The sequence below is a fragment of the Salipaludibacillus sp. CF4.18 genome (genome assembly GCF_051262595.1).
GTDB lineage: Bacteria > Bacillota > Bacilli > Bacillales > Salisediminibacteriaceae > Salipaludibacillus > Salipaludibacillus neizhouensis.
On record NZ_JBIMEV010000010.1, the window covers coordinates 1 to 57671 of the forward strand.

At 38.3% G+C, this 57671-nt stretch carries 48 protein-coding genes, 2 riboswitches and 1 other annotated feature (1 of these 51 running past the window's edge); of the genes, 42 read left to right on the plus strand and 6 right to left on the minus strand.

Annotated features, from left to right (window positions below; genetic code table 11):
* The first annotated feature begins 444 nt into the window (after window positions 1-444).
* Both ACHABW_RS08610 and ACHABW_RS08615 read left to right on the plus strand, forming a co-directional pair.
* Complete coding sequence (locus tag ACHABW_RS08610) at window positions 445-717, plus strand: DUF1294 domain-containing protein (protein ID WP_435754932.1); 273 nt, start codon at window positions 445-447, stop codon at window positions 715-717.
* Window positions 718-793: 76 nt separating this feature from the next.
* Complete coding sequence (locus ACHABW_RS08615) at window positions 794-1369, plus strand: TVP38/TMEM64 family protein (RefSeq protein WP_435754933.1); 576 nt, start codon at window positions 794-796, stop codon at window positions 1367-1369.
* A 211-nt stretch (window positions 1370-1580) separates the two neighbouring features.
* Here ACHABW_RS08615 and ACHABW_RS08620 read toward each other — a convergent pair whose 3' ends face one another.
* Window positions 1581-1982 carry a sigma-w pathway protein ysdB gene (locus ACHABW_RS08620; RefSeq protein ID WP_435754934.1) on the minus strand — a complete coding sequence of 134 codons (402 nt, stop codon included), beginning with the start codon at window positions 1980-1982 and terminating at the stop codon, window positions 1581-1583.
* 367 nt (window positions 1983-2349) lie between these two features.
* Between ACHABW_RS08620 and ACHABW_RS08625 the strand changes: the two genes are divergently transcribed.
* The 4 genes from ACHABW_RS08625 to ACHABW_RS08640 all read left to right on the plus strand — a co-directional run bounded on the left by ACHABW_RS08625 (window position 2350) and on the right by ACHABW_RS08640 (window position 6258).
* On the plus strand, window positions 2350-3333 hold the full coding sequence (locus ACHABW_RS08625) for a M23 family metallopeptidase (protein WP_435754935.1): 984 nt from the start codon (window positions 2350-2352) through the stop codon (window positions 3331-3333).
* Between the two features lie 65 nt (window positions 3334-3398).
* A complete protein-coding gene (locus ACHABW_RS08630) occupies window positions 3399-3899 on the plus strand; it encodes a dUTP diphosphatase (protein WP_110934905.1) in 501 nt (166 codons plus the stop codon).
* A 213-nt stretch (window positions 3900-4112) separates the two neighbouring features.
* Entirely contained in the window at window positions 4113-5183 is a 1071-nt protein-coding gene (locus ACHABW_RS08635) for a M42 family metallopeptidase (protein ID WP_435755025.1), read from the plus strand.
* A gap of 256 nt (window positions 5184-5439) precedes the next feature.
* Window positions 5440-6258, plus strand: coding sequence for a YitT family protein (locus ACHABW_RS08640; protein ID WP_435754936.1), 819 nt, complete (start codon window positions 5440-5442; stop codon window positions 6256-6258).
* A 62-nt stretch (window positions 6259-6320) separates the two neighbouring features.
* Here the strand turns inward: ACHABW_RS08640 and sspI are convergent, their stop codons facing one another.
* The gene (sspI, locus tag ACHABW_RS08645; RefSeq protein WP_435754937.1) at window positions 6321-6530 is read right to left on the minus strand and encodes a small acid-soluble spore protein SspI; all 210 of its coding nucleotides are present in this window, start codon (window positions 6528-6530) and stop codon (window positions 6321-6323) included.
* Window positions 6531-6645: 115 nt separating this feature from the next.
* Between sspI and ACHABW_RS08650 the strand changes: the two genes are divergently transcribed.
* The 9 genes from ACHABW_RS08650 to ACHABW_RS08690 all read left to right on the plus strand — a co-directional run bounded on the left by ACHABW_RS08650 (window position 6646) and on the right by ACHABW_RS08690 (window position 20545).
* Window positions 6646-7434 carry a TrmH family RNA methyltransferase gene (locus tag ACHABW_RS08650; protein ID WP_435754938.1) on the plus strand — a complete coding sequence of 263 codons (789 nt, stop codon included), beginning with the start codon at window positions 6646-6648 and terminating at the stop codon, window positions 7432-7434.
* Between the two features lie 58 nt (window positions 7435-7492).
* Window positions 7493-7747 (plus strand) — a binding site (T-box leader).
* 133 nt (window positions 7748-7880) lie between these two features.
* The gene (gene pheS, locus ACHABW_RS08655) at window positions 7881-8915 is read left to right on the plus strand and encodes a phenylalanine--tRNA ligase subunit alpha (RefSeq protein WP_435754939.1); all 1035 of its coding nucleotides are present in this window, start codon (window positions 7881-7883) and stop codon (window positions 8913-8915) included.
* 42 nt (window positions 8916-8957) lie between these two features.
* A complete protein-coding gene (pheT, locus tag ACHABW_RS08660; RefSeq protein WP_435754940.1) occupies window positions 8958-11378 on the plus strand; it encodes a phenylalanine--tRNA ligase subunit beta in 2421 nt (806 codons plus the stop codon).
* A 276-nt stretch (window positions 11379-11654) separates the two neighbouring features.
* Window positions 11655-11756: riboswitch (TPP riboswitch) on the plus strand.
* Window positions 11757-11910: 154 nt separating this feature from the next.
* Window positions 11911-13215, plus strand: coding sequence for an acetylornithine deacetylase (locus ACHABW_RS08665; RefSeq protein ID WP_435754941.1), 1305 nt, complete (start codon window positions 11911-11913; stop codon window positions 13213-13215).
* The gene (gene tenA, locus ACHABW_RS08670) at window positions 13205-13879 is read left to right on the plus strand and encodes a thiaminase II (protein ID WP_435754942.1); all 675 of its coding nucleotides are present in this window, start codon (window positions 13205-13207) and stop codon (window positions 13877-13879) included. The genes ACHABW_RS08665 and tenA overlap by 11 nt, the downstream gene beginning before the upstream one ends.
* On the plus strand, window positions 13872-14630 hold the full coding sequence (locus ACHABW_RS08675) for an ABC transporter ATP-binding protein (protein WP_435754943.1): 759 nt from the start codon (window positions 13872-13874) through the stop codon (window positions 14628-14630). The genes tenA and ACHABW_RS08675 overlap by 8 nt, the downstream gene beginning before the upstream one ends.
* Entirely contained in the window at window positions 14627-15382 is a 756-nt protein-coding gene (locus tag ACHABW_RS08680; protein WP_435754944.1) for an ABC transporter permease, read from the plus strand. Before ACHABW_RS08675 ends, ACHABW_RS08680 begins: the two co-directional genes overlap by 4 nt.
* The gene (locus ACHABW_RS08685; protein ID WP_435754945.1) at window positions 15379-16398 is read left to right on the plus strand and encodes an ABC transporter substrate-binding protein; all 1020 of its coding nucleotides are present in this window, start codon (window positions 15379-15381) and stop codon (window positions 16396-16398) included. Before ACHABW_RS08680 ends, ACHABW_RS08685 begins: the two co-directional genes overlap by 4 nt.
* 661 nt (window positions 16399-17059) lie before the next feature.
* Complete coding sequence (locus ACHABW_RS08690; protein WP_435754946.1) at window positions 17060-20545, plus strand: glycoside hydrolase family 3 C-terminal domain-containing protein; 3486 nt, start codon at window positions 17060-17062, stop codon at window positions 20543-20545.
* A 241-nt stretch (window positions 20546-20786) separates the two neighbouring features.
* Here the strand turns inward: ACHABW_RS08690 and rnhC are convergent, their stop codons facing one another.
* Window positions 20787-21734, minus strand: coding sequence for a ribonuclease HIII (rnhC, locus tag ACHABW_RS08695; RefSeq protein WP_435754947.1), 948 nt, complete (start codon window positions 21732-21734; stop codon window positions 20787-20789).
* A 162-nt stretch (window positions 21735-21896) separates the two neighbouring features.
* Here rnhC and zapA point away from each other — a divergent pair, with 162 nt between their 5' ends.
* The 18 genes from zapA (at window position 21897) to ACHABW_RS08785 (ending at window position 44728) form a co-directional block, all read left to right on the plus strand.
* Window positions 21897-22148 (plus strand): cell division protein ZapA, encoded by a 252-nt coding sequence (zapA, locus tag ACHABW_RS08700; protein WP_435754948.1) that lies wholly within the window; start codon window positions 21897-21899, stop codon window positions 22146-22148.
* Window positions 22149-22153: 5 nt separating this feature from the next.
* Entirely contained in the window at window positions 22154-22696 is a 543-nt protein-coding gene (locus ACHABW_RS08705) for a CvpA family protein (RefSeq protein ID WP_435754949.1), read from the plus strand.
* 104 nt (window positions 22697-22800) lie between these two features.
* On the plus strand, window positions 22801-24525 hold the full coding sequence (gene polX, locus ACHABW_RS08710; RefSeq protein WP_435754950.1) for a DNA polymerase/3'-5' exonuclease PolX: 1725 nt from the start codon (window positions 22801-22803) through the stop codon (window positions 24523-24525).
* Window positions 24526-24600: 75 nt separating this feature from the next.
* Entirely contained in the window at window positions 24601-26964 is a 2364-nt protein-coding gene (locus ACHABW_RS08715; RefSeq protein ID WP_435754951.1) for an endonuclease MutS2, read from the plus strand.
* Window positions 26965-26982: 18 nt separating this feature from the next.
* Window positions 26983-27390: a DUF350 domain-containing protein gene (locus tag ACHABW_RS08720; RefSeq protein ID WP_435754952.1), complete on the plus strand. Its 408-nt coding sequence runs from the start codon at window positions 26983-26985 to the stop codon at window positions 27388-27390.
* Window positions 27391-27774: 384 nt separating this feature from the next.
* Window positions 27775-29463, plus strand: a complete 1689-nt coding sequence (locus tag ACHABW_RS08725) for a long-chain-fatty-acid--CoA ligase (protein ID WP_435754953.1) — start codon at window positions 27775-27777, stop codon at window positions 29461-29463.
* Window positions 29464-29596: 133 nt separating this feature from the next.
* A complete protein-coding gene (locus ACHABW_RS08730) occupies window positions 29597-31291 on the plus strand; it encodes an AMP-binding protein (protein WP_435754954.1) in 1695 nt (564 codons plus the stop codon).
* A 437-nt stretch (window positions 31292-31728) separates the two neighbouring features.
* Window positions 31729-33423 (plus strand): hypothetical protein, encoded by a 1695-nt coding sequence (locus ACHABW_RS08735; RefSeq protein WP_435754955.1) that lies wholly within the window; start codon window positions 31729-31731, stop codon window positions 33421-33423.
* A 256-nt stretch (window positions 33424-33679) separates the two neighbouring features.
* The gene (locus ACHABW_RS08740) at window positions 33680-34882 is read left to right on the plus strand and encodes an ABC transporter permease (protein WP_435754956.1); all 1203 of its coding nucleotides are present in this window, start codon (window positions 33680-33682) and stop codon (window positions 34880-34882) included.
* On the plus strand, window positions 34882-36081 hold the full coding sequence (locus tag ACHABW_RS08745) for an ABC transporter permease (protein WP_435754957.1): 1200 nt from the start codon (window positions 34882-34884) through the stop codon (window positions 36079-36081). Before ACHABW_RS08740 ends, ACHABW_RS08745 begins: the two co-directional genes overlap by 1 nt.
* Entirely contained in the window at window positions 36065-36787 is a 723-nt protein-coding gene (locus ACHABW_RS08750) for an ABC transporter ATP-binding protein (protein WP_435754958.1), read from the plus strand. The genes ACHABW_RS08745 and ACHABW_RS08750 overlap by 17 nt, the downstream gene beginning before the upstream one ends.
* A gap of 258 nt (window positions 36788-37045) precedes the next feature.
* Window positions 37046-37630 carry a TetR/AcrR family transcriptional regulator gene (locus tag ACHABW_RS08755; RefSeq protein WP_435754959.1) on the plus strand — a complete coding sequence of 195 codons (585 nt, stop codon included), beginning with the start codon at window positions 37046-37048 and terminating at the stop codon, window positions 37628-37630.
* 92 nt (window positions 37631-37722) lie between these two features.
* The gene (locus ACHABW_RS08760) at window positions 37723-38505 is read left to right on the plus strand and encodes an enoyl-CoA hydratase (RefSeq protein WP_435754960.1); all 783 of its coding nucleotides are present in this window, start codon (window positions 37723-37725) and stop codon (window positions 38503-38505) included.
* A 71-nt stretch (window positions 38506-38576) separates the two neighbouring features.
* Window positions 38577-39347, plus strand: a complete 771-nt coding sequence (locus tag ACHABW_RS08765) for an electron transfer flavoprotein subunit beta/FixA family protein (protein ID WP_435754961.1) — start codon at window positions 38577-38579, stop codon at window positions 39345-39347.
* An 18-nt stretch (window positions 39348-39365) separates the two neighbouring features.
* Window positions 39366-40337: an electron transfer flavoprotein subunit alpha/FixB family protein gene (locus tag ACHABW_RS08770; RefSeq protein ID WP_435754962.1), complete on the plus strand. Its 972-nt coding sequence runs from the start codon at window positions 39366-39368 to the stop codon at window positions 40335-40337.
* A gap of 332 nt (window positions 40338-40669) precedes the next feature.
* Window positions 40670-40984 (plus strand): thioredoxin, encoded by a 315-nt coding sequence (gene trxA, locus ACHABW_RS08775; protein WP_110934938.1) that lies wholly within the window; start codon window positions 40670-40672, stop codon window positions 40982-40984.
* Window positions 40985-41195: 211 nt separating this feature from the next.
* Window positions 41196-42977 (plus strand): excinuclease ABC subunit UvrC, encoded by a 1782-nt coding sequence (gene uvrC / locus ACHABW_RS08780; RefSeq protein ID WP_435754963.1) that lies wholly within the window; start codon window positions 41196-41198, stop codon window positions 42975-42977.
* 56 nt (window positions 42978-43033) lie between these two features.
* Window positions 43034-43318, plus strand: a riboswitch (Lysine riboswitch).
* Between the two features lie 162 nt (window positions 43319-43480).
* Complete coding sequence (locus ACHABW_RS08785) at window positions 43481-44728, plus strand: aspartate kinase (protein ID WP_110934940.1); 1248 nt, start codon at window positions 43481-43483, stop codon at window positions 44726-44728.
* A 245-nt stretch (window positions 44729-44973) separates the two neighbouring features.
* On the opposite strand, the gene ACHABW_RS08790 is transcribed toward ACHABW_RS08785, so the two are convergent.
* The 3 genes from ACHABW_RS08790 to ACHABW_RS08800 form a co-directional block, all read right to left on the minus strand.
* Window positions 44974-47823, minus strand: coding sequence for an MMPL family transporter (locus ACHABW_RS08790; RefSeq protein ID WP_435754964.1), 2850 nt, complete (start codon window positions 47821-47823; stop codon window positions 44974-44976).
* Complete coding sequence (locus ACHABW_RS08795; protein ID WP_435754965.1) at window positions 47820-48272, minus strand: MarR family winged helix-turn-helix transcriptional regulator; 453 nt, start codon at window positions 48270-48272, stop codon at window positions 47820-47822. Before ACHABW_RS08795 ends, ACHABW_RS08790 begins: the two co-directional genes overlap by 4 nt.
* Before the next feature lie 324 nt (window positions 48273-48596).
* Entirely contained in the window at window positions 48597-49034 is a 438-nt protein-coding gene (locus ACHABW_RS08800) for a DUF2507 domain-containing protein (RefSeq protein ID WP_435754966.1), read from the minus strand.
* Window positions 49035-49175: 141 nt separating this feature from the next.
* On the opposite strand from ACHABW_RS08800, the gene ACHABW_RS08805 reads away from it, so the two are divergent.
* The 9 genes from ACHABW_RS08805 to ptsP form a co-directional block, all read left to right on the plus strand.
* Complete coding sequence (locus ACHABW_RS08805) at window positions 49176-50525, plus strand: TrkH family potassium uptake protein (protein ID WP_435754967.1); 1350 nt, start codon at window positions 49176-49178, stop codon at window positions 50523-50525.
* Between the two features lie 402 nt (window positions 50526-50927).
* Window positions 50928-51539, plus strand: coding sequence for a succinate dehydrogenase cytochrome b558 subunit (locus ACHABW_RS08810; RefSeq protein ID WP_110934945.1), 612 nt, complete (start codon window positions 50928-50930; stop codon window positions 51537-51539).
* Window positions 51540-51563: 24 nt separating this feature from the next.
* Window positions 51564-53336, plus strand: coding sequence for a succinate dehydrogenase flavoprotein subunit (gene sdhA / locus ACHABW_RS08815; protein ID WP_110934946.1), 1773 nt, complete (start codon window positions 51564-51566; stop codon window positions 53334-53336).
* Window positions 53333-54097, plus strand: coding sequence for a succinate dehydrogenase iron-sulfur subunit (gene sdhB / locus ACHABW_RS08820; protein ID WP_110934947.1), 765 nt, complete (start codon window positions 53333-53335; stop codon window positions 54095-54097). The genes sdhA and sdhB overlap by 4 nt, the downstream gene beginning before the upstream one ends.
* Window positions 54098-54228: 131 nt before the next feature.
* Window positions 54229-54684 carry an acyl-CoA thioesterase gene (locus ACHABW_RS08825; RefSeq protein ID WP_435754968.1) on the plus strand — a complete coding sequence of 152 codons (456 nt, stop codon included), beginning with the start codon at window positions 54229-54231 and terminating at the stop codon, window positions 54682-54684.
* Between the two features lie 193 nt (window positions 54685-54877).
* Window positions 54878-55102 carry a helix-turn-helix domain-containing protein gene (locus ACHABW_RS08830; protein WP_110937557.1) on the plus strand — a complete coding sequence of 75 codons (225 nt, stop codon included), beginning with the start codon at window positions 54878-54880 and terminating at the stop codon, window positions 55100-55102.
* A gap of 133 nt (window positions 55103-55235) precedes the next feature.
* Complete coding sequence (locus ACHABW_RS08835; RefSeq protein ID WP_435754969.1) at window positions 55236-56087, plus strand: PRD domain-containing protein; 852 nt, start codon at window positions 55236-55238, stop codon at window positions 56085-56087.
* A gap of 297 nt (window positions 56088-56384) precedes the next feature.
* Window positions 56385-56648, plus strand: a complete 264-nt coding sequence (locus tag ACHABW_RS08840; RefSeq protein WP_110934950.1) for a phosphocarrier protein HPr — start codon at window positions 56385-56387, stop codon at window positions 56646-56648.
* Window positions 56648-57671, plus strand: the 5' portion of a protein-coding gene (ptsP, locus tag ACHABW_RS08845; RefSeq protein ID WP_435754970.1) for a phosphoenolpyruvate--protein phosphotransferase. Its footprint extends 692 nt past the window's final position; the window shows 1024 of its 1716 coding nt (coding positions 1-1024); its start codon is at window positions 56648-56650; the stop codon falls past the right edge of the window. Before ACHABW_RS08840 ends, ptsP begins: the two co-directional genes overlap by 1 nt.

Genomic DNA, 57671 nt, shown 5'->3' on the forward strand with positions numbered 1-57671 from the left:
CGCCGCCTTCGCTACTTCGAGCTTTTTCAGAAGCAATAACGGTTACGTAAACTGCTTTGATAAAAAATTGTTGTTTGGACGAATCCGCGAGACTCCTGTGGAAGAATGATCCAAGCGAGACCCCGCAGAGCGTTTTTTGGCTCGAGGAGGCTCGCGGATCATCCACGGAAAGCGAGCGGTAATTCTTCCAAACAACCTTCCGTGATAATAAAAGCAACGAAATAGAAAAAGGATACTAAGTTTTTTAAGACTGAAATGCAATTTTTCTTAACAGATAAGAAAGTAAAAACTGACAGCTACCTTTATGCCAAGGTAGCACCTACACGCATACGTGTTCTACCCGGGGTGGCGAAAGCTCACGCTGTATTTAATAAAAGACACTACGCGTTTTTCTTAACATTCATGATAAGAGCCATTTACAAGTGAAAAGGAGTCTATAAAAACATGGAAAATTACTTCTTGATTGCTATTGTTTATATTATTATCATTTCTATTGTTGGTATGACACTAATGTTAATGGATAAGAAAAAAGCCGAGAGACAGCAATGGCGAATTTCTGAAAAGAATCTATTCATAGTAGCTATCTTAGGTGGGGCAATAAGCATGCATATTAGTTCCAAAGTTATTTGTCATAAAACAAGTAAACTTAAATTTGTGATAGGGCTTCCTTTAATATTTGTTGCACAAGTAGGATTAGTGATGTATTTGGTCCTGTAAATTAAAATACTTTAGATAGCTTGAACATTTTTAAATTTATTCGCATAGAAATAGAAGAGAGGAGGATGACACAGCTATGGAAGCATTCAATGAATCGATTCCTCGTATCATAGAAGAAGCAGGTTGGTTAGCTCCAGTCTTGTTTATTCTATTGCATGTAATAAGACCTTTACTTTTTCTCCCTGTCATTGTTATATGTATTGCAGGAGGTTATTTTTTTGGATTTATTCATGGAACGATCTATTCGATCATTGGTTTAACACTAATGAGCGGAATGTTCTTTAAACTTATTGAAATTTTTCCGGGATTTCGAACAAAAATAACACGATTAAAACAAAAAGTTTTTAGAGATAGAATTCTAACAATTGGTCAGGTAATGATTTTAAGAATGATGCCTTTTGTCCATTTTCATTTACTTTCGCTTTATTTAATGGAAATGACTACCTCATATAGACAGTATATAAAATACTCGGTTGGTGGGGTTATCCTCCCATCGGTTTTATTTACGGCTTTCGGGCAGGCAATTACTGAAATGCCTTGGTATGTGTCTTTACTATTTTTCGGCTTGTTAGCCCTAATTTTTTATTATTTAGGTAAACGGGGCACTGTAGTCTATAAATGGGAGCGTTTTTTTCACCGTAAAGCAGTATGAAGGATTTAAATCTTTATTAAGTACGAGGGTTCTTATATTTGAACTAGGAAGGATTTGATTCATGCAGAGCTGGAAGGCTCGTGGATTGTCCAAGGAGAGCTAGCCGATAGTTCTTCAAAAAAATTCTGTGATGAAAAACCAAAATATAAAAACGCGGTAGCAATTTAATTTGCGACCGCGTTTTTTACTAGATCTATGTTGAATGCTTACTTTATTTTCCTTGCCTGTCTAATCTTTTTAATAATTCCTTTATAGGACTTCTCCACTCTATCGTTGCTTTTGGATAACGAAGCGTTAATTCTTTTTCAATGAAATGAAAATCTGTTGTGCTTAAGCCATGAAGTTGATCAGAGTCTTCTGTACCAACCATAATTGAGGTAACTTCAAAGGAGTCATCCGTACTTCCTAGAAATTTTTCTCCTTCGAACATAGCATTCCCAAAAGTAAATATAACATTTTTCCTTACATTTCCGCTTTCATCTAAAAGGTAAAAATCACCCTCCCGATAAGCGGCTTCAAGTTTTCTACGTGGGTCAAGCAAATATTTCGTAATACTAAAAATAATGATTCCAACAGCGATAAGAAGGAATAATCGGAACAGGATCACAGTCATGATCATCTCTCCTTCAAAGGATCTTTAAAAAAATTAATGTTAAGGCAGCGTTTTCGATAACACTTCTTTATTAAAAGATTCCCGAATTTGTTTCGATTTAAAACTCTAGTTGACAGATAAAACTTTCCATTACTATAAGTTACGTTTACATAGTAATTAAAGTTTCATAAATAATGAAAGGATATGAAGAAAGTTTACAAGTATTTGTTTCGTGCAAAATATTTCGAAACACTATTTACTTGTGTTATGTTTGAAATCTTAGGTATATTATAACTCAAAGAGTATACTGTGTCATAAGGTTGCGTAAGAATGAAACTTTGTCTCTTGTTTTTCCGTATAGTAAATTAGGGAAATATTAGGAGGGTAAATGATGAGACAATTAAAGTATAAAATGATTGCACTGCCACTATTAATCTTAACATTAGCCTCGGGATGCTCAAGTGAAGTTGCTCGAAAGAGTGATAAAGAGAAGAGCAATGCAGATCAAGAATTCGTCATAACACCTGAGGATTTTCCAGATACTTTTTTGAATGGAGATATTGCAAAAGTTTATCATCAGACGAGCGGTGATTTTCGCGGCATTGTGAGTGCAGAAGAGTTTACGGATCTAGGTAAAAACTTTAATGAAGGTGTTAAATCTTATGAACTTGTTTCCGAGTTATCTTTAAACGAATATACAGAATATCAATGGATAAATGAAACAAAAGATAAAGGGATACGAAGCTATTTTTCAGAAGATCATACGATTCAAGGTTTAGAGCTTTTACCATTGACTGATTTTGTTCAACAAAATAAAACTTATACAGAGATGACTTACACTATGCCAGTCTTAAATGAATGGTTTACGTTTTGGGGCGGCACGAATGAACTTGTCAATTATCATTATCCAGTTGAAAGTCAACGTTACGCCTATGACCTGGTTATTATGAAAAATGGCTCTACTTTTAAAGGTAATCCTGGAAAAAATGAAAATTACTATGCTTTTGGTGAATTAGTCCTATCCCCCGAAGATGGTACTGTTGTGGCATCCGAAAACACCATTGCAGATAATACGCCAACAGTTGATACAAATGAAAAAGAACCACTGGGGAACCATCTAGTCATTGATCATGGAAATGGAGAATACAGTGTGCTTGCTCATTTTCAAGAAGGAAGTGTACAAGTGAAAACTGGTGATAATGTATACGCTGGCGATATTTTAGGATTATGCGGCAATTCAGGGAACTCCAGTGAACCTCACATTCATTATCATGTAGCGGATAATGCTGACTGGCAGCAAGCAAAATCACTTCAGATTAGATTTAAAGATGAAACAAGCCCTGTTCGAGGAGAGAAAGTAATAGGCTTTTAAAAAAATAGGAAGATTGACAAGTAAAATACTTCTTTTTCGTAAATATTATTAGAGGATGATTAGGCATGAATTTTAAAGAAATGTTTTTAATGCAAAAAAAATTGGATAAGTATATTGAAGATAAGCATTTATTATCATCAGAACCACTACTGGAGAGGAAAATCATGGCCTTTCAGGTCGAAGTAGCAGAGCTTATCAATGAAACTAGATGCTTTAAGTTTTGGAGTGAAAAAGGTCCATCTGAACGTGAAGTTATTTTAGAAGAATATGTTGATGGAATTCACTTCCTCCTTTCTACAGGTATTGAATTAAACTTTAATGATCATTCTAACTATGACTATCCCGAGGCATCTCATTCTTCTGACGTGGAACTGGTAGGTCTCTTTTTCGAAGTTATTGACCATATTCAAAGGCTAAGGAAAGAAAAAACAAGAGCAAATTATGAAAAATTATTTCTTGAATATTTAAATGTTGGGGCAAGTCTTGGTTTTACCGAAGGGGAAATTGGACAAGCATACATGCAGAAGAACGAGGTGAATCATACGAGACAGGATGAAGGTTACTAAAGAAAATAACCCTATTTAATTCGATGATTGTTTTAAAAAAACGTGAGACTCTTGTGAATGACGGAGAAAATACTCTAAAATTCGCTGTTGACGGACGCTTTTCTTATTTATTTCGACAAGCGAAAAGAATTGAGATCTTTTTTAGAAATCTTTATACTAGTGTAGATACATAATTTTCAATAATTTGAAGGAGGACATTTAAACGTGGAAGATATGTTAAAAATGTTAAAAGAATTAACGGACGCTAACGGGATTCCTGGAAATGAACGAGAACCTCGTGAAGTGATGAAAAGGTATATTTCTCCATTTGCAGATGAAGTGAGTACAGATCATCTAGGAAGTTTGATTGCGAAAAAAACTGGAACGGTAACAGATGGTCCAAAAATCATGGTGGCAGGTCACCTTGACGAAATTGGATTTATGGTGACCAGTATTGATGACCGTGGATTTGTTAAGTTTCAAACGGTTGGTGGTTGGTGGGAGCAAGTAATGCTTGCTCAACGAGTGACAGTGATGACTCGTAATGGAAATATTCCAGGAGTGATTGGCTCAAAGCCGCCACATATCCTCGCACCTGAGGCTCGAAAAAAATCGATGGATAAGAAAGATATGTTTATTGATATCGGGGCAACCAGCAAAGAACAAGCGGCGGAATTCGGAGTACGACCGGGTGACTCGATTGTTCCCGTTTGTGACTTCACTGTCATGAAAAACGAAAAATTATTGATGGCCAAAGCATGGGATAACCGAATCGGCTGTGCCATTGCAATCGAAGTGCTTCGAAGACTGAAAAACGAAGAACACCCTAATACGGTATACGGTGTTGGTACCGTTCAAGAGGAAGTAGGTCTTCGCGGTGCACGGACTTCCGCCCACTATATTCAGCCGGACATTGGCTTTGGAGTAGATGTAGGAATTGCAGGAGATACACCAGGAGTAACCGAGAAGGATGCCTTAGCAAAAATGGGTGAGGGTCCTCAAATTATTATGTATGACGCTTCTATGGTGGGTCATAAGGGACTTCGCGATTTCGTGACAGACACAGCTGACGAGAAAAAAATTCCTTATCAATTTGATGCGGTACCGGGTGGAGGAACTGATTCTGGCTCTATCCATTTAACAGCAAACGGTGTACCAGCGTTATCTATTACAATTGCAACTCGCTATATTCATACACATGCGGCGATTCTTCATCGTGATGACTTTGAAAATGCGGTGCAGTTAATTGTAGAGGTAATTAAGAAAATGGATCGTAAAACAGTGGATGCAATTACGTTTGATTAAAGTGGTATTGAAAAGTTGTTTAGAGGCTTCGGCTTCTGAGCGGCTTTTTTTCCGTTTGATTAAAAATGTAATATAATCTATTGACTTAAACACGCCACAACTCTATACTTCAAAAAGTAATTCATTATATATTTTTCAAAAGGCATGTCTCTTTAGTCTAAGTGTGTTTTATTCTAATTCTACCTTTGGTTCAACCATGAATCAGAATGTTTCCTTTAGGACATCCTTTAATAATATCGAAGTGTGGTGTATATCAGTGAATAATGTTTACCGATTACTTATTATCTTTTTTGCATCTGTTTTAATAGGTTTTGCTTTTAACCTATTTCTTTTGCCGCATGAAATACTAACAGGTGGAGTAACTGGTCTTGCTATGTTATTTGGTTTAAAGACGCCAATAAATGCGGGATACTGGGTTATTCTCCTTAACATTCCCATTGTTATTTTAGGCTGGAGAAAGCTCGGCAAGCAATTTGTCGGCAACACAATATTTTCAGTTGCAGTAACTTCTATTTCCATGATTTATATTCCTATTTTTGGAATCACAGAGGATGCTTTACTATCATCTGTTTTTGGTGGGGTTCTTGCTGGTGCTGCAATTGGAATTATCATTCGTTTTTACGGATCAACAGGTGGGGTTGATGTAATTAGTCTCGTGTTGATTAAAAAGTGGGATGTACCCCTTGGCGGCCTGATTTTCTTTTTAAATTCTCTTGTCGTGTTTATATCCGGTTTCCTCTTTGCTTGGGAATTAGCATTATACACAATGCTGTCGATTTATATTACCGGCCTCGTAATTGACAGGATTCACACGAGACATATTAAACTTAGTTTGATGGTTGTAACGAATCAGGGTGACGAGTTAAAAAAAGCATTATTAGCAAATTTAGTTAGAGGAATAACCGTGATAGAGGGGCAAGGTGCGTATTCAGGAGAAAGTAAAAAAATTCTTTACACGGTTATTACAAGGTATGAGTTAGCAATTATAAAACCGCTATTAAAAGAAATTGATCCAAATGCTTTCGTAAGTGTAAGTGAGAGTATGGAGGTTATGGGTAACTTTCGAAGAGAATGATGTAGAGTGAGTTATTGAAATGAGGTGTCTTAAAAAATTTAAGACACCTTTTTTCACAAATATTATTGCAATCCACTTGAAATTTGTTCAACTAAAGCGTCTTTTTCTTCTTCGTTTGCTTGATTCCAATAAATTTCCATTAAAACTCCGAGTCCAGGAAGCATTTTTTCTTCTCCACTTTGGATAGCGTCCACTATTGTTGCCTCAACGTCTTCTGAACTACTACCTGAAACATTTTGTAAAATAGCGCCGCGTAAATTAAATCCACTCATTAGCTTCTATCCTTTCTTTTACACCGATTTTAGATGATTTAATCGTTAAACTTTCAGGAATCTGTTATAGTATGGATGATACCGTTCAGAATTATGTAACCAATTAAAGCGAATAATGTTACTGATGGAACGGAAAGGAGAAATATTCATGGAAAAAATTGAATCTTTACAAAATCCGAAAATAAAAGCTTGGAAAAAACTCCATACTAAAAAAGAAAGAGATAAATCGGGGTTATTTTTGATTGAAGGAAAACATTTGATTGAGGAAGCACTGAAATCTCAACTTGTGATTAATCAGCTGATTATTCAAGAGGGCCTCGATATACCAAAGGAATGGAATGTTACACAGCTAAATCAACTAGTTGTAACTGCGCGTGTAATGAAAGAATTATGTGAAACTGAAACTCCTCAAGGTGTAGCTGCAATCTGTGAACAACCTGAAAACATTAATCTTCTTTTGGATGAGGGAAGGTATTTATTTATTGATGGTGTCCAGGATCCTGGGAATTTAGGAGCCATGATACGGACCGCCGATGCAGCAGGAATGTCAGGAGTAGTCCTTGGGCACGGAACTACCGATCTTTTTAACGGTAAAGTGATTCGTTCTACGCAAGGATCGCTTTTTCATTTACCAGTGCAAAAAATGGATTTGGAAGAAGCGATTGAACTTTGTAAGGAAAATGATATCCCTGTATTCGGAACTAGCTTGAAAGGAAGCACATATACAGCCATTGAACCGCAAAAGCATTTTGCGCTTGTTGTAGGTAATGAAGGAAATGGTGTACAGGAAGAGCTGTTGAATCTTGCTGACCAGAACTTGTATATTCCGATCTTTGGAGAAGCGGAATCATTAAATGTGGCAATAGCTACAGGAATATTGGTCTACCATCTAAGAGGTGCATAAAAACGATTTGCGAAAACGTGTTAAATTTTATATAATATTTAACAGATGATAAATGAATGGAAAAACGAAGAAAGAGAGTAGTATGCTGAATTGTTCCCATCAAGGGAGGAAGTGCCATAGACTGAGAGCACTTCTATGAGGAATCCAGCAGAATTCACTCTGGAGTTGACATTGGAGCACAGTTTTTTTACTGTGAAGATGATCCGGCAAGAAGACCGTTATCTTCTTTATTTGAGTGAATACATCACCGAGAAGATTATTTCTTTTAATGGATGTATTAACAAGGGTGGTACCGCGAGTCTTCGTCCCTTTTTTTGGGAGGAGGGCTCTTTTTGTTTTTAAGGCTTTGTCCAGATGATAGTTGACGATGAAACCACGCGACCTACAATCAGTCCTGGAGTTGTTCAACTATGTTAACAGAGCCCTATATTAAAGGAGGAAAAGCCATGTTAGATCGATTACAAGAACTACACGATGAAGCCATGACTAAAGTTGCTGATGCTAAAAATTTGAATGATTTAAAAGAAGTACGGATTGCATACTTAGGTAAAAAAGGTCCCATCACCGAAGTAATGAAAGGGATGGGGAAATTATCAGCAGAAGAGCGGCCTAAAGTGGGGCAAAAGGCAAACGAAGTTCGTGAATCTGTGGCAAGTTATATTGAAAAAAAGGAAAAAACATTTGAAGAAGAAGCGATGCTGGAAAAGTTACAGAAAGAAAGTATTGATGTTACTTTACCAGGAAGACCTACACAAAAAGGTTCACGTCATCCACTAACGTCTGTCGTTGAAACAATAGAGGATATATTCATCGGAATGGGTTTCACTGTTGCGGAAGGTCCGGAAGTTGAAACGGATTATTATAATTTTGAATCTTTAAATTTACCGAAACATCACCCAGCGAGAGATATGCAGGATACGTTTTTCCTAACCTCTGACCTATTAATGCGCACGCAAACATCACCGGTTCAAACAAGAACAATGGAAAAACATGAAGGTCAAGGGCCAGTTAAAATAATCTGTCCGGGAAAAGTCTATCGTAGAGATGAAGATGATGCGACACATTCACATCAGTTCATGCAAATTGAAGGCCTTGTCGTAGATGAAGGAATTCGTATGAGTGATCTTAAAGGAATTTTTGCAACTTTTGTTAAAAAATATTTTGGGGAAGACAGAGAAATTCGGTTACGGCCAAGTTTTTTCCCTTTCACAGAGCCATCTGCTGAATTAGACATCACTTGTGCAATGTGTGCTGGAAAAGGCTGTCGTACGTGTAAACAGACAGGTTGGATTGAGGTTCTTGGTTCCGGTATGGTGCACCCAAATGTCTTACGTAAGAGTGGGTTTGACCCGGAAAAATACTCTGGTTTTGCCTTTGGAATGGGTGTAGAAAGATTTGCTATGCTGAAGTACGGAATTGATGATATCCGGCATTTCTATACAAATGATACAAGATTTTTATCGCAGTTTAAACGAGTTTAACGGAAGATACGACTCATTTGAGTCCAAGGAGGAGAAGATACTGTGTTAGTTTCCTATCAATGGTTAAAAGAATATATCGATATAGATGATTTATCACCGCAGGAAATAGCTGAAAAATTAACGAGAAGTGGTGTAGAAGTCGATGCAGTTACAGACTTAAATCAGGGGATTACAAATCTTGTAGTTGGTAAAGTGTTGGAGTGTGTGAAGCACCCTGAAGCAGATAAGTTAAATTTGTGTCAGGTAGATGTTGGTGAAGGGGAAGTTGTACAAATTGTTTGTGGTGCAAAAAATGTTGCGGCGGGTCAATTTGTTGCAGTTGCAAAAGTGGGGGCAAGACTTCCTGGAGGTATGAAAATTAAACGGGCAAAACTTAGAGGAGAAGTATCCGAAGGGATGATATGTTCTCTTCAAGAATTAGGTTTTGAAAGCAAACTTGTCGCGAAAAAATACAGCGAAGGAATTTTTGCATTCCCACAGGAAATGGTTGCTGGCGAAGAGGCATTAGCACCATTAGGTTTAAACGATACGGTACTTGAACTGGATTTAACACCAAACCGGGCAGATTGTTTGAGCATGATTGGTGTTGCTTATGAAGTAGCAGCAATTCTGGGACGCGAGATCACTCTTCCGATACCAGCGGTCGTTTCCTCGGGTGAGAAAGCTAGTGACTATATTTCTGTAAATGTAGAAACAAGTGGAGATAATCCATACTACGGAGCAACGATTATTCGCGGTGTTAAAATAGGAGAGTCTCCTTTATGGCTTCAGACAATCTTGATGGCAGCCGGCATTCGTCCGATTAACAATGTTGTCGATGTGACGAATTATGTTCTTATGGAATATGGTCAACCGTTACATGCATTTGACTTAGATCGATTTGCCTCGGCGGAAGTAGTAGTTCGTCGTGCACGTGAAGGGGAAAAAATGGTTACCTTGGATGATGCGGAGCGGACATTATCAGGGGAGCATCTAGTTATCACCAATGGTACAGACCCTGTTGCAATCGCTGGTGTCATGGGTGGGGCGACATCTGAAGTGCAAAATGATACCGAAAATATATTGTTGGAGGCTGCTTATTTCAATGATACTACTGTTCGGAAAGCTTCAAAAGATTTAGGCTTACGAAGTGATGCAAGTTCTCGATTCGAAAAAGGTATCGATCCAAATCGTGTAGCAGAAGCAGGAATCCGGGCAACGTCACTCATTCAGCAGCTTGCTGGTGGACAAGTTCTAAAAGGTCCTGTGGAGTTTGATGAACTAGATCGCTCATCCAATGAAGTGACGATATCATTAGCTAAAATTAATGGCGTACTCGGAACAGATTTAAAGGTGAGTGATGTAGAGGATATTTTCACTAAATTACAGTTTTCTGTGAAGGAAAAAGACGGTACGTTTACGGTAGCTGTTCCAACTAGACGTCAAGATATCACTATTGAAGCAGATATTGTGGAAGAAGTAGCCAGACTATACGGATATGATAATATTCCAACAACATTACCTAATACACCTTCAACACCCGGTGGATTAACCGAAGTTCAATGGAAAAAACGGAAGGCTCGCCGTTTTCTGGAAGGTGTTGGATTAGATGAGGCAATCAGCTATTCGTTAACGAAAAAAGCGAAGGATGATCACTTTACTGAGGAAAGTGTACATCACGTTGATGTAGCCTTGCCGATGAGTGAGGATCGAGGTTCACTGCGAACAACCCTTCTTCCGCATTTATTGGACGCGTTAAGTCATAACAAGAACCGCAATCAATATAATGTTCATTTGTATGAAATTGGTTCGGTTTTTCATGCAAAAGAACAAACGATAACGGTCCAGCCAGAAGAAAAGACGTATATCTCTGCAGCCTTCATGGGATTATGGCAAGAGCATAGCTGGCAAGGCGAGAAAAAAGTCATTGATTTCTTCGTTGTCAAAGGTATTTTAGAGGGTCTATTAGCTGAATGGGACATTTTAGATATTCAATTTGTACAGACTGCTGATAAGAAAGGTTTTCACCCTGGCAGAACAGCTTCAATAATGATTGATGGCAAGGAAATTGGTATCGTTGGACAGATTCATCCTACGGTTCAGAAAACATGGTCTTTACCGGCTACGTATGTATTCGAATTGAACGTGTCTGAGTTAGTTAACGCCAATAACGACACACTTCGTTACCAGCCTATTCCAAAATATCCTGCTATTGACCGGGATATTGCATTAGTAGTTGATGAGAAGCTCACCTCTGGAGAAGTTGAACAAGTAATCAGAGAGTACGGCGGAACGTTGCTGACTCAAGTAAATGTGTTTGACGTATATCAAGGGGAGCATTTAGAGATTGGTAAAAAATCGTTAGCTTTTTCATTACGTTATCTTGATCCTGAAAAAACATTGACTGACGCTGAAGTAGTTGCCGTTCATAACAAGGTTCTCGAAGGATTAGAAGAGAAACTAGGCGCTACGTTAAGAGCTTAAGCCAGTAAATGAATGCAGTATCAATTAAAATAAAGTATTGAAGTTCTTTTATTTCTATGATACAAATATTAACAGATATTAAAACAGTATTACTTTATTTAGAGGTAAAAATTTATAAGCTGACAGCTATCTTTACGCCACAAGCATAAAGGGAAGTTCGCCTCCTATTGAGTAGCACCTACACGCACTACGTAGGTGCTACTCGGGGGGTGGCTTTAAAGATCACGCTGTATTTAAGAAAAGACGGCTATGCCGTTTTTCTTAAAAAACTAAATATTTTCACTCTAGGGGCGCTTTCAAAGCTGAGAGAGACATTGGTCTTAACCCTTATAACCTGATCTAGTTCGTACTAGCGTAGGGAAGATGTGTATTCATTAGAACGGAAACAATTCACCTCAAAACTGAATTGTCATTCTCTATTGACTTTGTTTTAAACCACTTCTTTCTCTATCAGAAGTGGTTTTTTTGTATTTTTTTTCAAGTACGTAACACATTTAGAGATTTTTGTTTCTATTTGAAGGGAATGATTTTTTTGAGAAATGACGTTGATTTTTTGAAGCAAAAGGTAGAGGAAAGACAAGGGGAATTACTTGATTTGGTGAAAACGTTAATCACGTATAAAACACCAGCTCCTCCAGCTAGAAATACACAAGAGGCACAAGAATATGTCGGCGCACATTTGAAAAAGTTAGGTTATACGGTAGATATGTGGGATGTGTACCCGAATGATCCAAACGTGGTTGGTGTTTTAAAGGGCACGAACACAGATAACTATAAAAGCCTAATTATTAATGGTCACATGGACGTGGCAGAGGTGAGCCCTGACGAAAAGTGGATAGGTGATCCATTTATCCCAGTTGTAGAGAATGGCCACTTGATTGGCCGTGGGGCAGCTGACATGAAAGGCGGATTAGGGTCTGCATTATTTGCATTACAACTTTTGAAAGAATACGAGATTGAACTGCCAGGGGACATCACTTTGCAGTCAGTTATTGGGGAAGAGGTCGGAGAAGCTGGAACACTCCAATGTTGTAAACGTGGAAAAGGGGCGGAGGCAGATTTTGCGATTGTCGTAGACACTAGTGACTTACATATTCAAGGACAGGGGGGCGTGATAACAGGTTGGATCACAATCAAGAGTAACCAAACTTACCACGATGCTACGCGAAGAAATATGATCCATGCTGGAGGAAAGTTAGTTGCTGCCAGTGCTATCGAAAAGATGAGTAAAGTCATTCAAGGACTACAGGAGCTTGAACGGCATTGGGCGATCACCAAAAGTTATCCGGGGTGCCCACCTGGTACAAATACGATCAATCCTGCAGTAATTGAGGGTGGACGACATGCGGCTTTTATTGCTGATGAGTGTCGATTGTGGATTACAGTGCATTATTATCCTGACGAAACATATGAAAAAGTTACGAAAGAAATAGAAGAACATATTCTCAATGTTTCAAAAGGAGACCTATGGCTGAAAGATAATCCTCCATCATTTACGTGGGGAGGAACGTCGATGATCGAAGACCGGGGAGAAATATTCCCTTCACTTGAAGTCGACCCGGAGCATGCAGGTGTCCAATTGTTGTCACAATCTCATTACCGAACCTTTCATGCGGAAGCGAAGATAGATGTATCGCCAACTGTTACAGACGGGGGATGGTTAGCCGCAGAAGGTATCCCAACAGTCATTTATGGACCTGGAGATCTAACGAATGCACACGCTGTGAATGAAAAAGTATCGATTGATCAATTAGTAGATTTCACAAAAATTTTACTGGAATTTATTTACACATGGAGTCACACGGAAAAAGAGGAGGAGAAGCTGAATGACCTTTAGTCATCGCCTACATGAAAAGCTATTACCAATCTGGAGAAAAAACCACGCTCACCCGTTTGTCCAAGGGATAGGAGATGGCACACTCGATAAAGAAAAGTTTCGATTTTTTATGATTCAAGATTATTTGTATTTAATTGATTACGCAAAATTATTTGCATTAGGTGCAATGAAGGCAAAAGATGTGGAAACAATGGGTAAGTTTGCGGAACTACTTGATTCTACGCTAAATGAAGAAATGTCGCTGCACAGAGAATATGGCAAGAAATTTGGTATTACTGCAAAAGAATTCGAACAGGCAAAACCATCACCAACGACTTTAGCTTACAGTCACTATATGCTCCATGTTGGTCAAAACGGGACACTTGCACATTTAGTAGCTGCTGTCCTGCCGTGCATGTGGAGCTATTGGGAGATTGGGAAAGAACTAAGTGAAATACCAGGAGCCAAAGAGCATGATTTTTACGGGGAATGGATTCAAATGTATAGCTCAGAGGAGTTCGGACAATTAGCGGAGTGGTGTATTGAACTACTGGATAAATTAGCAGAGAATACCACGGAAACGGAAAAAACCTACTTAGAAGGAATCTTCCTTAACACAACTCGGTTTGAATATATGTTTTGGGATATGGCTTACAATCAGGAAATGTGGCCGACAGATGAGTAATTCTGCGCTGGAATTTAAGGACATGAGTTTTGGATACCCTTACGAGAACGATTTATTCATGGAATTAAATGTCGCTGTTCAACAGGGTGAATTCGTGAGCATTATTGGTGCAAGTGGTTCCGGAAAGAGTACGCTCTTTAAATTAACGGTAGGGCTTGAAGAACCAACAAGAGGATCGATTAGATTAGATGGGGGAAAAAAGGCGAACCGGTTAGGACACGTAGGATATATGCCACAACAGGATTTGTTGCTTCCTTGGAGATCGATACTGGACAATGCTGCGTTACCATTGGAAATAAAAGGGGTTAGTAAAAAAGAAGCTCATAAGCGAATCATTCCCTTACTTGATGAATTCGGACTGAATGGAACAAGAGACAAGTTTCCATCGGAATTATCTGGGGGGATGCGGCAACGTGTTTCCTTTCTAAGGACTGTACTGAGTGGTTCGCCGATTCTTCTGTTGGATGAGCCATTTAGCGCCTTAGATGCCATAACAAAGGTGTCTATGCAAGAGTGGCTTCTGCAGCAATGGGAAAAACAAGGCTCAACTATTATTTTCATTACTCATGATGTAGATGAAGCGTTGTTCTTAGCAGATAGAGTGTTTGTGTTAACCGAAACACCCATCAAGGAACTGAAAGAAGTGACGGTGCCTTTAAATCGTCCTCGGAGATTGGAAGATCTTTATTCTGCGGATCTGTTAGAAGTAAAAAAAGAGTTGATGTTTGAATTGAGGTCGACAATCACATGAAAACAACATGGAAAGATTATCTTGCTCCACTAAGTCTAGTGATCCTTTTATTCGTATTATGGGAGTGGATTGCTAGATTGATAGGGATGACATTTATTTTACCGTCCCCGATTCAGGTATTAGGGAAGTTGTGGGAAATCAAGGGAATTCTTTTTCTTGTTCACTTCCCAGCGACACTGTTAGTCATCGTAACCGGTCTTTTTATATCCGTTGTCTTAGGAGTTGGCCTGGCTGTTTGGATGAGAGCAAGTAGAATCGCCGAAAAAACATTTTACCCGTTAATGATTTCATCTCAAACGATTCCCATCATTGCTTTAGCGCCAATCTTTGTACTTTGGTTCGGATATTCCTTGTGGAGCAAGGTGGCAGTTACAATTTTGATTACTTTCTTTCCGATTGCTGTGAATACGTTTGATGGGCTTCGATCCAGCAGTAGAGAATTCAAAGATCTGCTGTTGACAATGGGGGCAACAAAAAAGGATTTATTTTTAAAACTGTACGTACCATCTGCAATCCCTCATTTTTACTCAGGCTTAAAAGTTGCGGTCACTTTAAGTGTGATTGGTGCGGCAATTGGAGAATGGTTAGGAGCGCAGGCAGGACTTGGTTACTTTAGTCGCAGAATGATGACTCAATTTGACGGTGCGGGTGTATTCGCACCAATCGTCATCTTATCGTTTATTGGTATTAGTTTATTTTTAGGTGTTACTTTACTAGAAAAAATAACGTTAAAGTGGAGGGAAACAGAATGAAAAAGAGTTTATTAGGTTTGGTGTCCGTCTTTACGGTCAGTATGTTAGTTGCGTGTGCAACAGAAGAAGCATCAGAAGGTGGAGGTAGTACCGAAACTTCTGAAGAAGAGTTGACTGAGATAGATGTTATGTTGGATTGGTATCCGAATGCGGTGCATAGTTACTTGTATGCAGCAATTGAAAATGGCTATTTTGCGGAGGAAGGGTTAAAGGTCAATATTCAGTTTCCGGCTAATCCGACTGATCCGATTAATTTAGCGGCATCCGGGCAAATTACATTAGGAATTACCTATCAACCAGACGTAGTTACAGCAAGAGCGAACCAAGATGTTCCGATAAAATCAGTAGGTGCTATCGTACGTTCGCCGTTGAACCGTACAATATTTTTAGAAGACAGTGACATCGAGTCACCTAGTGATTTAGCGGGGAAACAAGTAGGCTATCCGGGAATTCCATTGAATGAAGCTTTAGTTCAAACGATGGTTGAAAACGACGGTGGTAATTTTGAAGAAGTTGACATGGTCGATGTGGGATTTGAGCTTGGATCCTCGATTGTAAGCGAGAAGGTCGATGCTGTAACTGGCGCGTATATTAATCACGAAGTTCCCGTCCTAAGCCATGAAGGACACGAAACGAGAAACTTTAACCCTACAGATTATGGTGTACCAAGTTTCTATGAATTGGTTTTTGTAACAAATGATGATACGTGGGAAGAGGAAAGTGAATCCATTGAAGCGTTCTGGCGTGGTGCTACAAGTGGCTATGAATTTACGCGTGATAACCCTGAAGAAGCTTTGGAAATTCTTCTCAGTAACCAAGATGAAGCCAACTTTCCATTAATAGAGGAAGTAGAAAAAGAGAGTTTAGAGATTTTGTTACCACTTATGGAATCCGATCAAGGTTTTGGCAGTCAGGATGAAGAGTCATGGCAAGAAACGATCGATTGGATGAAAGAGTCCGGTTTAATAGAGGAAGAACCCTCATTAGACGAAATCTTTGTTAATATTGTGGAATAGGTAGTGCTGAAAAACTCTTCGGAAGAAAGTTTGCTGTTTTTATAAGGCCAGAATGCTTCCTCCATGCTTTGCTTTCCGCGGAGAAGCTAGCCAAGCCGCCTTGAGCTATGCTTTGAGGTGGTCTTGCTAAGTGTATAAACACGAAACAGGAGCGAATTAACCACAGATATTAGTCCATATGATAATTTGAGAGAGGTTTTCCATTAAGTTTCCGTGCTTATTGGAGGCCTCTTTTTTGCTATTTTTTGTCATGCGAGTATATGTCTATCGTTGAATTTATGTTGCTGTGTCCCAAGTGTTCCTGAATGTGTGTGAGGTAAGCTGTTTTTGGCTACTGAATGTGGATGGTATTTATGAGATAGCCGCCTAAGACTGAAATGCTATTCATCTAACATAATTTCAGAATAGTTAAATAATTAACCCTAAATAGTTAAAATCACAAGTTGTTAATAATCTTTGAAAACATTAACATTGGTTTAATGTATGGGGAACAGCTTTACTCCATATGAACTGGAAAAGGAGGTGGATGTAAGTTAGTTTTAAATATTCAATTGAAAGAGGTCGCTCTTCTCAGAATTTATTACATACATATAAAACGGCCTCGAAGGTAGTTTAGAACTTTTTATTGCAAGCGTTTTCAAAAAAGGAAAGGGAGATGAGAATGCGACGTTTTAAGAAATTAACGAAAACTTTTATTTTTACCTTACTCGGAATAACGCTAATCGGCACAGAGCTTGCTCCAATTGTTCATGGAGCAGATAAGAACGAGGATATTGTATTTAAGAAACAGGTTGACGGTGTGTTTGATGGGATGCCATTATTTGATGGGAATCCAGAGCATTTAGATGAGTTTGTAGACACTTATTTTGAATACACGGGTCTTGAAGGTGCTGCTGTTTACGCTTCCGGTGCACGAAACCACTACACTTTGCAACAAGGGGAGCATGCAGGTAAAGTGATTCCAGGTGCGTTGTCCGCAGCGGATAATGTACAAGGTGTTTCCACAGATTTTCCTTCGTTAATTGGAATGGGACAGTCATGGAACAAGAACCTGCTAACTGATATTGGTAAAGTTATAGGTAACGAGAAGATAAGTACTCTAAAGGTTAAACAGGGAGATTCAAATTTACACCCTTCAGGTTGGGGTGCTGATCCGGATAAGTTCTCTCAAACCGTAGCCTTTTCTGTTGTAAGTGACATGCGGATCAACCCATTAAGTGGTCGGTTTGATGAAGGTTTCTCTGAGGACACTTTCATGGCAGGGGCAATGATTGATACTATGGCAGCTGGCCTAGGCGGTACGGATCAGTCAGAAAGTGACGATGGTTTTTGGATGCGAGCAGCAGTAGGGACGAAACACTACTCTGTCTATAATGCACAATGGTTCCGCCAATCTGCTAATAATAGTGCCGGGCCACGTTCATTGTTTGAATATCAAACACGTAGTCCTTTGAAAGGGCTTAGTTCAGGTGCTTTATCAGGCGTTATGACTTCATTTGGTCGAACGAACGGAGTTCCAAACATTCTATCACCTTACCAGATACACGCGAACAATCACTCTAAATATGGCGTGTATAGTTCACCAGATTTCAATGGAGATGCTCATGTGTTCGGTGAAAATATGTTTGGCAATGGTTATGATACGAAATATGCGGTTGATCGCACTCACGCAAATGTATTAATGATTCTTGCAGATGCACAAGCAGGACGTCCTAGTGTTGACACAGAAGCTCAAGCAGAAGATGTGCTTAATTTAGTTAATGCTGTGGAAACTGGGTTATATGGAATTACGGAGGAAGATTTAATCGATTCAGCTCGATCACACATGAATCAAATGGTGCGTGTTGGGATATTTAACGAAGTAGATGAAGATGGTGTACCAAAATATTATCCATTTGCTTCTGATGCTAAAGATGTCTCCGATACAATATCTGACTACAGCGATGAAGAACATCAAGAGGTGGCTATGAGAGCTGCAAAAGAAAGTATTGTACTGTTAAAGAATGATGGTGTATTGCCATTAAATAAAGATGAAAAGGCAGCCATATCAGGAGTTTATGCGGATGCTAGGTTTAAAACTACTTATTCTGTGAATCAAACACCTGATATTGATAATTCCGGTAATTCACCGTTATTAGGAATCATCAATGAAATCGGAAGTGATAATGTTTCCTATCACTCAGGAGCTCCGATTATTGGTCTTACGTCAAAACTAAAAGGTGAGGCAGTATCTGCGAATGAAAATGCAGTAGAAGAAGGTTCAGCACTCACAACAACACAAGAACCATTCGATGCAGAAAATGATGCACATTTATTTGAGCTATATGACTGGGGACAAGATGGATCTAGTTTAAAATCTGTATTAAATGGACGGTGGGTAACTTCTCCAAATTCCGAAGGTACTGCTGTTGAAAATACAGACGGAACACTTCTTAATCTAACAAATAATGACTGGAATCTTGCTGAAATGGATGGAAATACTAGTAATATTCCACCACGATTACGAATGGAGCAGAATGAAGATGAAACAACTTCCATCGTTACCAATGGTTATCGTACAGGCTTTAGCGGCGATTTCTCCAATTGGTATTATTCAGAAGGTAGATTTATTACAACGAATGAAGATGGAAGTTTAGTTGCTTCCGACGAATTGGGTGATTTGGAAAAAGCTGCTGACCGCGGTGACAATGTAAAATTTGTAGAAACCGTGGTAAAAGATGTTGGTGAAGAAGCAGCTGCTCGTGCGAAAGAAGAAGATTATGCAATTGTGTTCGTTGGAGCAATTCCTCGTCATAGTGCAGGGGAAGGCAATGACCGTTCAAGCCTGAAAATGGGAGATGCAGACTATGAATTAGTTGAAAAGGTCTCAAATGCTTTCGCACAAGAGAATAAAAAGACTGTTGTAGTCGTTAAATCCAGCTTCCCAGTGGGTATGGAAGAAATTCAAAACAATGAAAATGTTTCCGCCATTGTATATCAACCATATGCAGGGCAATATGAATCTTATGCATTAACTGAAGTTCTGTATGGGGACTATGCACCAACAGGTAGACTCAGTTCTACATGGTATGAAGATATATCTGCTTTACCTTCTATCAGTGAGTATTCGATTCCTGAAGGCAATACAGATACGTTGGCTGCTGTAGATCCTCGTTTTACAGTGGACATGACTAACTCAGATCCAATTGAATCGGATTTGACGTATATGTACACAGATGCACCAGTAACCTATGAATTCGGCTATGGGTTATCATACAGTGACTTTGAATATAGTGATTTTACGGTTGCTTCCAATGTAAATAAAAACAAGCCATTTGATGTATCGGTTAACGTAAAAAATACAGGCACAGTAGATACAGCTGAAGTAGTCCAGTTGTATGTAAAGAACAATGAATCAGCTTATGGTGATTATGCTGCTAAAAAACAATTGGTTGCTTTTGAAAAGCTTCAAATTGCTGCAGGTGAAACAAAAACTGTGACGTTAACGGTTGATCCGGAAGACTTTGCCGTATGGGATGTTAACCTAGGTGATTTCATTGTGGAAAAAGGTCAATATACGTTAATGGTAGGAACATCATCTGAAAACATTAAAGACGATCAAGTAGTTAAAATTAATGGCAAAAAATTAACAACTTTACAAGATAAAACGTTTAATGTATTCGACCATAGTTTTGCTTCTAATGAAGTAATCTATCACGAAGTTTCAAAGGATAGAACGGCATCAAGTCTAAAAGAAGAGAAGGTTGTAGGTGGTTACCATGCAGTTAGATCTAAGGAAGCTGGATCGTGGGTGGCTATACCAAATGTCAATCTTTCAAAAATAAAGCAAGTTACCGCGAATGTAGCTACGAATGTAAAGGGTGGTCAAATCTCATTGCATGCTGGCTCACCTGATAGTGAAGCTATTGCGTTGATTGATGTACCAGTTACAGCCCCAGTCACGTATACCGCCAAAAACACGGAGGTTGAGGTTAACGAGTTGGGTTATGAAGATGTAACCGGTGACTTAATAAAAGAGATTTCAGGAGTACACGATCTTTATGTTGTATTTAATGAAGCTGATTTAAGAATTGACAGTTTGTCCTGGACTGATGCAAGCGAAGAGAAAGATATAGAAGGGAAAGGTAAAAAATCCGGAAATAAGTAAGTAAAACAGAGACGAGAAGTTTCTAAAGTAGTTTGCTAAAAGTTGTAGGCTTCATAAGAAAGGATATGGGCTCAGGTCACAAATGGACAATGTCTGTTTGTGGATCCTGGCCCTTTTCTGTTGGATGAAGGATAGAGTTGGGATCCGTAATCGGTTTATTATGTTATTCGATTTGAGTTGAATAACATAATAAACCGATTTCTTTCTAATAAAAACAACCTTCTTATAAATCCTTCTTAACTCACTGCATAACACGCTTTGTATTAGAAAAATGCCACTTAACGATGTTATAGAGCGTCTCTTGACCGTGACTTTTTAGAATATCTTTCGCGGCACGATCAACATTTGGTCCAGCACCTTTTAAAATAGGTTTCCCTAGGTTTGCTTCTAAACGATCCATTTCCTGTAAAAAGGAATATCTCGCGAGGATAGAAGCAGCAGCTACAGAAGGATGAATTCCTTCCGCCTTTGTTGCAAAATAAAGAGGTTTATCGGATTTCCATGACTTACCTTTAGATGACAGATATTCAAAATAACGGGCTGGACCTACAAACTGGTCGATTAATGTTCCTTGAAAATCAAGGTTATTTTCAGTACATTTTTGCATAACATTCATAATAGCCTGATGGTGAAGCAGTGCTTTCATTTGTCCTTGATTCATACCTTTTTCCTGCATAGCATTGTATTTTTCGTTCTTTAATACAAGTAAACTATACGTGCATTCATTTACTAGCCTTGGAGCTAGTTTTCTAATAACATCATCTTTAATTGTTTTCGAATCCCTAACCCCCCAGCTGTCAATGGTAGCCATCTGCTCTTTTGTCAAATGCACACAGACAACAGTCATTGGACCGAAATAATCCCCAGTCCCGGTTTCATCACTACCGAGTATAATTTGTTCCTCAATATTCTGAGGCGGATAGTATTTGTGGTCATCTACAGAGTTAGAGGTTTTTGTTTCTTTCTTTGAAGTGCTAGCCGGCTTTGTATGTTCCCATTTTGCAGCTTCAGTTGATGCACCTTTTCCTTGAAAAAGAATTTTGCCTGATTTATAAGCAGTAATACTGCATTGTGGTAACTTTGCGGCAAACAAAGCACCTTGGGGAACTTTGTCTTTTATATATGTAGCGTAATGGCTTTTCATTTTACTCGCAGTTTTTGTTTGAACGTTGATTACTTCGTAGCTCATTAGATTTGCTCCTCTCCACTCAGAAAAACTGAGGTGTTTAAAGTATAGACAAAATGCGGTTAGTTTTCATCTTAAATGGAAAAATATATTAAATTATTTTCATACGTAACCTGACATGTTATGATATAAGACAGGATTTCTTTGACGAACGGGGGTTAATTGGTGGGAGAAGATAAAGAAAAAAGTCGAACAGTTGTTACTATAAATAGCCAGCAATACACCATCGTCAGTAAGGAAGGCTCTGACTATGTTAACAAAGTAGCAGAATTGGTTAATAATAAGATGAGAGAATTAAAGGAACTTAATCCTTATTTAGATTCAACAAAGCTTGCTGTATTAACAGCTGTCAATATTGGAAGCGAGTATATTCATTTACTATCGCAGTTGGAAGATGAAAAGAAAGATGAGGACTAACAAAGATGCTGAGTTTTATATTATTTTTTATTTTAATTATGTGTTTTTTCATTGGATTTCGCAGAGGGTTTATTTTACAAGTCATTCACTTACTTGGTCTTGTCGTATCATTTGTCGTCGCATATTTATATTATCAAGAACTAGCAAGCTACATAAGACTTTGGATTCCATTTCCACAGCTCTCTGAAGAGGGTGGAATGGGCTTGTTAGTAGAAAACTTTGATATGGAAATGGTTTATTACAATGGGATCGCCTTTGCAGCTTTGTTTATTATCACAAAAATAATTATGCAAGTGATTGGATCGCTGTTTGATTTTATTGCACATTTGCCAATTCTACATTTTCTGAATGGCTGGTTAGGCGGTATATTAGGTTTTATAGAGGGATTAGTGGTAATCGTTGTTCTCCTTCACTTAGCTGCATTAGTACAAGTAGATATCGTTCAATCGATATTGCAAGGGTCTTCCTTTGCTCAGATGATATTTGAATACACACCTATCATTTCAGATGAACTTAAAACATTATGGATTGAAGGGAAAAAGAAGTAACTTCTCGTCATAGACGAGAAGTTTTCTTATTACTTGCGTCCTAGTAACTCGTTTGGATATGATGAAAGGTGATTAAAAGTTCTGGAATAATATGAGGTGACATTATGACAATATTAAATAAAAAAGATGTAATTCAGGCTCTTGAACGTATAGCAGTGTATTTAGAAATCAAAGGAGAGAATCCTTTTAAAATCTCTGCTTATAGAAAGGCTGCACAAGCATTAGAGCGAGATGAACGTACGATGGCGGAAATTGAGGATCCTTCGAAATTAACTGGGATTGGAAAAGGAACAGCTGGAGTTATCGAGGAATTGGTCACTCATGGCGAAACCTCACTCTTAACAGAACTAGCTGAAGAAATTCCTGATGGCTTATTACCATTACTTAAATTACCTGGTCTTGGCGGCAAAAAAATTGGTAAACTTTATCAGGAACTGGATGTTGTAGATGTCCATTCTCTTCGAACAGTGTGTGAAGAAAACAAAGTCCGCGCACTGGCAGGGTTTGGGGCGAAGTCAGAAGAAAAGATTCTTGCTTCTGTTGAAGAATTCGGAAAACGTCCAGAACGGTTATCAATTGCCCAAGTGCGTCCAGCAGCGGAGGATCTTATCGCAAGGTTGAATAATATAAACGAAATAGAACGATTTGAGTTAGCAGGAAGTTTTAGACGTGGCCGGGAGACAGTAAAGGACTTGGATATCATCCTATCAACAGAGGATCCCAAAACGGTTGGAGATATTCTTGTTTCTATGGAGCATATTTATGAGGTCGTCGGTCATGGTGAGACGAAGGTTAGTGTGGAACTTCAATATGATGATCTAATTGTGCCGGTAGATTTCAGGATGGTACGTGACGAATCGTTTGCAACCATTCTTCATCACTTCACTGGATCTAAAGATCACAATGTACTTTTACGTCAACGAGCGAAGGAACGTGGCGAAAAAATAAGTGAATATGGCGTTGAGAATGAAGAGACAGGGGAAGTTAGGCACTTTGAAACGGAAGAAGCTTTCTTTAACCACTTTGATCTCGCTTTTATACCACCGGAAGTAAGAGAAGGAATGGAAGAGCTGGAGGCTTTTGAGGGTGTACATTCCCTTGTCGAGCATTCTGATATAAAATCGGATCTTCATATGCATACTACATGGAGTGATGGGGCGCAATCGATTGAAGAAATGGTAAATGCGTGCAAGGAAAAAGGCTATACCCATATGGCCATAACCGATCATTCTAAATATTTAATGGTAGCAAATGGTTTATCTGTCGAGCGTCTTAAGCGCCAGCATGAAGAAGTGAAAAAGCTGAATGAAAAAGAAAAAGATATCACAATTTTTACTGGAATCGAAATGGACATATTACCAGACGGCAGTCTTGATTATACCGATGATGTCCTAAAAGAAGTCGATTTTGTTATTGCTTCTATTCACTCATCCTTTCAACAGGATGAAGATACGATTATGAAACGGTTAGAAAACGCTTGTCGTAATCCACACGTCGCGATGATTGCTCACCCTACAGGCAGGGTGATTGGAAAACGTGCTGGTTATCCTGTAAATATGGAAAAATTATTCGAATTAGCTGTGGAAACTGATACAATATTAGAATTGAATGCAAATCCTAATCGACTGGATTTATCTTCGGAATGGGTGAAGAAAGCACAAGCAGCCGGTGTGAAAATTGCTGTGAATACAGATGCCCACCGTTTTGATATGCTTGACGATATGCCAATAGGAGTGAAAACAGCTAGAAGAGGCTGGTTAGTAAAAGATAATGTGGTGAACACGTGGTCAGCGGAAAAATTCAAGGAATTCATAGATAAACATAGATAAGACCCCGTAAAAGAGAGGATACTGAGAACGTGATTAATCACTTTCAGTATTCTCAAAAATTTGGAGGTGACCCTTGTGATTGAAAGGGTATGTCGCATTTTAGAATACGATAAGATGAAAGAACAGTTAGTTCAACATGCTGGATCCTCTTTAGGAAAACAACGTGTCAGGGAGTTGATGCCTTCTTTTAGCTATGAAGACATTTCAGATGCCCAGGAGAGAACCTATGAAGGCGCAAAAGTTGTTAGATTAAGAGGACAGGCTCCATTAGGGGGACTTCGAGACATTCGAGCTTCGATAAAGAGAGCAGAAATAGGCGGTCTTTTAAATGAATCAGAGCTATTAGATATTTCATCAACGATCTATGCCAGTCGCCGTTTCAAGCAATTCGTTGAAGGGCTTATCGAGGATGAGTTGGAATTAACGATTCTCCCACAACTTGCTGATCAAATTGTCCCTCTTTCAGAACTCGAGCAGGAAATTAATCATGCCATCGACGAAAATGGGGGAGTACTGGATTCTGCAAGTGTTTCACTTCGAGGGATTCGCCAACAAATTCGCTCACATGAATCGGGAATTCGTTCGAAATTGGAAAGTATTACGCGTTCTTCAAATGGAAGAAAAATGCTGTCAGATGCTATCATAACGATTCGGAATGATCGTTATGTTATCCCGGTTAAAGCAGAATATAGAGGACATTTTGGTGGAATGGTGCATGACCAATCTGCATCCGGACAAACCTTGTTTATTGAACCTGAATCGGTTGTACTAATTAACAACCAACTCAGAGAGGCACGGATGAAGGAAAAACAGGAGATCCAACGCATTCTGCAGGTTCTTTCTGCCTTAGTAAGTGAGAATGTAGAAGAACTTGCTTTGATTGTTGAAGTAATGACGGAAGTGGATTTTATTTTTGCTAAAGCGCATTACAGTCAGACAATAAAAGGCTCTCAGCCTAAATTAAATGAAGATGGTTTTATTCATATGAAGAAAGCCAGACATCCGTTGATTCCAACCGAAGAAATTGTTCCAATAGATGTTGAGCTTGGGGGGGATTTTTCTTCCTTAGTAATTACCGGTCCCAATACTGGGGGGAAAACAGTCACTTTAAAAACAGTTGGTTTACTAACACTCATGACACAATCGGGATTACAAATCCCTTGTGAGGAAGGATCTACTGCTGCAGTTTTCCAAAAAATCTTTGCGGATATTGGAGATGAGCAGTCGATAGAACAGAGTTTAAGTACTTTTTCTTCTCATATGACAAATATCGTTAATATTATGGATAATGTAGATTTTCAATCTCTGGTGCTCTTTGATGAGCTTGGAGCTGGAACCGATCCTACAGAAGGTGCTGCTTTAGCAATAGCTATTCTGGATCATGTTTATAGTGTTGGAGCCAATGTCATAGCAACGACCCATTATAGTGAGTTAAAAGGGTATGCGTATGATCGAGAAGGTGTAATGAATGCCAGTGTGGAGTTTAATGTCGAAACACTGAGACCGACTTATCGATTGTTAATTGGTGTGCCTGGGAGAAGTAACGCTTTCGCTATTAGTAATCGTTTAGGTCTTAGTGAACGAATTATTGAAGATGCAAAAGGTCATATTACGGCAGATTCAAACAAGATGGAAAAAATGATCTCCTCGTTAGAAGACAGTCGTAAAAAAGCAGAGCAAGATATGGAAGAAGCGAATGACCTTCGCCAAGAAGCGGAGAAACTTCACCGAGAGCTTTCTGATGAACTGGAGAAATTCTCAGAAGAGAAAGAAAAAGTTCTGCAGAGCGCTCAAGATAAAGCTGCTGAATCGGTTAAAAAAGCGAAGATTGAAGCAGAACAAATTATTACTGAGCTTCGGGACATGCATAAAAATAATCCAGCTATTAAAGATCATGAACTTATAGATGCTAAAAAACGATTGGAAAATGCTGAACCCCAGCTTGTTAAGAATGGTAAAAAGACCAAGCCGAAATTAGTGAAACCAAATGTGGATAAATTGATTCCAGGCGATGAAGTCAAAGTAGTCAGCTTTGATCAAAAAGGATATATTGTTGATAAAGTGAGTGAAAAGGAATACTTTGTTCAACTTGGTATGATGAAAATGAAAGTGAAGAAAGATGATCTCATTTATATTAATCGTCCTAAAGCAGTAGAAACAAAACCGTTAACTACTTTAAGAGGAAGAGACGCTCATGTAAAAACAGAGTTGGATCTTCGCGGAGAAAGATATGAAAGTGCAATGATGGATGTTGAAAAGTATTTAGATGATGCTGTCCTTGCCGGGTACCACCAAGTTTCTATTATCCATGGTAAAGGAACAGGAGCCCTTCGAAAGGGTGTCCAAGAGCTTTTAAAAAAGCATGGCAATGTATCAGAGACGAGAATGGGTACGCAAGGAGAAGGCGGCTCAGGTGTAACCATTGCTTTGCTTAAATAAGCCAGGAAGAGGTGTAGCATGGAGGAGCTTTTCAGTCATGACTATGTATACACTGCTGGTGTCTACAGTGTCGTAGTAATCGCAATTATTATAGCCTTGGCCGTTTTTGAATGGGTAACAAAATATAGTACTTGGGTTGAAGTGAAAGAAGGAAATCTTGCAGTTGCTCTTGCTACAGGAGGGAAAGTGTTTGGTGTTGCCAACATTTTTCGCCATTCGATTATAGCAAACGATTCCGTTTTATCTATGATGGGGTGGGGTGCCTTCGGATTTGCCCTTCTACTATTTGTTTATTTTATATTTGAATTTTTAACTCCAGGTTTTAAAGTGGATGAGGAATTAACGAACGATAACCGTGCCGTAGGTTTACTGTCATTTATTTTATCTGTCTCTTTATCCTATGTTATTGGAGCAAGTATTCATTAAGAGTTTAGGGGAGACTGTGTAAAAGTGGTTTTTGCACAGTCTTTACTGGTTAGAAAGGGGTAAGTAAGTAAATGGAAACATTGTGGAAAATATTGGTCATTTTCTGTGGTTTATTTATGGTAAGTGGTATCGTCTATATTCTTTTCTTTTAAATGAAAACTAATTTTACATAGATAGTTCACCTATAAATCCAGTAACATTGAAAAATTTTGAATAAAAAGGTTCCTTTTTGTATACGTTTTCATTACAATGAAAGATAAGAGGGAGAATGCCTTTCAATGTTAAGAGATATTAACTGAGCGTATGTTTAGCAAATGTTTCTGTCATTCTCTTTTCATTGATTATCATCTTTTAGAAGGAGGATAAGAAAAAGGGAGGTTTACCATGGATACAGTCATGAAAAAACCGTGGTTTGAACACTATCCAGAGGAAATTCCTAAAACTATTGACTATGATGAGGATACGCTGCAAAGTTACCTGAAAAAAGCAGCAAAACATTATCCGGATAAATCAGCTTTTCATTTCATGGGGAAAGAAATGAACTATAAAGAGGTTTATGAATCTGCTCTAAAGTTAGCTAACCAGCTCCAGTCATTAGGAGTTACCCAAGGCGATCGAGTTGCTATCATGCTTGCAAATACTCCGCAAGCTGTCATTTCTTATTATGGTGCTCTGTTTGCAGGCGCAATTGTCGTACAGACAAACCCGCTGTATGTAGAGCGTGAGATTGAACATCAAATGAATGATGCTGGTGCTAAGATTATGATTTGCCTGGACTTAGTTTATCCCCGTGTTGCTAATGTAAAAGAGAAAACAAAATTAGAACACATCATTGTTACAGGGATAAAGGATTACCTTCCTTTTCCGAAAAATTTGCTCTATCCTTTCATTCAAAAGAAGAATACAGGCATTAAAGTAGATTTACAATATGGACCTCATTTGCATTCTTTTAGGGATGTCATTCAGAAAGGTGAAGCAAAAGAGATTCCACTTGATATTGATCCGAAAGTTGATCTTGCACTTCTTCAATACACCGGTGGAACAACGGGACCGGCAAAAGGTGTGATGCTGACGCATTACAATTTAGTTGTTAATACGCAACAATGTGAAAAGTGGATGCATAAAATGAAACCTGGGGAAGAGGTCATTATTGCAGCTTTACCATTTTTTCATGTATATGGAATGACAACTGTGATGAATTTAGCGATACGTTTAGGTTTTAAAATGATTATTATGCCGAAATTTGATCCGCAAGGGATTCTTAAAGCGATACAGAAGCATAAGGCAACATTGTATCCAGGGGCTCCAACGATGTATATTGGTTTATTGAACCACCCAGACATTAAAAAATACGATCTGTCGTCAATTAAAGCCTGCATCAGTGGCTCAGCAGCATTACCATTAGAAGTACAGACTCAATTTGAACAGGCTACAAATGGAAGATTAGTAGAAGGTTATGGATTAACGGAAACATCGCCGGTTGCTGTAGCAAATCTTATATGGGGGGATCGCAAGCCGGGATCTGTAGGTTTACCCTGGCCTGATACAGAGGTAACTATTTTATCAGCAGAGACGGGCGAGCAAGCAAAGCCCAATGAAGTAGGAGAAATCATTATAAAAGGACCGCAAGTAATGAAAGGCTATTGGAATCGTCCTGAGGATACACAAGCAAGTTTTCGAGATGAATGGTTTCTCTCAGGTGATATGGGTTATATGGATGAAGAAGGCTATTTTTACGTTGTCGATCGTAAAAAAGACATGATTATTGCAGGTGGATTTAATATATATCCGCGTGAAATTGAAGAAGTACTTTACGAGTATGAAGATGTGCAAGAGGTGTGCGTAATTGGAGTTCCAGATCCTTACCGTGGGGAGACGGTAAAAGCATTTATTGTGCCTAAGGAAGGAAAGACAATTTCAGAAGCGGATCTCGATGAGTATTCACGTAAACATTTAGCATCGTTTAAGGTACCTAAATTCTATGAGTTTAGAGAAGAGTTACCTAAAACAATGGTCGGTAAAATTTTACGTCGAGTCCTTGTAGAACAAGAAAAAGAAAGAAATATAAAATAACTGTTATTTTGATTAGATTTAATACCAGTAGCACTTTGAAACAATGCTAGGTGCTACTGGATATAGTGTTTTAAAGTAATAGTTTAAGAGAGAGAATGTCTGAATTTAAAGGAGAATTGAAGGAGGACTATACATGGATACAGGATTACTGAGACCATGGCTTGCTCATTATCCGGAAGACATTCCTAAAAATATTAATTACGATGATAAATCTCTGCAAGATTACTTACGTGAAGGTGCTTTGGAAGAGCCTAATAAAACATTGCTTCATTTCATGGGAAAAGAGATGACATTTCATGAAGTTTATGAGTCAGCTCTTCGATTTGCTAATGGGCTTCAAAATCTCGGCATTGCAAAAGGCGACAGAGTTGCGATTATGTTAGCGAATACACCGCAGTCGGTGATTGGATATTATGGTGCTCTTATGGCAGGTGCGGTCGTTGTACAAACGAATCCGCTCTATGTGGAAAGAGAATTAGAGCATCAACTCGTTGATTCGGGAGCAAAAGTAATATTGTGTTTGGATCTTGTTTATCCACGAGTGATGAGTGTTCTGGATAAATCAAAACTTGAGCATATTATTGTAACTCAAGTAAAAGATTATTTGCCATTTCCTAAGAATTTGATTTACCCGTTTATTCAAAAAAAGAATACAGGTTTAAAAGTCGAAATCACTTATAACGCAACTACTCATTCTTTTACTGAATTATTGAAGCGTTCTTCTACACGTCCCCTCTCAGTATCTATCGATTCAAAAGAAGATTTAGCACTTCTGCAATATACGGGTGGGACAACTGGAGTTGCAAAAGGGGTTATGTTAACGCATTACAACCTCGTAGCTAATACGACTCAATGTATGAAATGGATGCATAAAATTGATCATGGAAATGAAGTTATACTGTGTGCTCTACCTTTCTTTCATGTATATGGAATGACGGTTGGGATGAATTTCTCCGTCATGGATCGATCAAAAATGGTGATCTTACCAAAGTTTGACACGAAACAAACGCTTCAGGCGATTGAAAAACAACGAGTGTCTATTTTTCCTGGTGCACCAACGATGTACATAGGTTTAATTAATGATCCTAAAGTTACTAACTATAACCTATCGTCAGTAAACGTATGTATTAGTGGTTCTGCACCTCTTCCTGTTGAAGTTCAACATCGGTTTGAAGAATTAACAGGAGGAAAGCTTTCTGAAGGTTTCGGATTGACGGAAGCTTCACCTGTTACACACTTTAATCTTATGTGGGGGAAACGTCCGTCTGGAAGCATAGGTCTTCCTTGGCCGGATACTGATGTAGCTGTATTGTCGGCGGAGACAGGGGAAGTTGCAAAATCAGGTGAAGTCGGAGAACTTATTATAAAAGGACCTCAAGTAATGAAAGGCTATTGGAAACGACCAGAGGAAACAGATGCAGTCTTTATGAATGGGTGGTTACTCACTGGAGATATGGGATATATGGACGAAGATGGTTTCTTTTATATTGTTGACCGGAAAAAGGATATGATTATTGCTGGTGGCTTTAATATCTATCCTCGGGAAATAGAAGAGTACGAACATGAGGCCATTCAAGAAGCTGTCGCTGTAGGTGTTCCGGATCCTTATCGGGGAGAGACTGTGAAAGCTTTTATTGTTAAAAAAGAAGGGCACGAAGTTACAGAAAAAGAATTAAATGCTTTTTGCAGAAAGAGTCTATCAGCCTATAAAGTACCAAGGGTGTATGAATTCCGCAAAGAACTTCCAAAAACAATGGTTGGTAAGGTGTTGAGAAGGGCATTGATTGAGGAAGAAAAGGAAAAAGAAAAGAAGAAAATAGTTAATTAAAAAAAGGGATTGCAAAGTAAATTTTTACTTTGCAGTCCCTTTTTTATGAAATGGGCGAAGCCTCCGCAGTATATAAGCCTGTTAATAGCTTCTTTCTTTTAATAGGAGCACGGAAAGTGAGCGGTCATTCTTCTAAAGAACTTTCCATAATAACAAAATAGATATGAAGATGCTATGGGTTTTAGTTAAATAGTTGATTCTTCCTTTTGTCTTATTTTCGTATTTTGTAGGTATTTTATAACTGAAAAATGTAAGAAAGTTGTAGAATTTTATTGGGAAATGGGTTAAAATTACAAAATAAGTCAGTATTGCCTGATTTTATCGACTTTTGTTTTGAAAGAGCTTAAATAGTCTCTCTGAATATCTTTTACTTATTTATCATACATAAGATAAAGTTGGTGCAATGATTTAATCTAAATTTTTCGGGGGTGTACTTTATGAAAGTAAAAAAGAATGCGAAAAGCTATAAACTTTCTTTACAGTTTTTTAGCGACAAGGACGACAATAATTCAACTTCAGAAGAAAATAATCAAAACTCAGATGAAGTCGAAGAAGTGAATGAAAAGCCAAAAAGAAGTATGAAGAAACCAGCTTTTCTCGGCGGAGGAATTATTGCTGTTCTCCTGTTAGGCATTGGTTACTGGTACTTTTTCGGTATGACTGATAAACAACAGTACTTCTTAGCGGAACAAAATACGATGAGTGAAACATACGAGGATTGGTCCGATACTTATGGGGATGCTCTCGGTATGGCAGAAAAAATGGAGGATAGTGCTTATAAGCAGCAAGTGAATCTGACAGGAAATGTTAGTGGAAATGACCTGCCTATGATTGTACAGACACTTTTAAGTACCATGTCTATTCAAATGGATACTCAAGTGAATCCGGAGTCAGAAGAAGCACAAATCGGAGTTGACTTGTTGATGAACGAGGAAAGTGTAATCGGCGCTTCTATCTATCAATCAGAAGACTATGTAGCGACAACTTTACCGTTATTAAACTCTGAAACTTATTTTATGCAGAATGAAAATTTCGGTTATATAGCTAGACAGGTAGACCCTGCGTATGATGGGCCGGAAGACCTTAAAGATATACTTTTTCTGCCAGGTGAACTGACGAGAACCTCGGAGACACAAAAGGTACTATTCAAAGAATATAGTGAGTTTATTTATGAATATTTAGAAAGCGATCATTTCACTCAAGAGAGTAATGTTGCGTTTGCTGGCGGGGAGTACTACCAGTTAACATTACATTTAAGCGATGAACAGTTGAAAGATTTTCTTTATGAATTAATCGATAAAATGAAGAATGATGACGAGTTGTTAAAGATATTTAATGACCAATTAACGGCTTTAGATGATCAGGAAGACTATTCAATAGAATTTATTGATGGTTTAAATGAAATGCAAAGCAATCTTCACGAGTTTAGTATTCCAGAAGGTTTAACGAGTACTATTTATTTAGATGGAAAAACGGAAATTGTCGGACGTGAATGGAATGTAACGTTTGCGGATCCTGAAGATAAAGATATGGGTGGTTCTCTTTCCTACGAGATGTCCAAAGAAGAAGATGGAGATCAGGAAGAAATTCGTCGTAATCTAACCATGAGCGAGGTAGGGCAAGAGTCCGGAAATGCTTTTGAATTCGTAATGGATACGAGTAAATCCGAAACAGATGACGGGGAAAAGGTTGTTACTGATCTTGGTTTTACAATGGACGAAGCTGGTCAACCTATAAGCGCAGGAATTAACTTGGACACGCTCCGTTCTACTGGAGAGGCGACAACAACGATAACGCTTGAATCCAGTGAAATGTTGGATGCAGCAGGTATCGGAGAATTTAGTGTTGTGGTTAGAAACCAATATAATGAAGACAATGATGGATATGAACAAAATACGGAGTTGGATATCAATGCAGGAATAGACGATATGTATGCAGGATATCAGGAATACACAGTGAACTTGAATTTCAATACGGATCTTGAGTTTACTGAAGACTTGGAATTAATTACGGTGGATGCTGAGACTGCAACGAATGTTAGTGAGTTAAGTGAAGAAGAGTGGATGATTCTGATGGAAGAAGTTATGATGGAATTAGAAACATTGATGTACGAGACATTCGGTGGAATGTAAGATCTTCATCAGCCTCCTTACGATTAGCACCTACACAGACTAAGTAGGTGCTAATCGGAGCGGTGGAAGCTGACGCTGTATTTAATAAAAGACGCTACGCGTTTTTCTTAGAGGATTACATTGTGTAAGTTGACAGCTATCTTTACGCCACAAGTATCAAGGGAAACCCACCCTTGATACTTAAGTGATGGTGGCTAAAGATCACGCTGTATTTAATAAAAGACGGCTATGCCGTTTTTCTTAAGGAGAGTTTGGTATGAAAAAGGGTTTCGCTTTGTATAAACAAAGGATAAAGATGATCCCTCTGCCTGCTCTCTTTTTTGTGATGATTTTTTTAGTAGCGGGTGGAGGGTTTGCTGCTGTAAGTATTGCTGACTGGGTGAAAGGTAATGAGATAATTTCTCCATTTCAAGTAGCGATTGTTGATAACGAGGATTCTTTTGAAACCGGGATAATTAGAAAACAGCTTCAGGAGTCCGAAGCCACAAAAGAATTAATCACCTATATACATACTAGTCAAGAAGAGGCTAGATATCTTTTGAATTCAGACCAAGTGGTAGCCACCGTTTTAATTCCTGAAACGTTCACAGACGATTTAAGAACAGGTCGCAACACTCCCCTTGAAGTTGAGCTTCAAGAGTCTTTTTCGCTTGAAAGAGAATTATTTCTGGAATTAATTTATGCAGCAACTGATTTAGTTAATGCTGCACAGACAGCAGTGAATACTGTTCATTATTATTTAAGCGAATGGGATGTAGAAGCAGAGGAAAAAAGTAAAATAACAAATGAAGCCATAATTCATTTTAGTCTTGAAGCTTTCAATCGAAGTCAGTTGATTACTCAGTCTGAAATAGAAGCAACTGGAAGTTATTCTGTGGAAAAATATTACGTGAGTTCTTTTTTTATCATTCTTTTATATATTTTCCCTGCATTACTAAGCCCAGTTACTCAACTCTCGTTAAATAAATCCATCGTAGAAAGATTTATCTCTTTGAATGTAGGATACCTGCCAATCGTTATAAGTTCTTTTATTCTTTTTTTCATTTTCTGTGCAGGGGTATCAACGATAGTTCTTTCTGGCCTAATTTTAATGGGTATTCTAGAAATATCTTGGGGACTGATCGCTGTCACTAGTTTATTCGTTTTGTTTTTTGCGTCTCTGTTTACGTTTTTCTCTTTTTTACCCGTGAGGCCACTTCAAGAACAAGCAATTGTTTGTATTATAGGAATCATTTTATTTATAATCGGCGGTCTGATAGTACCAATTTCTTTTTTGCCATCATGGTTGAGTGATATACACAGGTTTACTCCGTTCCATTGGCTCCACCAATTATTTTTATTAGGAGCATTTGATCAAAATTTTACCAAAGAGCTATATGTCTCTTTTGTATTGTTTTTTAGCTTATCATTTCTTCTCCTGGCAGCTGCAGTTGGAATGGCAAAGAAAAAGGTGATTTAATGAATAGAATTTTAATTACATTAGTAAAAATGAATGGATTACAACTCTTAAAAAAACCAAAACTATTACTGTCAGCATGTATGATGCCACTTGTAATTCTATTAGCTGTTCATTTCACCCTAGCAGAAACAGTCAGTGAAGTAAGAATTCCGATTATTGTGGTAAATGAAGATCAAAGTGAAACGTCACAAGAGATCTTACGTACTTTTGAAGAATTAGACCATATGATTCAATTGATTGAATCTACGATGTCCCAAGGAACAAAGCGGCTTCTTCGTGGTGAAGCAGATGCCATTATATACTTGGAGGAAGGGTTTGAAGAAAAAATATTTGCTGGAGATAATCAGGATTTAGTAACACTTATCCATACTCCTTCGTCGTTGTCAGCAGGGTTACTTAGAGAAGTGGTTGCGTCGGAAGTAATGAGGTATGTTAGCAATAGTTCTGCTAGCCATTACCTTCTTCCATATGCAAGTGAATTTTCGCCGGAATCTTTAGTAAATGAAGAACAGTTATTAGAGGAAACACGCACATATGCAAACGAGCAATGGAACCCTTCTCCTCCTTTAGATCTTAAAGTCATTGGTGATCATAGTCATTTTAGAGAGTGGGAAGAAGGAAGAGAATTTATAACAACGGAAGACATTGTGAAAATATGTGTATTAACGTTAATTTTACTTTTTCCATTAACATTTACAACAAATTTTATAGGTAATCGAAAAAAAGATGCGTTTAATCGGCTAGTACTTTTTAATGTAGGTTCATTGTTATTTGCGCTTGCTCATGCAATAGTGATTACATTTGTCGTAATCATAATGAGCATTCCTTTACTATTGTTAACACATCAACTTTATCCGGAGTCTCTGACTGCTTTATCTATCGTTGCCATTCTTTCATATATTATTTTTTCAACCTTTTTATCTACAGTGCTAGGGCTTTTATTTAAACGGGAACAATTATTCCTATTTACGGTGCTTGTGATTGTGATTCTAACGGTAGTTAGCAGTATTCTTTTGACTGGTGATTTTATTGAATCTTTTTACTACTCCTTTATAAGTCCTCAATTTATCATAATTAATATTGAGCTATATTCGACAATGCAACTACTGGTAATTATTATTTTTTGGGCCATTATCGCTGTGTTAATTAGTAGTTATCCTTCTTGGAGGGAGCGTGTTTTAAGTGCTGGAAGTGAGTGATTTATCGTTAGGTTATGGAAAAGGAAAGGGTATTACTAATATTGGATTTCAACTGGTACCTGGTGATAGACTTGCTGTGCTTGGTGCAAATGGAGCTGGCAAAACGACACTTCTTAAACTTTTAGGAACAGTATTAAAGCCTTCAAAGGGGAAAATCTTTTTGCATGGCCAATCATTTAGTAGCAATTTGAAAATAACTAGGCAGCAAATAGGTTATGTTCCTCAGGATATTGCCTTGTTCTCAGAATTGACTGTGAAACAAGAGCTCGATTTTTGGAGAGGTATTGCCCCTAAGCGAATACATGCATCCAAAGTAGACGAGGTTGCCGGTATTATTGGTATTACGGATCTTCTACGTAGGAACATCAATGAATTATCCGGCGGTATGAAAAGGAAAATAAACCTAGCTGTAGCATTGCTTCATGGCCCTGATGTGTTAGTCATGGACGAACCAACAGCTGGGATTGATATTCAATCAAAACTGGAAATTATGAAATTTTTAAAAAGCTGGTCGGAGAAAGGGAAAATTATTATTCTTGCTAGTCACGATATGGAAGAAATTCACTACCTTACAAACAAGGTATTAATTCTTAAACATGGAGAAAAGCAATTTTTTGGTTCAGTGGAGGAAATGAATCAATCATTTAATGGAGCTTCCGAGACGCTTTCTTTTTCCGAAAAAGTGGCGCAATTAGGAGGATGGTAATTAAGTTAGGCTGTTATTTCAAGAACATCAAAGTTTTCGAAAACAGCCTAAAGTTAAGACCATGTAGTGGGGCTATCTAGTTGATTTCAAGAGATATTAGGAATAGTATGTAAAGAAGAAAAATCATTTCATTGTATAAGTGATGAAAAATCCAATTAATATTCGAGAATGGTTTGACAGAACGAAAATATTACTCTAAAATGAAATTATGAATGAATAGTCATTCAGTATAAAAAGGGTTGTTGAGGACGTGAGCGCATGGCGAAAAAGCGAGGGCAAAAGTACGACAAAATAATTGATGCAGCTGTAAAAGTTATTGCAGAAAATGGCTATCATCATTCTCAGGTTTCTAAAATAGCAAAAGAAGCCGGAGTTGCAGACGGAACCATTTACTTATATTTTAAAAACAAAGAAGATATTCTCATTTCTTTATTTGAAGAAAAAATGGGTCGATTTGTTGAAAAGATACAAGAACGCCTTCAAGAAGAATCATCCGTGGAAAGAAAACTTTATATATTAATTGAAATGCACTTTATGCAATTAGAGAAAGATCACGAATTGGCCATTGTCACTCAACTTGAGCTTCGTCAGTCCAATATCGAAATACGCCAAAGAATTAATGAAGTACTCAAAGGCTATTTAGAATTAATTGATACAGTATTACAAGAAGGTGTGGAAGATGGGACCTTTGAAAAGGAACTTAACCTGCGTATAGCGAGACAATTAATTTTTGGCGCCATTGATGAAATTGTTACAAATTGGGTCATGAAAGATCACCGGTACAAACTTGTCCCTTTAGTTGATACGATTCATCCATTGTTACTGAGAGGTTTAGCAAAATAGTTGTGCAGGCACAGTACGTATTAGTCTCTATTGTCTAGCGTGCTTATTTCAAGTAGACAATAGCCAAGTTAAAAAAGAAAGTGGTGATTTGGTTGCCAGAATTCTCATTAATTCGAGTGACTAAGGAAGCTAGAGTGGGCATACTTACATTGGCTAACCCCCCTGCGAATACTCTTTCCCAGAAAATGATTCAAGAGATAGACATGGCCTTTGATCACTTCTCTCAAGACTCAGAGGTAAAGGTCATTCTTCTTCACGGAGAAGGACGGTTCTTTGCAGCAGGAGCAGATATCAAGGAGTTTACTCGGGTGAAACATGGGGCGGATTTTCAAGATTTGGCTAGAGAAGGGCAACGTGTATTTAGAAAAATTGAAAGCTTTCATAAACCTGTACTTGCAGCCGTCCATGGAGCTGCATTAGGTGGCGGTCTTGAATTGGCGATGGCTTGCCATATGAGAATAGTCGCTGAAAGTGCAAAATTGGGATTACCGGAATTACAATTAGGACTGATACCTGGGTTTGCTGGAACACAGCGTCTTCCAAACCTAGTTGGCAAGTCAAAGGCTATGGAGATGATTCTAACGTCAGATCCTGTAACAGGAGTAGAAGCAGTAAAATTGGGATTGGCTAATCAAGCTTACTCCGAAGATCATTTGCTGGAAGAAGCAAAAAAGCTGGTATCTAAAATTAGTGGAAAAGGGATACAAACGATTTCAAATGTATTGGAATTACTTAAAGTTTCTGAAACAGAGCCCTTCGAACAGGGTCAGGAAAAAGAAGCGCTACGTTTTGGAGAAGTATTTGAGACGTATGATGCTTCAGAAGGAATCAAAGCTTTTATTGAAAAAAGAAAACCTAGTTTTGAAGATCGCTAATTTTCATTGATTCGTATTTTGTAAGCGGTTAAATGATAATAGATTTTAATTAAATTTTGGGAGGGACTTATATGAATATATACGTAATTATGAAGCGAACGTTTGACACAGAGGAGAAAATCCAGATCGAAAATGGGATAGTAAACGAAGATGGTGCGGAATTCATTATTAATCCTTATGATGAATATGCGATTGAAGAAGCGATTAAATTAAAAGAAAAACATGGTGGTGAAGTGACGTTAGTTACAGTAGGAGACGAAGACGCTGAAAAGCAAATACGTACCGGATTGGCTATGGGTGCTGATAAAGCAGTACTTATTGAAGACGAAGATGTGGAAAATGGTGATCAATATTCTACGCAAGAGCTTTTAGCGGCTTATTTTAAAGATAAAGAGGTTGATATTATTCTAGGAGGTAATATCGCAGTTGATGGAGGTTCCGGTCAAGTTGGGCCTAGATTAGCAGAAAAATTAGGGTTTAACCATGTAACGTCCATCGTCAAATTAGAGATTGAGGGGTCAACAGCTTTTATTGAGCGCGATGTAGAAGGAGACCAGGAGATCATTGAAGTTCAGCTTCCTCTCCTTGTGACTGCTCAGCAAGGGTTGAATGAACCGAGATATCCTTCGCTTCCTGGGATCATGAAGGCAAAGAAGAAGCCTTTAGAAACATTGGACTTGGATGATTTAGATTTAGAGGAAGAGGATGTGGAGGGGAAGACGAAAACGGTTGATCGTTATCTGCCTCCTGAAAAAGCAACTGGAAGAATATTAGAAGGTGAATTAGACTCTCAAGTTTCCGAGTTAGTTTCTTTACTAAAAAATGAAGCAAAAGTGATATAACAGAAGGGGATGATGACAATGTCAAAAAAAATACTTGTTGTAGGCGAAATTCGTGATGGAGAATTTAGACATGTGTCTTTTGAAGGTATTGGTGCTGCAAAGCAACTGTCAGGTGACGGAGAAACTGTAGGGGTTTTACTAGGTAAAAGTGTTAGCGCTTTAGCCAATAAAATGATTCATTTTGGTGCTGATCGAGTGATTACTGTGGAACATGATAACTTATCACAGTATACACCTGAAGGATTTACACAAGTACTTCAAGCGGTAGTTGAACAAGAAAATCCGGATGGTATTCTCCTAGGGCATACATCGATGGGGAAAGATCTTGCACCAAAATTGGCAAGCAGAATTGGATCGGGTCTTGTCTCTGATGTTGTATCAATGGAAGTATCGGGAGACGACGTTGTTTTTATCAGACCTATATATTCTGGAAAGGCGTTTGAAAAAATTACTGTAGAAGAAGGTTTAACATTTGCGACGATTCGTCCAAATAACATTCCAGCGTTGGAAAAAGATGAATCGCGTACAGGTGATGTGGCAAGTTTGGAAGTTGACGTGAAAGATTTACAAACAATTATCAAAGAGGTAGTCAAAAATACATCCTCTGGTATTGATCTATCTGAAGCATCGGTCATTGTATCAGGTGGAAGAGGAATGAAAGGGGAAGAAAACTTTAAAATATTAGATGAGCTTGCTGAAGTATTAAATGGTGCGGTAGGTGCATCACGTGGCGCGTGTGATGCAGAGTATTGCGATTACGCACTTCAAATTGGTCAAACAGGTAAAGTTGTAACTCCAGACCTTTATATTGCAGTTGGTCTCAGTGGAGCGATTCAGCATGTTGCAGGAATGTCTAACTCCAAAATTATTGTCGCTATCAACAAAGACCCAGAGGCGGAAATTTTTCAAATAGCTGATTATGGAATTGTTGGTGACCTGTTTGACATCGTACCAAAATTAACAGCGGAATTTAAAAAGGTATTAGCTTAATACGATTGACATAAGAGGGTGTCCTGAAGGCGAAAAGACTTTGGGACATCTTTTTTTAGAGGTTGTTCTATGCTTTCGAACAGAGCGGGAGCAATCCGCTCTCGGCGGTTGAAGCTCACGCTGTATTTTATAAAAAACGCTGTGCCGTTTTTCTTATAAGCATTTATTTTGCGATGAGGCTTAAGTTTAGTTATGATAGGGATAATGAAAGTTTAAATGGTTAGTCTATAGGGGAACAGAAGCTGTATAGTGTTTTCTATGGAGTTAAAAACATCTTATAGATTAATTAAAATTTCAATTAAAGAATGAAAGAATCCAAGGAGGAATATACAATGGCAATTGTAAATGTTACTGACCAAAACTTTTCAACTGAAACAGAACAAGGCTTAGTTCTTGCAGATTTCTGGGCACCTTGGTGCGGACCATGTAAAATGATCGCTCCAGTGCTTGAGGAACTAGATGGTGAAATGGGCGACAAAGTAAAAATCGTTAAATTAGATGTTGACGAGAATCAGGAAACAGCTAGTAAACACGGTGTCATGAGTATCCCTACTTTACTCGTATTCAAAAATGGTGAAGTTGTTGATCAAATCGTTGGTTTCCAGCCTAAAGAGGCGTTAGCTGATACACTAAACAAACATGTATAATTAACAAATATTGAAGAAACTGGTCATCACTTATGATGATCAGTTTTTTCTGTGTTTATCAGTAGCAAGTTTGGAAAAACTCGTGCTATAGTTAGATATTATAACCTCAATCACATGGGGTTCACATTCTTCGAGATTATTCAAAAACGTGAGTGGACAGCAGACTTTTTTGAATAAGCTTGAACGGTCATATGTTAAAGGGGTTTATACGATGGAAGAACTTAAAGAAAAAATTCAATTAGTACCATCCCAACCAGGATGTTATTTAATGAAAAATAAACATGACACGATTATCTACGTAGGAAAAGCAAAAATTCTGAGAAACCGTGTGAGATCATATTTTAGAGGGACTCATGACAAAAAAACGCAACGGCTTGTTAGCGAAATTACGGATTTTGAATATATCGTTACTTCTTCTGACCTAGAGGCTCTTATTTTAGAGCAAAATCTGATTAAAAAGTATGAACCAAGATATAATGTTTTGCTAAAAGATGATAAGACATATCCGTTTTTAAAAATCACGAAAGAAGAACATCCAAGACTAATTACAACGCGTAAAGTCAAAAAAGACGGAGCAAAATATTTTGGTCCATATCCAAACGCGCAGGCGGCCAATGAAACAAAAAAACTATTAGATAGATTGTATCCGTTAAGAAAATGCCGCACGTTACCTGATCGAGTCTGTCTTTATTATCACATTGGCCAGTGTCTTGCACCTTGTGAGTTTCCGGTTACGCAAGAAAAAAACAAGGAACTTGTTTCAGAAATTACGAAGTTTTTAAATGGTGGACATGAAGATGTCAAAAAAAATATCACCAATAAAATGCTGCTTGCTTCGGAAGAAATGAATTATGAGCGTGCGAAGGAGCTTCGTGATCAAGTGAAGCATATAGAAGCTGTTATGGAAAAACAAAAGATGACTATCACCGATCAATTGAATCGGGATGTTTTTGGCTATTATGTAGATAAAGGATGGATGTGTGTTCAAGTATTCTTTGTTCGCCAAGGGAAACTAATTGAAAGGGATGTATCGTTGTTTCCAACCTATCAAGAGCCGGAAGAAGACTTTTATACGTTTCTTGGTCAATTTTATTTAGAAGATCAGCATAAAAAACCATCAGAGATATTTATTCCCGATGGAGCTGATCCTGAAATCGTATCGCCATTTTTAAATGTCAGAACGATTCAACCTAAAAGAGGACAGAAAAAAGAACTCGTTCATCTAGCGATTAAAAATGCCAAGCTAGCTTTGCAACAAAAATTTGATTTAATTGAAAGAGATGAAAAAAAGACTGTTTTAGCAATTGAAAGACTCGGACAAGCCATGAATATAGATACACCATACCGAATAGAAGCATTTGATAATTCTAATATACAAGGTGCCGATCCTGTTTCAGCGATGGTATCATTCATCGATGGTAAGCCTGATAAAAATAATTACCGTAAATACAAGGTAAAAACAGTCCAAGGTCCGGACGATTATGAATCGATGCGGGAAGTGGTTCGACGTCGTTATTTGCGCCTGTTAAAAGAAGAGTTACCTTTGCCTGATCTTATTGTTATTGATGGAGGAAAAGGCCAAATATCGGCAGCTTTAGGAATTTTGGAAGATGAGCTGAATGTATCGATTCCAGTCTGTGGACTAGTGAAAGATGATAAACATAAGACTTCCCAACTAATGATTGGAGATCCCCCTGAGGTCATTTCTCTTTCTAGGACGAGTCAGGAATTTTATTTACTGCAGCGAATTCAAGATGAAGTTCACCGTTTTGCAATCAGCTTTCACAGAAATGTTCGGAAGAAATCTATGTTCACTTCGATACTTGACGAGGTCGAGGGAATTGGCGAAAAACGTAAAAGAATGCTCTTAAAAGAATTTGGATCTTTAAAACGCTTGAAAGAGGCGTCAGTGGAAGAAATACAGCGATTAGGAATACCTCAGTCGGTTGCTGAAACCTTAAAGAGAATGATGAGCGATGAGGGGAATAAATGAAGCTAGATCCGTGTTGCTATGACTCGTTGCATTTGTTAACCTATTAAATGGGTTGAATAACAGGTAGGGGTTGCGGTAACCATCAGTAAAACACTGCAAAACGGTGAGATTTCAGGATAGTGTTTGAAAGAGGAAGTCGCCGAAGAATAGGTCTTTCTCACAAAGTATTTTTTCGGAAAGTGGTGCTTTAGAACAGAGAGGTTTTTGCTTTTACCAGCAACTAGTACTTTCAATATTTTAATACCGAATTTTGAAATTTTACTCACAAGGTCAATTCTGGCTTTGCAGTGAATAATTGCTGAGTTGCCACATAGCTATGTATGTGGAGAACTATCTCACGAAACGGCTTTTGCCAATAACTTAGAAGTCGTATTCGGCAAGGAGACAAGTCTCGTTGTCGAATTCTTTTATACGAGAGAATTCACTCGTGATCAGTGTGAAAAGATGAAACGAATTTTTGAAGACAGAAATATGTGTGAAAAAAAGTCGAGGAGGCGTTCATATTGACAACGATTGTCCAGAAGTTCGGGGGAACTTCTGTAGGGGATGTAACTAAAATTAAGAATGTTGCACGGAGAATTAAGCGGGATATGGATGCGGGAAAGAAAGTTGTAACCGTCGTATCAGCTATGGGTAAATCCACTGACTCATTAGTGAATTTGGCTAAAGACATAACAGATTCACCGGATCCCAGAGAGATGGATATGCTTTTAACAACAGGAGAACAAGTAACAATATCATTAGTAGTTATGGCATTGAAAGAATTAGGTGTAGATGCAGTGTCTATGACAGGTTGGCAAGCAGGAATCAAAACAGAAGCTGTCCACCAAGATGCTCGTATTACAGAAATAGACGCAGAAAAAGTGCAAAAGCATTTAAACAAAAACCGGGCAGTTCTTGTAGCTGGATTCCAAGGTGTCGGTCCAAGTGGAGAAATTACAACATTAGGGCGTGGAGGATCCGATACATCCGCAGTGGCATTAGCTGCAGCACTTGGAGCAGAAACATGCTCGATTTATACGGACGTAACAGGTGTTTTCACAGCTGATCCAAGGTATGTGACGAAAGCACGTCAACTGGACAGCGTGTCGTATGATGAAATGCTTGAATTAGCTAATTTAGGTGCAGGTGTACTTCATCCGAGAGCGGTGGAGTTTGCTAAAAATTATCACGTTCCTCTTATTGTGCGTTCAAGTACAGAGGACGTAGAGGGAACGATGGTTGAGGAGGAAGCAACAGTGGAGCAAAATCTAATTGTACGAGGTTTAGCCTTTGAATCGGAAATAACGAAAATTACCATTGAAAGATTACCAAATCAGTTCGAAACAATGCCTACACTTTTCTCCATGCTTGCTGAAGCGGGAATCAGCGTTGATATTATTATTCAGCAAATGACTTCTGACAATGGGATAAACGTTTCATTCACATTGGATACACAGGATCTTGGAAAAGCTTTGGATTTGTTACACAATAAAAAAGCGGAATTATGTTACAGTTCTATTAATCATGAAAGCACACTTGCTAAGGTTTCAATCGTTGGATCTGGAATGGTTTCGAATCCAGGTGTAGCTTCTGATATGTTTAAAGTATTAGCAGAGCATGAAGTGGCTATTAAAATGGTTACAACATCTGAAATAAAAGTTTCCGTTGTTGTTCCAGAAGTCGATATGATAACTGCAGTAGAAGGATTACATGCACACTTTGGTTTAGATGCGAAAGAAAAAGCAAAGATTGAAGCAATTAAGGCATAATTTACTAAAAACAGTACTCATATATAAACAAAAAAAGGAGTTTCCTGAATGTATCATCAGGAAACTCCTTTTTTTTGATAGATAAGAAAGTTATAAAATGACAGCTATCTTTACGCCACACGTATCAAGGGAAGTTCGCTTCCTTTCGAGTAGCACCTACACGCACTAAGTAGGTGCTACTCGGGGGTGGTTTTAAAGATCACGCTGTATTTAAGAAAACAGCTCTGCCGTTTTTCTTAGCCATTTTATCGATCTATTTCACTATCTTCCCTTTCCGGTCTTTTAAACGGTAACCAATTCTTTTCTCCAAACATGGTGACCATCATTGGAATGAACAGCGGGAGCATTATCACAGCGTATATGAGCAATCCAGTCAGTACAAGAGTACCAATTTGAAGCAGAGATAAAACGCCTGAAGGCATCATCGCCCCAAATGTTCCAGCCAAAATAATAGCTGCTGACAGTACAACGGTACCTATTTGAGTCATGGAACTTACTAATGCTTCTTTTATTGGCATTACTCTCACATTTTCGCCAAAACGTCCCATTAGAAAAATAGAATAATCGACGCCTAAGGCCATAAGCATGACAAATCCGAAAAATGGAACTGCCCAACTTATACCGGAGTATCCTAGTATATGGATGAATATTAATTCGGTAAAAGCCATGGACGCAATATAAGTTAAAATTAGTGATGCAATGATATAAACTGGCATGACTAAGGATTTCAACAATACTACGAGTACAATAAATATCCCAGTAAGCATGATAATAGCCGTTCGGTTAAAATCCTCATCAGAGATCGTTTTTAAATCCTGATTTACTACGGCTAGACCACCTAAAGAGTACGTAATATCTTCGAGTTCCGTACCTTTCAGTGCATTATCTATTTGCCTCTCAATATCACTGACTACCGCCATTGCTTCGTTGCTGTATGGGTTAATGGCTAAAACAACGTCAAATGTGGTTAATTTACGGTTGGGGCTAGTAAACATATCCCATATTTCATCTAATTCACCATCATCAAACGCAGTTTGTGGGACAAAAAAACCTTCCAGTGGTTGAGACTGTGTCGACAGCTCATCAAGAATATCCATAACATCTGCTAGGCCATCCTCAATATCCGCGACTCCTTCGGCAAGCTCATCCATCGCGTTGGCAAGTTCAACATAACCACCTTGAATGTCGTCGAAAGCATCTGTGATCTCTTGCTGACCTTGTTCCATTTCACTTAGGCCAGTACCTATCGAATTCATTTCATTTGAAATTGTTTGCTGGGCTTCAGATAACTCTCTGAGTCCTCCTTCAACATTTGTAATACCTGAGGCAACTTCATTCATTCCACCAGAAAAAGGAGCTAACTGCTCACCGATGGCAACCGGAACAGCTTCACTTTGGCTAAATTGGTCTAACTGACCTTGTAGCTCAGATAGCGAAGATTGAAGTTGATTAAGCCCACTTGCTGACTCTTCTGTAGCTTGGGCAGTATCACTAACACTTTCGGCGAGTTGATTGTTACCGGTTTGCAGTTCCTGTGTCCCCTCCACTAAATCCTGAGTCCCAGTACTTGCTTCACTTAGATCAGTATCTTGGGATTGAATATCATCTCGAATCTCGATGAGTGCATCGTGTATTTCTACTAAACCTTCATCCATTTCCTCGAGGCCATCAAACAACTCGCCGGCAATCGATGGAACACGGAAATCTTCAATGATGGTTCCTTCAGGACGAGTAGCACTTCTTACCTCAGCTACTTCATCCAATTTGGCTATTTCATTTGATATTAGCTCCACATAGGGAAGCATCGATTGTTGATCCCATCGCTGGTCATTAAGCATGACGACCTCAATTGGGAAAGAATGACCCTCTCCGAATTTTTCGGCAACAAGGTCAATTCCTTGGACAGAATCAAAATCATTCCCTATTTCGTCTAATGAGTCATAAGTAAGCTTTTGTTCATAGAGCAGAGCAGAAGGGATGAGAAGTAACGCAAGAATAACCAACGTCCATCCCGGTTTATAAACAGAAAACTTTCCTAATCGATTCCACAACCTGCTTTGTGTCATCTCTACACCTTGTTTAGAAGGCCAAAACAGTTTGTCTCCTAATAACAGCATGGCACATGGAACCCATACCCATAGAGCAATAACCAAGATAACAATTCCAATAGCTACACCAACAGCTGATTGGTATAAATCGAATTCTGCCATCCCGATAGCAGCAAATCCGATAAAACCAGTGAGGGCACTTGAAATAACTGTTACGCCAACGGCCTTATACGTATTTTTAATGGCTTTTACACGGTCAGGTTCTTTCGCAAGTTCCTCCTTGAACCGATTCAAAAGGAGAATACAATAATCCGTTCCTATTCCAAATAAAATAGCGACAATAAATATTTGCGTGAAATTCGACACTGGAAATTGAAAATTATCAATTAATAGACTAACAATTGATATTGTAACAAAATATGTTGCGCCCACTGTTATAAGGGGGACAAATGGAGCGGCTAAAGATCGGAAGACAAAAAATAAAATAATCACTACAAAAATAACAGTGATAATTTCTGTGGCTGCTAAGCCTTCTTCAGAACTTATAATGACATCGTCCTCAATGATGGAAGAACCAGTCATATAGTGTTGAACATCATCAACGGCAACTGCCTCTTCAATATCATCTCTTACCAAAGGAATGTCATTGATACTGATATCCATGGATACAATCGACATTAATGTTGTCTCATCTTCACTTATCAAAAATTCTGCTTGCTCCGATGATTCAAACGGGCTAACAATATCAATGATTGGATAACTCTCTATGTCACTTCCAATCTTCGAGAGTTTATTTTCTATTGATCCCTTTTGGTTTTCCGATAACCCCTCTTCATCGTAATAGACAACAAGGATAGACTCGCCGGTTGCACCTTTGTGTTCTTCCAATAACTTCTCGGTAACTTGAGATGGGTATTCTTCAGAAATAGTGAACTGCCCATGTTCACGGACGAGCTGATCCATATCCGGACTCGAAATATATAAGCCTACACCTATAATGATCCATATAATTGGCAATAAATAAATCCAACGAAACTTTCCACTCATTGTTCTTCACTCTCTTCTTCTATGATTATCGTATTTATTTTTTGATAGATTTTTAAAAAGCTTTCTACTTCCGTTGAATCTAATCTAGTAAAATAAGAAGATATAAATGCAATCATTGCCTGTTTTGATTGCTCAAAAACAATATGACCTTCCTCGGTTAAGGTGATTTGAATATGACGTCTGTCTTCTAAGTCAGGGTTTCGTTTAATTAAGCCTTTCTCTTCCAGCCTTGATGTTTTAGTAGTGATGGCACTTTTATGTACCCCTGTTAGCTCTGCTAATTCTTTGGCGGTTTGAGGACCGTTCATGTCCAGGAGCCTGAGAATTCCATATTGCTCTACAGACATTGGGAAAACCTTCTCAGCCAAAACCTTTTCAATGTTTTTAGTTGCGAAAAGATATACATTAGCGTATTGCTCGATTAAATCTTCCATTTTTGATTCATTCATTTTTTAAGCTCCTCTTTATAGATAACATCTCGAATAGTTTATACCATAAATAGTTTATGAGGTAAACTAATTAAAATGACAAATGTTTTTGGGAGCATCATTTTTATGAGCTGAACAAAGGGAGCTGATTTCATGGGCGGGCTACTACTAATAAAGAACTGTAGAGGATTATCAAATTGCAGAAAAATTCAGCTAAGACTCACAGATCGGTAACTTGCGGATCGTCCAAGGAAAGTGTACAGGATCTATCTAAAAACAACATTCAATAAATATGGATAAAAATAAAAAAGCTCCTCTTATGAAACTTAGAGGAGCTTCCTGTAATCATTCATTTTCGGTTAAGGGGGAAGGATCTTTTCGGTCCCATCGTACAGTTATCTGCACAGTAAAAGGTTTTTTCTTTTTTACTTCATAGTAGGATTCAGCTATAACACCTTTTTCGATTTCTACTATTTGTGCAAGAAATCCTGCTTCTAAAGAAAAAGGTCTGTCATTTGACATGTGAGGAGCCACGACTTCATATATACGTTCGTTTTTTTTCTCTTTCACTGGTTGTAAGGAGCCCCAATATGCATTATGAAAGAAATGAGTCGTTTCAATCTTTTCATTCTCTTTTATTTTTTTTCTGGCTAACGCTTTTCCGGCCCAATATAATATTTTTTCTTCATCCTCACCTAATAGTTCAGGTAATAAGTCATGCCTTAGTAAGTCATACCCAGAAGCAGAAGGTGAAGTGGTATCTTGTTGATTTGTGTTTATCATTGATCTCATCCTTCTTGTGCAGTGTGTGATAAAAGAATCTTTTTTTATCTTATCATACAGGGAATAATTCTCAAGAGATGTATGGAAACGTGTGTCGGGAAATGGTATACTAAAGCCCGAAATCAGTCGGAGGTATTGCTTATGAAAATGGGGATGTCGAAACTATTAACTCCCTTTCGAGTTATTTTAATTTCATACATAGTCGCAATGTTTTTTTTCAGTGTGTTACTTTACTTACCGTTTTCGTCCCATGAAGGCGTCTCGGTTAGTTATACAGAAGCGTTATTTACATCAGTGAGTGCTGTTAGTGTTACGGGATTAACCGTTGTTAATGTTCCGGAAACTTACAATGCTTTAGGTGTATTTTTCCTTGCTTCTGCGATTCAATTAGGTGGAATTGGTGTCATGACTTTGGGTACATTCGTGTGGATGGTATTAGGCAGAAAGATTGCCCTGTCCCAGCGAATGCTTATTATGGTTGACCAAAATCAGATTTCTTTTTCCGGATTAGTCAAATTGATGAGAGGAATTTTAGTTGTTGCTTTTGGTATTGAACTGATCGGAGCAATGATTTTAGGTACGTATTTTCTCAATTACTTTGATACGCCTCTAGAGGCATATTATCAAGGGGCTTTTGCTGCATTGTCGGCATTTACGAATGCTGGTTTTGATGTGACCGGTCAATCGTTAGTGCCATTTGCGGATGACTATTTTGTGCAGCTCGTGGTTATTTTGCTGATATTTGCGGGTGCGATAGGTTTTCCAGTGCTAATGGAACTGAGAGAATACTTTTCGTCCAGAAATCCCAATTTCCGCTTTAGTTTATTTACTAAAATTGCTACGTCTACGTATTTTATCGTATTTTTTATCGGTATGATCGGACTGTGGCTGATTGAGTATACACACTACTATGACGGCTTATCCTGGCATCAACAGCTATTTTTCTCTATGTTTAATTCTGCGACGGCGAGAAGTGGCGGGTTGGTTACGATGGATGTATCTCAGTTAACGTTAGCCAGCTTGCTTTTATTATCAGGACTTATGATCATCGGGGCTAGTCCTTCCAGTGTAGGTGGGGGGATCAGAACGACGACTCTTGCAGTCATGTTTTTAACGATTCGCAGTTTTGCATTAGGGAAAAGTGACGTGAAAGTCTTCGGTAGAGAAATTCATGTAGAGGATAAACAAAAAGCCTTTATTGTCTTATCTGTGTTTGTTATTGGATTATTTGCATCGATTTTGCTCATTGCTGCTTTTGAAAGTAGCGGGGAGATCGAATTAATGGCGATAATCTTTGAAGCAAGCTCTGCGTTTGGGACTTGTGGATTATCTATGGGAATTACACCGAGTTTAACGTTTCCTAGTCAAGTAACGTTAATGATCCTTATGTTGATTGGTAGAGTCGGTTTAGTAGCCTTCTTATTCTCGATCAGAGCGGAAGAAAAGAAAACACATTTCAAGTACCCGACAGAACGAATCATCATTGGCTAAGCTGGTAAATAAAAGATATTGTGGGAAAACAGCCTGTTATTTTATGAGCAAAGTCTTTGTGTGAAAGAGGTAGAGCCAATAGTGATATAAAAATCAAAAAATACGTGTCACTGTTGGACATTCCACTTTCTTAAAAAATGTGGTAAGATTATTTAGTCAGAAAATTACCTCGATTCAGCACTATTGAACGCTTTTCGTAAAAATAGTTGCTGTATCCGCTTTCTTGACGAAGTGGGAATGGAGGAGTAAAATAAAGTTGTCACATTTTACTCAATGTTGTCTGATGAACGGGTATTTAACAACGCTTTTGGAAGACTTATTTCTTTAAAAGGAGGTTTACGAGATTTCATAATCTTATATGTATCATCTCCGGAAAACTATAATACAGGGGGAGAGAGCTAGATGTCCAATAATCGTGAATTTCTTTACAGAAGACTCCATTCTTTGTTAGGTGTGCTTCCTATCGGGCTTTATTTGATTGTTCACTTAATGGTGAATAATTTTGCAGTAAAAGGACCCGAGGCCTATAATCAAGCCACTCATTTCATGGAGAATTTACCTTTTCGTTATTTCATGGAGGTAACAATCATATTTTTGCCAATTATCTTTCATGCAATTTACGGCCTTTATATTGCCTTTCAGGCGAAGCATAATACGTCTACATATAGTTATTTTAGAAACTGGATGTTCCGAATCCAGCGAATTACAGGCGTAATTGTATTAATTTTTATTACATGGCATGTTTGGGAAACAAGAGTTGCCTCTGCATTTGGTGCGGAAGTAAATTTCAATATGATGGCTGAAATTGTAAGCAATCCTTTTGCTTTAGCTCTATACATCATCGGTATTACAGCAACCACGTTCCATTTTGCTAACGGACTTTGGTCTTTTGCAGTAACTTGGGGAATTACAGTTTCACCCCGGTCTCAGCAAATAATGACCTACGTGAGTATAGCTGTTTTCGTGGCAGTAACATTTGTAGGGGTTCGTGCGATACTAGCATTTGTGGGGTAATTTAAGAGAAGGAGTGTTAGAGATATGAGCAAAGGAAAAATAATTGTTGTTGGTGGCGGTCTTGCCGGTTTAATGGCAACAATTAAAGCAGCAGAAGCAGGAATGTCTGTCGATTTATTTTCTGTCGTACCTGTAAAACGGTCTCACTCCGTGTGTGCACAGGGAGGAATTAACGGGGCTTTAAATACGAAAGGTGAAGGCGATTCTACATGGGAGCATTTTGATGATTCTATTTATGGTGGGGATTTCTTAGCTAACCAACCTCCTGTAAAGGCAATGTGTGAAGCTGCGCCAGGAATTATTCATCTGTTGGATCGCATGGGAGTTATGTTTAACCGTACAGCGGAAGGTCTTTTAGCACTACGACGTTTCGGAGGTACACAATTTCACCGTACAGCGTTTGCCGGGGCAACAACTGGCCAACAGTTACTATATGCTTTAGATGAGCAAGTTCGTCGTTTTGAAGTAAGCGGACTTGTAAATAAATACGAAGGCTGGGAATTTTTAAAAGCAGTACTTGACGAAGACGGTTCCTGTAGAGGGATTACTGCTCAAGATCTCACTTCTTCAGAAATTCATTCTTTCCGTGCAGATGCAGTTATTCTTGCAACTGGAGGACCTGGAATTATTTTCGGGAAATCAACAAACTCGATGATTAATACAGGATATGCAGCTGCCGCTGTTTATGAGCAAGGTGCTTATTATGCAAATGGTGAATTTATTCAGATTCACCCGACTGCTATCCCCGGTGATGATAAACTCCGTTTAATGAGCGAATCAGCTAGAGGAGAAGGTGGACGAGTCTGGACCTATGATGAAGATGGTAAGCCTTGGTACTTTTTGGAGGAAAAATATCCTGCCTACGGAAACCTTGTTCCGCGAGACATTGCTACACGTGAAATTTTCCACGTGTGTGTAGATTTAAAACGTGGAATTAATGGAGAAAACATGGTTTATTTAGATCTTTCTCATAAGGATCCTAAAGAACTGGATCTAAAGCTTGGTGGAATCATGGAAATCTATGAAAAATTCATGGGTGATGATCCTCGAAAAGTCCCTATGAAAATTTTCCCGGCTGTTCACTATTCCATGGGAGGACTATGGGTAGATTACGATCAAATGACCAATATTCCTGGGTTATTTGCAGCTGGTGAAGTAGACTACTCCATTCATGGTGCGAACCGTTTAGGTGCTAACTCGCTTCTTTCTTCGATTTATGGGGGAATGGTCGCCGGACCTAACGCTGCAAAATATATCGAAGGTCTAGAGAAGGCAGCAGAAGATTTACCAGATGATATTTATGAAGCTCAAAAACAAAAAGATAGAGCTGATTTTGACAAGGTCCTATCAATGAAAGGTACAGAAAATGCCTTTAAACTTCATCAAGAACTAGGATTATTAATGACAGAAAATGTGACTGTTGTCCGAGAAAATGATAGACTTAAAGCAACCGATGAAAAAATAGTAGAACTCCTTGAAAGATATGAGAATATAAATATTGATGATACCTCGAAATGGAGCAATCAAAGTGCTATTTTTATTCGGCAATTACGATCGATGATGAATTTGGCTCGAGTTGTGACAATTGGGGCTTTGAATCGAAATGAAAGTCGCGGAGCTCATTATAAGCCTGAGTTTCCAGACCGAAATGATGAGGAATTCCTTAAAACAACGAAGGCTAAATTTAATCCGATAACGAAAGATCCTGAATTCGAATATGAGGAAGTTGATATTTCATTAATCAAACCTCGTAAGCGTGACTATACAGCGAAGAAAAAGGCGGGTGAAAAAGCATGAGTGAAAAAACAATCAAGCTCGTGATCAAACGTCAAAAGAACGACACAGGGGAATCATATGATGAAAGATTTGAACTACCTTATCGACCAAATATGAATGTTATCTCCGCCTTAATGGAGATACGCAGAAATCCTCAAAATGAAAGTGGGGAAGATACAACTGCAGTGGCATGGGAAGCGAGCTGTCTAGAGGAAGTTTGTGGAGCTTGTTCAATGATCATAAATGGTAAACCCAGACAATCCTGTACAGCTTTAATTGATCAGCTGGAGCAGCCAATTCGACTTGAGCCAATGCATACTTTCCCAGTTGTTCGTGACCTTGTGGTTGATCGCAGTCGCATGTTTGATTCTCTTAAGCGAGTTAAAGCTTGGGTGCCAATTGATGGAACGTATGATCTTGGACCAGGGCCGAGAATGCCTGAAGCAAAAAGACAATGGGCATACGAATTATCAAAATGTATGACATGTGGTGTTTGTTTACAAGCTTGTCCGAACGTAAACAGTAAGTCTGAATTTATTGGACCGGCTGCATTGTCTCAGGTTCGCCTTTTTAATGCTCACCCTACAGGTGCAATGCATAAGGCTGAACGACTTGAAACATTGATGGACAGTGATGGCGGACTTTCGAACTGTGGTAACTCTCAAAACTGTGTAGAAGCGTGTCCAAAAGGAATTCCTTTGACAACGTCGATCGCAGCTTTGAATCGGGAAACAACGCTTCAATCATTTAAAAACTTCTTTGGTACAGACCACACTGCATAATATAAGTGGGATGTAGATCATGTAAAGCAAGGAAGTCTTTGCAATAAATATTGAGGATAGAGGGTGACTTTGGTCACGCTCTATTTCTTAAATAATAAAATGAATGAGTACTCATTCGGTAGGGGGCTTTTATGAAACCTGATTACATAAAGGACTTGGAGACTTGGAAAGATGAATTCCAACTTTTCTATCCTGTATCTGTTCGATTTTCTGAAACAGATGCTTTTGGTCATTTAAATAATACGGTGTCTTTTGTTTATTTCGAAACAGCCAGAATTGAATTTTTTAAGGAAACAGGACTCATGCAACGTTGGATGTCCCGTACCGGAGAGAACATTCCTGTTACTGCTGATTTGCAATGTGATTACAGGAAGCAGATTTTTTTTGATGAGAAACTCAACATAGGGGTGAAAGTTGCCAAGGTTGGTTCTTCCTCTCTTGATTTACATTACGTAATTCTTAATGAGAACAAAGAAGTTTGTATGACTGGCAGAGGTAGTATCGTTCAAGTTTCAAAGAAAACAGGTAAATCTTCTGCATGGGAAACGGATATTAAAAATATATTGGAAAATTTAGTTAATTTATGATGCTACTCGGGTCGTAAAAAACTGATGTGGGTTAATAAAATACGCTCTGCATTTTCTTGTCACTTTTAGCTTCTTTGAAACGGATGGGTCTTTATTACAGTCACATGTGAAATATGTTTTACATAAGCTATTGATGACTAAATCTTCGCTTATATCATGGTTTAAACAGCCCGTGCAAGAAAGGGTGAAACTATTGAAGGATCACGATTTCAGGCCGAAACCACTTTTAACAAAACGCGAGAGAGAAGTGTTTGAGCTTTTAGTTCAAGATCAGACAACGAAAGAGATTGCTTCTCAATTGTTTATTAGTGAGAAGACAGTTCGTAATCATATTTCCAATACGATGCAAAAATTGGGAGTTAAGGGGCGCTCTCAGGCTGTAATTGAATTGGTTCGATTAGGAGAACTGAAAATCTAATGAAAACCGGCTTCTTGAAGAGGGGCCGGTTTTCTGTTTTCATAAATATTTGGCAATTATTCTTCATTGACGAAACGCTTAGATACTCTATATGATGAAAATAGAATATATTTAAAGTGGGTGTCCGGCTGTTATGAAAGGACCATTTAACGTTCAAAAAATATTAAATAATAATGTTGTTATTGCAGAATCTTCTAGCCATGAAGAAGTGATTTTTATTGGCAAAGGAATAGGATTCGGGAAAAAATCCGGAGACACATTCGAGGCGACTTATTATGAAAAAATATATTCCCTTGTGGATGAAAGAGAAAAGGAAAAGTATATTCATCTAGTCACTAAGGAAACGGAAGAAACGTTACTTATCATCCATGAAGCAATTGAAAAAATTCATGATTCTATTGGTTTCCAGATTGAAGATACTATTCACTTTGCGATCACTCAACACTTTGCTTTAGCTCTGCAAAGAACAAGAGATGGCACAGATATTCAAAATCCATTTTTGACCGAAACAAAATGGCTTTATTATGATACCTATAAAATCGCAGAGGATATTGTTACATTTCTTTTCCAAGCGACGGAACTTAAATTGCCGGATGCTGAGATAGGTTTTATTACGCTGCATATTCAAAGTGCCATTCGTGATACTGACACCATGATCTCTCCAACCTCGGACCTTTTTACAAGGTGTGTGAAATATGTAGAGGAAAAAATGGTCGAACCTAATAAAAAGGATACTCGTTCGTTTCGCAGGTTTACCGGACAATTAAAAAATATGATTCAGGACCCTTTGGATGATGTTGCTTCTAAAGTGGACAAAGAAATCATTTTATCCTTGAAGAAAAATAATCCATTGTGCTATAATATATCTCGAAACGTCATTCGGATGATTGAGAAATCTGTCGACCTTAAAATAAGTGATGCAGAAGTTATCCAATTAATGATTTCACTTAGATCCTTAATTGCAGAACAACATAATAAAGCATAACTCGTTTACGTGTTACTGAATTTCAGGCATGAGTGAAGAGGTGTGTATGAAAAGGAAAAAAGCTAGTGTGTTTTTCTTTATTGAAGTTTATTCTTCACTTTTCATAGACAGCCATTACTCATGTCTTTTTATATGCTGTTTTAATGAAATCTTCTGTGTTTAAGAGGAAATGTAGCGTAGAAGATCGAAATAAGGGTATAAATAGTAAGAGGAGTTTATGTTTTATAATTGGAAGTATTTGAATTATCCGAAGGGTACTATTATAATTAACTCATTATGGAGAAGGAGTGTTTAAACATGGCAGAACAAACGTTTAAAATTACAGCAGAAACAGGAATTCACGCTCGTCCAGCAACTCAATTGGTGAACAAAGCAGGTCAATACGAGTCAGAAGTTACATTGGCTTATAACGGTAAATCTGTTAACTTGAAATCAATCATGGGCGTTATGTCTTTAGGTGTTGGACAAGGTTCTGAAGTAACTATTAAAGCTGAAGGTCCAGATGCGGATCAAGCTATTAAAGGACTAGAAGAAGTTATGAAGCAAGGACTTTCTGATTAATGGCTAAAAAGCTTTCCGGCATTGCAGCTTCTGCTGGGATCGCCATAGCAAAAGCTTTTCGTCTTGAAACACCTGATTTAACTGTTGAAAAGCAGACTGTGGATAACCCAGATGAAGAAATACAGAAATTTGATGCAGCCCTTGAAAAATCAAAGGCTGAATTAGAAGTGATTAAACAAAAAATGTTAGAAGATTTAGGCGAAGAACATGCAGAAATTTTTTCTGCTCACCTTCTCGTCTTGAGTGATCCTGAACTCGTTGATCCGATTAAACAAAAAATCAATGATGATAAGGTAAATGCATCTTTTGCTTTAAAAGAAGTTGCTGATCAATTTATTAGCATGTTTGAAGCGATGGATAATGAATATATGAGAGAGCGTGCTGCAGACATTCGTGATGTTTCGACGCGGGTTTTAGCACACGTTCTTGGTAGTCCGATTGTCTCTCTTGCGGAGATACATGAAGAAGTCATTCTCATCGCGGAAGATTTAACACCGTCAGATACAGCGCAACTTAACAAAGAGTTTGTCAAAGGATTCGTGACAGATATTGGTGGTAGAACCTCTCACTCGGCTATTATGGCGAGATCGATGGAAATTCCGGCGGTAGTTGGATCGAAGACCGTGACAAAAGACTCTGAGCAAGGTGTAACCGTTATTGTGGATGGTTTAGAAGGGAACGTTATTATTGATCCTTCTGAAGCAGAATTAGCGGAGTATCGTCAAAAGTTGGCGGATCATGAAGAGCAAAAGAAAGAATGGGCGAAGCTCGTGAATGAACCTTCTGTATCTAAAGATGGTCATCACGTAGAGTTGGCTGCTAATATTGGCACACCAAAAGATGTCGAAGGTGTGTTGAACAACGGTGCAGAAGGAGTCGGTTTATACCGTACAGAATTCTTGTACATGGGAAGAGATGAACTGCCAAACGAGGATGAGCAATTTGAATCTTACAAAAAGGTTGTAGAAAACCTTGATGGAAAACCTGTTGTCATTCGGACTTTAGACGTAGGTGGCGATAAGG

What these genes read in the sequence shown, in the direction of transcription:
- sdhA (WP_110934946.1), top strand. Translation starts at nt 51,564, where the DNA reads ATGAGCAAAGGAAAAATAATTGTTGTTGGTGGCGGTCTTGCCGGTTTA.
- ACHABW_RS08610 (WP_435754932.1), top strand. Translation starts at nt 445, where the DNA reads ATGGAAAATTACTTCTTGATTGCTATTGTTTATATTATTATCATTTCT.
- ACHABW_RS08735 (WP_435754955.1), top strand. Translation starts at nt 31,729, where the DNA reads ATGAAAGTAAAAAAGAATGCGAAAAGCTATAAACTTTCTTTACAGTTT.
- trxA (WP_110934938.1), top strand. Translation starts at nt 40,670, where the DNA reads ATGGCAATTGTAAATGTTACTGACCAAAACTTTTCAACTGAAACAGAA.
- ACHABW_RS08685 (WP_435754945.1), top strand. Translation starts at nt 15,379, where the DNA reads ATGAAAAAGAGTTTATTAGGTTTGGTGTCCGTCTTTACGGTCAGTATG.
- ACHABW_RS08740 (WP_435754956.1), top strand. Translation starts at nt 33,680, where the DNA reads ATGAAAAAGGGTTTCGCTTTGTATAAACAAAGGATAAAGATGATCCCT.
- rnhC (WP_435754947.1), bottom strand. Translation starts at nt 21,734, where the DNA reads ATGAGCTACGAAGTAATCAACGTTCAAACAAAAACTGCGAGTAAAATG.
- ACHABW_RS08805 (WP_435754967.1), top strand. Translation starts at nt 49,176, where the DNA reads ATGAAAATGGGGATGTCGAAACTATTAACTCCCTTTCGAGTTATTTTA.
- ACHABW_RS08825 (WP_435754968.1), top strand. Translation starts at nt 54,229, where the DNA reads ATGAAACCTGATTACATAAAGGACTTGGAGACTTGGAAAGATGAATTC.
- tenA (WP_435754942.1), top strand. Translation starts at nt 13,205, where the DNA reads ATGACCTTTAGTCATCGCCTACATGAAAAGCTATTACCAATCTGGAGA.
- ACHABW_RS08840 (WP_110934950.1), top strand. Translation starts at nt 56,385, where the DNA reads ATGGCAGAACAAACGTTTAAAATTACAGCAGAAACAGGAATTCACGCT.
- ACHABW_RS08755 (WP_435754959.1), top strand. Translation starts at nt 37,046, where the DNA reads ATGGCGAAAAAGCGAGGGCAAAAGTACGACAAAATAATTGATGCAGCT.
- sspI (WP_435754937.1), bottom strand. Translation starts at nt 6,530, where the DNA reads ATGAGTGGATTTAATTTACGCGGCGCTATTTTACAAAATGTTTCAGGT.
- ACHABW_RS08745 (WP_435754957.1), top strand. Translation starts at nt 34,882, where the DNA reads ATGAATAGAATTTTAATTACATTAGTAAAAATGAATGGATTACAACTC.
- ACHABW_RS08720 (WP_435754952.1), top strand. Translation starts at nt 26,983, where the DNA reads ATGGAGGAGCTTTTCAGTCATGACTATGTATACACTGCTGGTGTCTAC.
- ACHABW_RS08765 (WP_435754961.1), top strand. Translation starts at nt 38,577, where the DNA reads ATGAATATATACGTAATTATGAAGCGAACGTTTGACACAGAGGAGAAA.
- ACHABW_RS08690 (WP_435754946.1), top strand. Translation starts at nt 17,060, where the DNA reads ATGCGACGTTTTAAGAAATTAACGAAAACTTTTATTTTTACCTTACTC.
- ACHABW_RS08730 (WP_435754954.1), top strand. Translation starts at nt 29,597, where the DNA reads ATGGATACAGGATTACTGAGACCATGGCTTGCTCATTATCCGGAAGAC.
- ACHABW_RS08810 (WP_110934945.1), top strand. Translation starts at nt 50,928, where the DNA reads ATGTCCAATAATCGTGAATTTCTTTACAGAAGACTCCATTCTTTGTTA.
- ACHABW_RS08625 (WP_435754935.1), top strand. Translation starts at nt 2,350, where the DNA reads ATGATGAGACAATTAAAGTATAAAATGATTGCACTGCCACTATTAATC.
- ACHABW_RS08650 (WP_435754938.1), top strand. Translation starts at nt 6,646, where the DNA reads ATGTTACTGATGGAACGGAAAGGAGAAATATTCATGGAAAAAATTGAA.
- ACHABW_RS08835 (WP_435754969.1), top strand. Translation starts at nt 55,236, where the DNA reads ATGAAAGGACCATTTAACGTTCAAAAAATATTAAATAATAATGTTGTT.
- ACHABW_RS08790 (WP_435754964.1), bottom strand. Translation starts at nt 47,823, where the DNA reads ATGAGTGGAAAGTTTCGTTGGATTTATTTATTGCCAATTATATGGATC.
- sdhB (WP_110934947.1), top strand. Translation starts at nt 53,333, where the DNA reads ATGAGTGAAAAAACAATCAAGCTCGTGATCAAACGTCAAAAGAACGAC.
- ACHABW_RS08725 (WP_435754953.1), top strand. Translation starts at nt 27,775, where the DNA reads ATGGATACAGTCATGAAAAAACCGTGGTTTGAACACTATCCAGAGGAA.
- ACHABW_RS08800 (WP_435754966.1), bottom strand. Translation starts at nt 49,034, where the DNA reads ATGATAAACACAAATCAACAAGATACCACTTCACCTTCTGCTTCTGGG.
- ACHABW_RS08680 (WP_435754944.1), top strand. Translation starts at nt 14,627, where the DNA reads ATGAAAACAACATGGAAAGATTATCTTGCTCCACTAAGTCTAGTGATC.
- ACHABW_RS08635 (WP_435755025.1), top strand. Translation starts at nt 4,113, where the DNA reads ATGTTAAAAATGTTAAAAGAATTAACGGACGCTAACGGGATTCCTGGA.
- ACHABW_RS08675 (WP_435754943.1), top strand. Translation starts at nt 13,872, where the DNA reads ATGAGTAATTCTGCGCTGGAATTTAAGGACATGAGTTTTGGATACCCT.
- polX (WP_435754950.1), top strand. Translation starts at nt 22,801, where the DNA reads ATGACAATATTAAATAAAAAAGATGTAATTCAGGCTCTTGAACGTATA.
- ACHABW_RS08795 (WP_435754965.1), bottom strand. Translation starts at nt 48,272, where the DNA reads ATGAATGAATCAAAAATGGAAGATTTAATCGAGCAATACGCTAATGTA.
- ACHABW_RS08620 (WP_435754934.1), bottom strand. Translation starts at nt 1,982, where the DNA reads ATGACTGTGATCCTGTTCCGATTATTCCTTCTTATCGCTGTTGGAATC.
- pheS (WP_435754939.1), top strand. Translation starts at nt 7,881, where the DNA reads ATGTTAGATCGATTACAAGAACTACACGATGAAGCCATGACTAAAGTT.
- ACHABW_RS08630 (WP_110934905.1), top strand. Translation starts at nt 3,399, where the DNA reads ATGAATTTTAAAGAAATGTTTTTAATGCAAAAAAAATTGGATAAGTAT.
- ACHABW_RS08705 (WP_435754949.1), top strand. Translation starts at nt 22,154, where the DNA reads ATGCTGAGTTTTATATTATTTTTTATTTTAATTATGTGTTTTTTCATT.
- ACHABW_RS08770 (WP_435754962.1), top strand. Translation starts at nt 39,366, where the DNA reads ATGTCAAAAAAAATACTTGTTGTAGGCGAAATTCGTGATGGAGAATTT.
- uvrC (WP_435754963.1), top strand. Translation starts at nt 41,196, where the DNA reads ATGGAAGAACTTAAAGAAAAAATTCAATTAGTACCATCCCAACCAGGA.
- ACHABW_RS08615 (WP_435754933.1), top strand. Translation starts at nt 794, where the DNA reads ATGGAAGCATTCAATGAATCGATTCCTCGTATCATAGAAGAAGCAGGT.